Consider the following 55,798-nt stretch of genomic DNA (forward strand, 5'->3'; position numbering starts at 1 on the left):
CTTCGATGCTGGTGGCGGCATATCCGCGTTCCAGCATCAGACGGTGGGCGACCTGGATGATCCGCAGCGAGAGTTGCTCGGATTCTTCCCGCGTAGGACGGCCGCCGGTGCCGGTTGCTTTGTTCATGACCAATGGACGCGCGGAAGCTCCGGCAGGGAGGTGGGGGATGGCGCTATTTCTCTCATACTCAGCAGGGTTTGTAAATGAAACGATACCGTTTCGTTGCATTAAAGCATAGACTATGCTTGAATTCGTCCAGGCGATCCAACCAGGGGCACTCCCGTTTCTACCCGACCCATCTCTTGGCGCTACCCAGCCCCCTTGTCTGACCGAACGGCCGACGGCGGCCCCAGGCACTTTGCACGCCTGGGCTTCGCTTTGTCGCTGTCTTTGCTGTTGGCAGGCTGTACCCTCGGCCCCGACTTCGAGCGGCCGCAAGCACCCGAGGCGAAGGGCTATGTGGCGGAGGGCAAACAGGACGGCGCCGCAGTGGCCAGCGACGGAATCCGCCAGAAGCTGCTGCAAGGCAAGGATGTGCCGGGGGAATGGTGGCGGCTGTTCCGCTCGCCGGCCCTGAACCGTCTCATCGAAAAGGCGCTAAAGCGCAGCCCCGACCTGCAGGCGGCGAGCGCGGCCCTGCGCGAGGCGCGCGAGAACGCCGTCGCGGAGGAGAGCGGCCTGTTTCCCTCTATTTCCGCCAATGGCAACGGGTTACGCCAAAAGACCGCCGGCGCCCTGTTCGGCAATCCCAATTTCAGCGGGACCACGTTCACCCTCTATAACGCGTCGGTGAAGGTGTCCTACACTCTGGACGTGTTCGGCGCCATCCGCCGCACCATCGAGGCCTTCAACGCCCAGGCCGAATACCAGCAGTACCAGTTGCAGGGCGCCGTCCTCAGCCTGAGTTCCAACCTGGCGACTACGGCCATACGCGAAGCCTCTTTGCGTGGCCAGATCGCCGCGACCGAAGAGGTCATGGCAGCGCAGCAACAGCAACTGGACCTCATCGCGAGGCAGGTGGATCTGGGCGCGGCTTCGCAGCTGGATCTGCTCTCCCAACGCACGGCCCTGGAGCAGACCCGGGCCAGCCTGCCGCCGCTGCGCCAGCAGCTGGCCCAAGCCAGGCATGCCTTGCGGGTGCTGGCGGGGGATTTTCCCAGCGACGACCTGGCCGCCCAGTTCAATCTCAGCGATCTGCGTCTGCCCCAGGATCTGCCGCTGAGCCTCCCGTCGAAACTGGTGGAGCAGCGGCCTGACGTGCGCGCCCAGGAGTCCCTGCTGCATGCCGCCAGCGCCCAGATCGGCGTTGCGACGGCCCACCTGCTGCCGGACTTCACCCTCGAGGCCAGCGCCGGCACCATCGCCACAAAGATGGGCGATCTGTTCATGCCGGGCAGCGGCATCTGGAATACAGGGCTGAACATCCTGCAGCCGGTCTTCCACGGCGGCGAACTCTTCCACAAACGGGAGGCGGCGATCGCCGCCTACGAGCAGGCCGCGGCCCAGTACCGCAGCACGGTGCTCCAGGCCCTGCAGAATGTGGCGGATACCCTGCGCGCCCTGCAGAACGATGCCGCCACCCTGGCGGCCCAGCAGGCCGCGGAACAGTCGGCGTCAGAGACCTGGCAACTGGCCCAGGCCCAGTATGCCACCGGCGCAATCAGCTATCTCTCCACCCTCAAGGCGCAGAGCGATTACCAGCAGTCGCGCATCGGCCGCGTGCAGGCGGAAGCGGCGCGCCTGGCGGATACGGCGGCCCTGTTCCAGGCTCTGGGCGGCGGCTGGTGGAACCGCGCCGACCCGGCCCTTAGCCTGGCCGCGCCTGCGGTTCCGGATTGAGCTTTCGTGCAAATTCCATGCGGCGTGCTGATCGCACAACCCTGATGCTCATTCGCCCGCAGGACCCTTAAGGACTGGAAACCAACCATGATCAAACGCATGCTCATCATGCTGGTGCTCGTTGCCCTGGTGCTGGGCGCCGTTTTCGGCTTCATCAGCTTCAAAGGACGCATGATCAAGGAATTCATGAGCGCCCAGGGCAATCCGCCGCAGACGGTGTCCGCTACGCAGGCGGTCTACAGCGAGTGGACCCAGCGCCGCGAGGCGGTGGGCACCGTGCGCGCGTTGCGCGGGGCGGACTTGAGCGCCGAGGTGGCGGGCATTGTCGAGGACATCCGCTTCCAGCAGGGCGAGGAGGTCAAGGCCGGAACGCCCCTGGTGCAGCTGCGCGCCCAGGACGACATCGCCCGGCTGCAGTCGCTGCAGGCCGCCGCCGAGCTGGCCCGCATCACCTATCGCCGCGATCAGGAGCAGTTCAAGGTCAAGGCCGTGAGCCAGCAGGTGCTGGATACGGATGCCGCCAATCTGGAACAGGCCGTCGCCAACGCCAACCAGCAGCAGGCATTGCTGAACAAGAAGACCATCCGCGCGCCATTCGCCGGTCGCCTGGGTGTGCGCCTGGTGGACCCGGGCCAGTACCTGGAAGCCGGCACCGCCGTGGTGACGCTCCAGGCCCTGGACCCCATCTTCGTTGACTTCCTGCTGCCGCAGCAGGCATTGGGGGACCTGCGCCCGGGAGAGTCCGTGGATGTGCGGACCGACGCCTATCCGGGGCAGGCATTCCGGGGCGAGGTGATCGTGGTCAATCCCAAGGTAGAGGGCGACACGCGCAATGTGCAGGTCCGCGCCCAGTTGCCCAATCCCGAACAACGGCTGCTGCCCGGCATGTATGCGCAGGTATCCCTCACCGTGGGCGAGCCCAGGCGCCATTTGACCTTGCCGCGCACGGCCATCGCCTTTAATCCCTATGGTGCGACGGTGTTCAAACTGGTGGAAGAGGGCCGCGATGACAAAGGCCAGCCGAAACTCGTGGCCAAGCAGAACTTCGTCAAGACCGGCGACGCTCGCGGCGATCAGGTGGCCATACTGGAGGGCGTCAAGGAAGGGGAGCAGGTAGTCACCTCCGGCCAGATGAAGCTGCGCAACGGCACCCCGGTCAAGGTTGACAACACCAATCCGCCCGGCAATGACCCGGCCCCGCAGCCGTCTGACGAGTAGGGGTTGGCGCCATGAAGTTCACCGATATCTTCGTTCAGCGCCCGGTACTGGCCACGGTGGTGAGCCTGCTGCTGCTGGTGCTGGGCCTCAGGTCCCTGGCCAGTTTGCAGGTCTTGCAGTATCCGCATACCGAAAATGCCGTGGTGACGGTGACCACCACCTACTACGGCGCGGACTCCGAACTGGTGGCGGGCTTCATCACCACGCCCTTGGAGAATGTCATCGCCCAGGCCAATGGCATCGACTACCTCAGTTCCACCAGCCAGAGCAGCGTCAGCACCATCAAGGCCACGCTGCGGTTGAACTACGACTCCAACAAGGCGCTCAATGAGATCAACACCAAGGTCAACTCGGTGCTCAACCAGTTGCCGCCGGAGACCCAGCGGCCGGTGCTGACCCTGGAGATCGGCGAGACCATCGACGCCATGTACATCGGCTTTGCCAGCAAGGTGCTGCCGTCCAACAGCATCACCGACTACCTGCTGCGCGTCGTGCAGCCCAAGCTGCAGGTGGTGAAAGGCGTGCAGACCGCGGAACTGCTGGGCAGCAAGTTTTTTGCCCTGCGTGCCTGGCTGGATCCCGGCAGGCTCGCGGCCTACGGCCTGACGGCGGCGGACGTGAGTACCGCCCTGGCGCAGAACGACTACCTCTCCGGGATCGGCAACACCAAGGGGCAGATGGTCCAGGTGAACCTGACCGCCTCCACCAGCCTGCACTCGGTGGAGGAGTTCGAGAACCTGGTGCTGAAGCAGAAGGACGGCGCCTTCATCCGCCTGAAGGATGTGGCCAAGGTGAGCCTGGGGGCGGACGACTACGAATCCAGCGTCGCCTTCGACGGCCAGGACGCGGTGTACATCGGCATCAAGGTGGCGCCGGGCGCCAACCTGCTGGACGTGGTCAGCGGGGTGCGGGCCGCATTCCCCGATATCGAGGCGCAGCTGCCCCAGGGATTGACCGGCAAGATCGTCTATGACTCCACCAAGTTCGTCGACAGTTCCATCGACGAGGTGATCCACACCCTGGTGGAAGCCCTGCTCATCGTCAGCCTGGTGGTGTTCGCCTTCCTCGGTTCGCCGCGCTCGGTGATCATTCCCGTGGTGGCAATTCCCCTGTCCCTGGTGGGCACCTTCACCATGATGCTGATGTTCGGCTTCTCCGTGAACCTGCTCACCCTGCTGGCCTTGGTGCTGGCCATCGGCCTGGTGGTGGATGACGCGATCATCGTGGTGGAGAACGTCAACCGCCATCTGGAAGAAGGCATGCAACCAGTGCCAGCGGCCCTACAGGCCGCTCGGGAATTGGCTAGCCCCATCATCGCCATGACCATCGTGCTGGTGGCGGTGTATGTGCCCATCGGCTTCCAGGGCGGGCTGACCGGGGCGCTGTTCACCGAGTTCGCCTTCACCCTGGTGGGGGCGGTGACCGTGTCGGCAGTGGTGGCGCTGACCCTCTCGCCCATGATGTGCTCGCGCCTGCTCAAGCCCCATGTGCGCGACCGCAGCGGATGGGAGGAGCGGTTGGTGGATTTCATCGACCGCGCCTTTGAATGGCTGCACCTGCGCTATACCCGGATGCTGCACGGTACCCTGAACTTCCTGCCGGTAACGGCGGTGTTTGCCGTGATTGTGCTGGGTAGCATCTATTTCCTGTATGCCGCCGCCAGCAGCGAACTGGCCCCGGAGGAGGACCAGGGCGTGCTCATCACCATGCTCACCGCCGCGCCGGACGCGACCCTCAAGCAGCGCCTGAAGTATTCGGCCCAGGTCTACGAGAAATTCGTGTCGCACCCCGAGAACGACCATGTGTTCCAGTTGGACATGCCGGGCCAGACCATCGCAGGCATGGTGCTCAAGCCCTGGGACGAGCGGGAGAAGACCACCAAGGTGTTGCAGCCGGAACTGCAGGCGCAGGTGGACGGCGTCGCCGGGGTCAAGGTGGCGGTGTTCCAGCCGCCGCCCTTGCCCGGCACCAGCGGCCTGCCGGTGCAGTTCGCCATCGGCACCACCGAGCCCTTTTCGCGCCTGAATGAAGTTTCGCGCCAGTTCCTGCAGGATGTGCAGAACAGCGGCATGTTCATCTTCGTCGATTCTGATCTCAAGTATGACCAGCCCCAGGCGCGGGTGGAGATCGACCGCAACAAGGCGGCACTGCTGGGGCTGAACATGCAGGACGTGGGCGGCTCGCTCGCTTCCATGCTGGGTGGCGGCTACGTCAATTACTTCAGTCTGTCCGGTCGCTCCTACAAGGTGATACCGCAGGTGCAGCAGCGTTTCCGCCTGAATCCGGGCCAACTCGGCGACTACTACGTGCGCAGCGCCAGCGGGCAGTCGGTGCCGCTCTCCACCATCGCCTCGATTCGCACCGAGACCGTGCCGCAGTCCCTCAACCACTTCCAGCAGATGAACTCCGCCACCATCTCCGGCGTACCGTTTCCCGGCGTGGCCCTGGGCGATGCCCTCGGCTACCTCAAGGACCTGGCCGCCCGAACCTTGCCGGCCGGATTTTCGGTGGACTACGCGGGCCTGTCGCGGCAGATGGTGCAGGAGTCCTCGGGCTTTCTGCTGACTTTCCTGTTCGCCCTCATCATCATCTTCCTGGCCCTGGCGGCGCAGTTCGAGAGCTTCCGCGACCCGCTCATCATTCTGGTGTCGGTGCCCATGTCCATTGCCGGGGCGCTGATCTTCATCGCCCTGGGAATCGGCGAAGCGACCCTCAACATCTACACTGAAGTGGGCCTGGTTACCTTGATGGGCCTGATCTCCAAGCACGGCATCCTCATCGTGGAGTTCGCCAACAACCTGCAGCGGCAGGGCCATAGCAAGCGCGAGGCGGTGGAGATGGCCGCCGGGATTCGTTTACGGCCCATTTTGATGACCACCGCCGCCATGGTGCTGGGCGTGTTGCCCCTGATCATGGCCAGTGGCGCCGGCGCCGTGTCGCGCTTCAACATGGGGCTGGTGATCGCTACGGGCATCGCCATCGGCACCTTGTTCACCCTTTTCGTGGTGCCGGCGGTGTATCTGTTGCTGGGCCAGGACCACAGCCGCGAGGCGGCCCGCCTGGCATCGGACCCGGCGGCGGCGCACTGAGCCCGGCGTGAGCAAACCTATGGGGTGCTGGGGTCAAACCGCGTAATGGGCGTAAGCGGTATGCACCAGGTCGTCCGGTGTGAAATGGAAAACCTCCGCGGCTAGACTGCCGCCGGCGCCCCGGTAATGCAGGGTGATGCTGGAGACCCCGGCCAGCGCACAGATCAATTCGAACCGCAGATCGGGCATGCGCTCCAGCGCCTTGCGCCAGTAATCACCTACTGCTTGTTTTCCTTGCAGGCGTCCCTCGGCGACTCCCGCCAATTGCCGGATGTAGGGCGAATGCATGACGAAATCCTCGGTGTAGTGAGCGAGGACGCGGTCCAGATCGTGGTCGTTCCAAGCCTCGATCCAGTCTCTGGCAAAGTGTTCAACAAAGTCGCGGTCCATGGGGTCGGATTCTAGTGGGCTCAATGTCATGCAATGGTAAACGTCTGTGTGCGTCAGCCGCCAGCCGCCGCGGGCCTGCCAGGAGCGCCAGGGACAATAGGCGTTTTGACCTGCATGACGGAACGGATGGCCTCAATCACGGCTTCGGGCTTCTCGAGGGGAATTCCGTGGCCGCTGTCCACCCAGACCTGGGTGGCGCCGGGGTAAAGCCGGGCCAGATCCTTGCGCTTAGCGTTGGCATCCTTCGCCAGGTCCGAGGTCTCGCTCATCGGTTCCGCTGCGCTCAGGATGATCACCGGCTTGTTTGTCAGTGTCGGCAGGGCAAGCACGGCCTCGCCGGTCGCATCGATGCCCTCGAGTTCCGCGTGGCCCATGTCCGAAGTCAGCATCAAGATGCCCCAGCGCACCCAGGCGGGCCAGTGTTCGGGGGCCCCCTGGCCTTTTAGTTGCTCGGGGTGGGTCGAGTCGACCAGGATCAGCGCCTCCACTTCATCCGGGTAGCGCCGGGCGAACCACTGCAGGTACAGCCCGCCCAGGGAATGTCCGACCAGCACATAGGGCGGTTTCAGGTCCTTGCCGCGCAGCAGGCTGCGTAGTTCCTCAACCACGTGCATGCCGTCTCGCGGTGTGTCCACCCTATCGCTGTCACCATAGCCCGGGCGATTGTAGGCAAAGGCCGTGCGTTCCTTTGCGATGACCGGATAGACCTCGGCCCACCAATCCAGACGCCCGTCGAGGCCATTTTCGAATACCACCGGAGGCGTGCCGTGACGCGTGAGAACGTATTCGACTCGCCGCTTGTCGACCGATTCCGTGACCTTGCCAGGCAGTGTCGCGCACGCCGACAAGGTTTCCAGGAGCAGGAGGGCGAGCGTCGCTAGAATGTGCTTGTGCTGCATCTGTCGGTAAATGCTCAGCTGGCCGAAATCTTCCTGCGATCCTGTGTCAGGAACACGCCGATCGCTTGCAACTGCTTCCTAGCCCAGCTCACCCCAAAGCGGCTCCCATAGGTCGCTCGCCAGCTCCGGGGCGGGCACTAGGACTTAGGCGGCTTTTTGCCGCACTTGTCCGAGGCATCCACATATTTCTGACCTTTCTCCATGGACGAAAGGACGCATTGCCATTGTTCCAGGGTGCGCTCCATCTGGGTCATGTGGCAGCTGCCAATCAGGCGCTCGCGGTCCCGTTCGTAGGTTTTGGCCTCGACGATGTAACGCTTCATCACGTTCTTGCAGATGGCGATGCGCTCCTCCGTTTCGGAGTTTTCCGGCGCTTGAGGCGAGCAGGCGGCGGTGATGAAGGGTAGGGCGAAGATGGCGAACAGGGTGAGAGTGGATTTCATGGAGACTCCTGGGTTGTCCGTATCCAACCCATTGCCTATGCCAATCCAATGCCAGAAAGTTTGTTATCTAAATCATTTGATTGGATTTTTATGTCGCGCGGTTTCGGGTCTTATGACTCAGTTGTGCTGCGGGAAATCCCGAGTAGAAAGTGTACCGCTGCGACTCGCGCCCCATGCCGAAAATATCGCTCCAGGAAAGAGCGCTCGGTGGTTAGGAATCGGGTGTTTCCCCAAGCATACGTCACGGCTTCCTGGCGCACACCAGAACGGTCAGACAATCCATCTGATTGCATGGGTCCCTGAACTCGCTGTGCACGCCTGAATAACTGCTCTGGGTCGCCTTAGTGGTTTTCAGGGGTTTGACTGAAATGTCAGTCCAGCCATGACGCTCGAGGGCTTCACGGTATTGATACGGGCGCTTGCGATTGGGAATGCCGCGAAACCAAAAGAGGTCGTAAAGGAATTTGGGGTATCGGTAAATGTTGTTGGGATCTTTCTCTCGAATCCAGCGCGAGTGGGTCTGAAGATCGATGTCCAAAACGACGACTGCCCCCGGCTTACAGACCTCACTCAATTGGGCGATGGTCGTGTCGATGTCGTCGAAATGCTCGAAGGCCGCGAGGCTGAATACCAAGTCTATCGACGCTTTACCAAAGGCGGCAATCAAGTCGAAATCCGGTCGAACCACGTAGTTCAGTTTGGAAGGCTTTCCCGCTTTTTGAGTGGCTAGTTCCCGCTTGAGAAACTCCACGTCCGTGTCGGGCTCAGTGGCTTTCAACTTGTGGAATAAAGCTTCGTAGAAGGAATCCGGAGCACTTGTAGCCAGGTTGTTGACGTCACAGGCGTTATATTGGGCGCAGCCTTTGGCGAGAAGGGTGAGGCCGATACCGAGGTCCGACCCCGGGCCCAGTTCCAATATGTTCTTGCCTGCCACTGAATAGGATCCGTTTGAGTAACCGTCCAAGTTGCGCAGCCAATCATTGACCGCTCTAAAGTCGTAGTTGATGCATTTCTCTGTGTCTGAAAGATCGAACGGCTTGGGCGTTGAGTAGCCGCGCAAAAAATTCTTGGCTTTTGCCAAGGTCAAAAAGCCGATTCCGGCCGCAAAGAAAAATGAATCTCTCAAGGACATGTTGTGTTCTCGGTGGGTGGCAGTTCCGGGTTTTTGTTGCGGCGCTAGCACGATCCAAGCGCCATGAGTGTCTGCCGGAATCAGGGTACTGAATTTCCGTGCCACTGTGGAAGTCTGCAGGAGGCTGACTCGCATGAGGCTACGATGCTGCGCTAGATGTGTCAAACTCAGGCGAATCTTTACTTCGGCGTGGTGTGAGTCTCCGCCTGCGGCGCAGACTGAATTCCAGCGTGACGGCGCGACGACATTTTGCAGGTGCCGTCTGCTAGAATGCCTCATCCTGTTGCCCCAAGTAATGCGCTGATCTTCATCTAAATCTCCGACATGGGCGACGCTCCTTCCTGGTCTGTGGCAGCCGATCGGCGCTTCCGCCGCCTGCTGCTGCTGTCGGTCGTGGTGCATCTGCTACTGCTGGTGGTGTTCATTGGCCAGCGCGGTCAGCAGCAGCCCGGCACTAAGGGTTCCGGGCAGCGTTCCCCCTTAGAGATCACCTTGTCGAAGCCGAAGGCTGCGGTTTCGCCACCGCAGCCCGTGGCTCCCAAGCCGGTTCCCAAAGCGGCGCCGCAGGAGCCTGTCAAGACCAAGCCGCCGCGCAAGCAGCCGGATCGTCTGGCGGTTCGAAAGCCGAATCGTCCGCCCCAGCGGCCATCGAAGCCCAGGGAGCCTGAAGTCCCGGAGTTTCGGGACGATTTCGCCGAGCGTTCACGCACTTATTCCCGCCAAACCCCCGAATTGATCGCAAACGGTTCAAATGGGCCGGCGGGCGATGGCGGGCTGGGTATCTCGCCGGGCTCCATCGCGAACATCAACCCCAGGATCGTCTATCCCCGGCAGGCGCAGATGCGCGGGCATCAGGGCGTGGTCGTGGTGTTGATTCACATCGGCACCGACGGCAGCGCACAACGTGTCGAATTGCTGCGCAGCAGCGGCTATCCGGAACTGGATGAACAGGTGCTGGGGGCGGTGCAGCACTGGCGCTTCATTCCGCCCCGGCGCGGGCACATGCCAGTGGAGAGCGTGTTCAAGCACACAGTGGTATTCGGTGCCGAAGAGCGCATCGACGACTTCGAGCACCATTGGCGCGAGATCAGGTTGCTGCCGGCTTCCTGAATCCCGCACGGTGAGGATGAGCGCGGCTTATTGCCGGCGGCCCTTATTCTGCGGCAGGTAGCTCGCCTTGGCCGACACGGTCACGGGTGGTCCCAATTCCTGTACCGCCTGCTCGATCGTTGCGTAAAGCTCCGGGGTCCATTCCGGCAGATCCGGATCGTCCGGATTCAGCGGCAGTTCGCGCGGATCGTTGGGCGCGATGACTACCCGGATGTTCTCCCGGCCGGTATGTGCGGCGAGCACGAACAACTGCTCGATGGCCTCGTCGCCCATAGCCAGGCAGCCAATGGAGACGGCGCGGCCGTGAATGAAGATGTCGGAGCCGGGGTTGCTTCGTCCCTCAAGCTGAGCGTGGTAAAGATCGAACTCGTTGGGGTAGTTCAGCTTCATGGACAGGTGGTAATTGCTGTTGGGGTTGAAGCTGACAATCTGGTAGATGCCTTCGGGAACCTGGCGGTCACCCTGGCGCAGTTTGGGACCTTTAACGCCGCTCGCGGCCTGGATGTCGTAATCGCGCACATGGCGAAACGGTCCGTCGTTGCGCGCCCACAGTTCCAGGCGCTTTTCTCGCTTGAGCGCGAGCAGGGTGATTTCCCTGGGCGGATAGCTCAGGCCCGCCTTGGCGAACTCGGGCAACAGCTGGTTTCGCACATAGGGCCCGTAATCGAACAGCACGTCCTCGACCGTGCGCTGACCCGGCTCCAGATAGCGGGGAAAGTAGGGCATTTTGGGCACGGCTCTGGGAACCTTGGTCAAGTACTGCTTGTTCTGGTTTTTGGCCGGGCTGACCGGCTTGGTGGTCGTGCATGCGGCCAGTACGAGTGCGACGCCCACGGCCAGGGCGGATTTCAAAGGCGACATATCGCTCACCGAAGTTCAGTGTTCCATGAATGCGGAGCCAGGGTCTATTCTACTGTATGGGGAGACTGATCCAAGCAGGCTCTCTTGATATTTCCATCGCGCCGTCACGGGTCAGTTCCGCATCACCTGATGACCGTTCAACCAGCCTTCGAGGGGACCTCATGAGTTTAGCAGGGACGAGGAGATGCTTGGCCCTGCGGTACCGGGGGACGGCATGAGCCCGTCCTCCGTTCCGAACAAGCGCCGCCATGTCCGCCAGCGCGTACAGCAGGATGGCGAGGTCCGCCTCCCAGGGGGGAGGAGCCTGGCTTGCGAGATCTGCGATTTCTGCGCGGGCGGCGTATTTCTGAGACTCAAGCCGGGCTTGCGCTTTGACGCACAGCGGGATGTCCGTGTGACGGTGCAGTTTCCCCCGACTGACGACGGACACCGTTTCCAATTGGCGGGGCGTGTTGCCCATGTCACCGACCAGGGGCTCGGAATAGCCTTTCTTGAGGCGCCGCCACCGGATGCCCTGGCAGCCCTGCGAGACAAAGCGGCGGTACGCGCCCCGGGACGGGCCGCCGTGATGGAGGGCGGAGAGTCGGAAATCCAACTGGGAGCGGTCGGCAGGATTTGCCGGCAGGCCCTGGAGGTGCAACTGAGCCCCGTGCTCGCGGATTTTTTCGCTGACGTGGACTCCGTGTTGCTGGATGCGGCAGAGCACGCCGGAACCAATGCCGAGCAGGCCACCTACTTCGAGGCCATGAGCCTCCTCAAAGCGCACCGCGGGGAAATTGAGCAGCGCTTCTCACATCATGTGCTGCAGCAGGCGGAAACCTTCGAAATCCCGCCGTCAGAACCCTGCGCTGGAGGCGATGGAGGCCAACTTGGCTTGGTGGACAGTGACGCGTTCGAAGACTGGTTGAACGTCAATGAGGAAATTGCCAGGGTCGAGAACCAGCACCTGCCGGAACTGCGCCGCATGGAGCAGCGCTTTACCTGGCTGGCGCATCGGGAGATCAACCGCCGCAACAACCCCTATGGCCCCTGCGTGATCGAACATGCATTCCGTTCCGCGCTCAGCGATCTGCAACTGGACAATGCCCCCAAGCGGCTGATCTACGGGGTTTTCGGGCATGTACTCGACCCGCGGCTGGGCGATCTCTACCAACGTTTGGATGAAATCACCGGCCGACTGGTGCCCGTCGCCCGCAGAACGCTGATTGCCGGCCGACGGTCGCCTTCCGCGGGCACTGGATCTGCCGGGGAGGCTGTGACCGAAGATGCACCCTCGCAGCCGCTTGAGGCCTCGCCCGACGGCTGGCCCACCCCATATGCCGCAGCCGGGGCCCTGCTGCAGCTGTGCGCTCAGTCGCATCCGTCCCTTTCGGCGGGAGTGCAGCCTGCTTCGCGCGAGACGGCTAACGTGATCAAGGCGCTGCGGCGTCTGCAGGCGCGCAAGGCGGCCCAACGGGTGGACTACTTGCAGATCCCGAGAATCGAGGCGGAACTGACGCAGGATTTAGCGTCCGCGCCCGCACCGCTGCTCCTGGGCGAGGTCGAGCGGCAAACCATCGAGACCCTCGGCACATTGCTGGACAGCGTGGTGGCGCAGGATTGGATACCTGCCGGCATCCGGCCCTATTTCCAGGAGCTGCAGATTCCCTTGCTGGAAGCTGCCCTGGCGGACGGCAGCCTGATCCACGGGGAATCGCATCCGGCGCGGGACGTGGTAAACCTGATGGACCGCCTGGCGCTGGCGACCAACGCCAGGGGCGAACTGGAGAGCCCCCCGCTTCGGCAAGCGCTCGAGGACCTGTCCGCACGCATCGCGCGCGAGGCGGCGGATAATCCTGGCGTGTTCCAGGAGGCCAAGGCTCAGTTGGAAAAGCTCACCGCACCGCTGCTCAAGGCCCGGGCCAGGCAGTTGGCCCGCGTGCAGGAAACTTGCGAGGCCAAAGGCCGCCTGGAAGCGGCGCGCAATGCGGTGAACGAAGCCGTAGACGCGAGGATTGCCGGTCGGGTGGTCCCCGCTGTCGTCCTGCAGTTGCTTGATGCGGGATGGCGTCAGTTGCTGGTGCTTGCGGCTTTGCGCGAAGGTCCCGGGATGCAAAACTGGTTGTCGCTGCTGGAAGTACTGGATCGGCTGCTGCTCTGGCTGGCGCCCGAGAATGCGGGCAAGGCCATCCCGGCCCTGGAGGCACACCGCTTGATCGGTTCGGTGGACGAAGCCTTGTCCAGGGTCTGCCCGGAACCCCTTATCCGAAATCGCATCGGCCTGGAGCTCACGGCGGTGCTCCTGGGCAAGAGTGGCACCGGTGAACGCAAGCCCGCCGAACGGGTCACGGTGCCGGACAGCTCCAGACAGGATGGAATGGCCGCTGTCGTTGAGGAATCACCGCCATTGCCTGGATTCCGGGTGGGAGACTGGCTCGAATTCGCAGCCGCGCTGGGGGTGAAGACGCCGCTTCGCCTGGGATGGATCGGGGAGGTTCCGCCCCGCTACGTGTTCACCGATTACCAGGGACACAAGGAACTGGAACTCAGCGGCAGGCAACTGTCCCAGTACCTAAGGGATGGTCAGGCCAGTATCGGCGAGGATCGCGAACTCCCGCTCCTGGAGCGGGCCGCCAGCCGCCTGGTGCAGACCATGCAGGAAAAGCTGCGGTTTCAGGCCAGCCACGACGCCGTGACCGGCCTCATCAACCGACGTGAATTCATCCGCCAACTGCCCGCCAGGCTCAGCCAGAATGGCCCCGGAGTGGCTTTTCACTTGCTGTGCATGCTTCATTTGTCGCAGCTTCGGGTCATCAACAACCTGTGCGGCGTGGAAGCCGGGGACCGTCTGTTGAAGGAGATTTGCGTCATCCTGCGTGCCAGCTTCAAGGGCGATCATCTGCTGGCGCGGCTGGGCGACAGCAGTTTCGGCATGCTGTTCCGCTCCGATTCCGAGGAAGCCAGCCGCCACACGGGGGAAGCCTTGTTGCAAGCGATTGCCGACCATCATTTCCGCTGGGGCGAACACCATTTCACCCTGGCCGCGAGTCTCGGGATGGCCATGGTGCCCGGCGCCGGCGGAGACCCTGAGGCGCTCTTGAAGAACGCCGACGCCGCGTGCATGGCGGCCCGCGAGCAAGGCCCCAACCGGCTGCAGATCTATGCGGAAGGCGACAGATCGCTGGAGGCGCGCCGTCAGGTGATGGAATGGGCGGGCCGTTTCGACAGCGTGCTGGCCCAGGAGCGCTTGAGCGCACGGTGTCAGAAAATTGCCCCGATATTCCCGGAGCGCGATCCGCACACCCATTACGAAGTGCTCCTCGGTGTCCAGGACGCCAGTGGCCAGCCCCTCTCGCCATATGAATTCGTGGTGGCGGCGGAGCACTGGAACCGCGCGTCCGAGATCGACCGCTGGCAGGTGCGGACCACGTTTGCCTGGATCCGTGGACATGCCGAGGTTTTTGCGGGGCTGGGCGGGTTTTCCATCAACCTCTCCGGGCAGTCGCTGAACAGCGAGAGCTTTCTGGATTTCCTGCATGAAGAGCTGGCCCGGCGGGATGTGCCGGCGGACAAGATCACCTTCGAGATCACCGAGACCGCAGCCGTGTCGGAATTCGGCCGCGCCGGCAGGTTCATCCGGCAGATACGCCGGCACGGCTGCCGGTTTTCCCTGGACGATTTCGGCAGCGGGTTCTCCTCCTATTCCTACCTGAAGAACCTGGAAGTGGATTACCTGAAGATCGATGGCTCCTTCGTGCGTGACCTGGCGGAAAGCGCGACGGACTACGCCCTGGTAAAATCCATGAACGACATCGCCCATTCCCTCGGAATAAAGACCATCGCCGAATACGTCGAGAGCGAGTCTATCTTGTACAAGTTGCGCGAGATTGGGGTCGATTATGCCCAAGGCTACGCCGTGCAGAAACCGGTGCCCATGGCTGAGTTGGAAACGTGCGTTTGAGAGAGACGGACGGCGCGCGCGGGGCAGGGCCTCCCTGTCACGGGCGGCTGGCGTTTTTTCAATACCGTGTAAAAATTGGTTAAAACAGATGCTTGGAATCGTCCGCTGGCTTAACATGCCTGCCGGCCATCACGGCTGCTGTAGTAGCCTGGCGTAATACCGCGAAACGATGACCTGAGAGAGCGTTCCCTTGGCCATTCCGTCACAACAGATCGAATCCACCCTGAGTCCGCCACCCCCACCCGCGGCGCCGCCAGCAGACGGCTATACGCGATTCGCCGAATTCCTGGTGACCAAGGGAAAGGCGCGGGAGGCGGAGATCGGCCGCACACGGCGCCTGTCCGCGCAAACCGACGACCAACCCTTGCCGGGACTGCTGGTGAAGCTCGGTGTGGTGTCCGAACGCGACGTGGCCGATGCCCTGGTGGAAACCAGCGGATTACCGCCGGTCGTAGCCGGTGAGTACCCGGACACCTCGCCCTTGCCGGAGACGGTAGCCACGCGTTTTCTGAAGGAAAACCGGGTGGTGGGGCTGGCGGCCCACGATGACTGGTTCGAGGTCGCGGTGGCCGATCCCTTCGATCAGGCGGTTCTGGATGCGCTGACGCTGGCCTGCGACCGTCCGGTGAAGGCGCGCGTCGGCCTGCCTTCAGAGATCGAGCGCGCTATCGAACAGCAGATGGGCGCCGGCAAATCCCTGATGGGCCAGCTGGTGGACAACTTCGGCAGCGACGAGGAGATCGACGAGGCCGATGTGGAGCACCTCAAGGATCTGGCCAGCGAGGCGCCGGTGATCCGCATGGTGAACCTGATCATGCAGCGCGCCGTGGAGGCGAGGGCCTCGGATATCCATGTGGAGCCCTTCGAGGAGCGCTTGAAGGTGCGCTTTCGCGTGGATGGCGTCCTCAAGGAGGTCGAGGCGCCGCCGGTGCGCTCCACCGCAGCGGTCATCTCGCGCATCAAGATCATGGCCAAGCTCAACATCGCCGAGCGCCGCCTACCCCAGGATGGGCGCATCAAGCTGCAGGTGCAGGGCAAGGAACTGGACTTGCGCGTATCCACCGTTCCGACGATGTACGGCGAGAGTGTGGTCATCCGTCTGCTGCACAAGGAAAGCATCAAGTTTGATTTCAATGCCCTGGGCTTCGAGGGCGAGGCGCTCAACCGTTTCCTGAATGTGCTGGAGACACCCCACGGCATCATCCTGATCACGGGGCCCACAGGCAGCGGCAAGAGCACCACCCTGTATACCGCGCTGCACAAGATCAATACGCCGGAACGCAAGATCATCACCGTGGAAGACCCGGTGGAATACCAGTTGGAAGGCGTCAACCAGATCCAGACCAAGCCGCAGATCGGCCTCACCTTCGCCAGCGCCCTGCGATCGATCGTTCGACAGGACCCGGACGTGATCATGATCGGCGAGATGCGCGACCTGGAAACCGCGCGCATCGCTGTGCAGTCAGCCCTGACCGGCCATCTGGTGCTATCGACCCTGCACACCAACGACGCCGCCGGCGGCGTGACCCGTCTCATGGATATGGGATTGGAGGACTACCTGATCACCTCGACGGTGAATGGCATCCTGGGCCAGCGCCTGGTGCGCAAGCTCTGTCCCCATTGCCGCGAGACCTATCCGGCGCTGCCCGAGGTGGTGGAGGAGATGCGCCTTCGGCGCTTCACCCGCGAGCGCGAGGTGCTGCTGTACAAGGCGGTGGGCTGTGACCAGTGCGATCACCTGGGCTACCGGGGCCGGCTCTGTATCCACGAATTCCTGATCATGAGCGACGATATTCGCCGCCTGGTTATGAGCCATGCCCAGGCCCGGTTGATCGAGGAGCAGGCTCTCAAGGAGGGCATGTTCACCATGTACGAGGACGGCCTGCGCAAAGCCGTGCTGGGCCAGACCACCATCGAGGAAGTGATGCGCGTCACTTCGGACACGTAAACATGCCCCTTTATTTCTACAAAGCCGTCAACCGCGAGGGCGAATCCGTCGAGGAACAGCGCGAGGCGCCCGACGAGGGTGCCCTGCTCGCGGCCCTGCAGAGCGAGGGCCTTTTACCCATCCGCATCGCGCCCGCATCCTCCAAGCCGTTTGCCTGGCTGCGCATGGGACGGGGGCGCAGCGGCATCTCGCGCAAGGACATCGCCCTGTTCACCCACGAATTGCTGACCCTGCTGCAGGCAGGACTGCCCCTGGACCGTGCTTTGACGGTGCTCGTGGAACTCACCGAGTCCCAGCCGCCGCTCAACGCCATGATCGCGCGGGTGCTCGAACAAGTGAAGGGCGGCAAGCAGCTTTCCGATGCGCTGGGTGCGCAGACCGGGGTGTTCACGCGCTTTTATCTCAATCTGATCCGGGCGGGAGAAGCGGGCGGAGCACTGGAGCAGGTGCTGGAACGTCTGGCGGACTATCTGGAGCGCTCCCGCGAATTGCGCGAGACCGTGACCACGGCCATGGTGTATCCGGCGATCCTGGTCACCATGTCGGCGCTTTCCCTGTTGCTGCTGCTGACTTTCGTGGTGCCGCAGTTCAACGAGATGTTCGAAAGCGCCGGCAAGGAACTGCCGATACCCACCCAGATCGTCATCGGCGTGGCCGAGGGACTGCGCGATTTCTGGTGGGCGCTGCCTCTGGTGTTCATGGCGGTGGTCAGCTATTTTCGCTACCAGATGGCCGATCCCGACCGCCGCTATGTCTGGGACCAGCGATTTCTGGCCATTCCCCTGGTGGGCGACCTGATCCGCAAGGTCGAGGTGGCCAATTTTGCCCGCACCCTGGCAACCCTGATGGGTAATGGCGTGTCCTTGTTGACGGCGCTGACCATAGTCAAGGAAACTCTCAATAACCGCGTGGTGGTGGAAAAGATCGGCCATGCGGCGGAAAGTCTCAAGGAGGGCGGCGGGCTGTCGGCGCCCCTGGTGGATTCCGGCCTGTTCCCCACCCTGGCGGTGCAGATGGTGAAGCTGGGGGAAGAGTCTGGACACCTGACCGAGATGCTGGAAAAGGTGGCCGTGACCTACGACAAGGAGGTGAAAACCGCGGTGCAACGCCTTCTGGCCCTGCTCGAGCCGATACTCATCGTGGGCCTTGGCATCGTCATCGGCGGCATCATCATCTCCATCCTGATGGCCATACTCAGCGTCAATGACCTGGCCTTCTAGCTTACCGTCCGCCTTCCGTTTCAACCGCTTCCATCCTGAAGAAATCCGAGTCATGCAAACCGAAAAGCGCACAAACCGTCATTCCCGCGGCTTTACCCTGATCGAACTCCTGGTGGTGCTCGCCATCATCGGCCTTCTGGCAGGCCTGGTGGGGCCACAGGTGATGAAGCATCTGGGCGAATCCAAGACCAAGGCAGCCAAGCTGCAGATCGAGGAACTGGCCTCCGCTTTGGACATGTACCGTATCGACGTGGGCCGCTATCCCGGCAGCGACGAAGGCCTGGACGCCTTGATCGAAGCGCCCAGCAGCGCAAGGACCTGGAATGGGCCTTATCTGCGCAAGAAGAAAGTGCCCACGGACCCCTGGAACAACCTGTATCACTACACTGCGCCCGGCGAGCATGGCAAATTCGACCTGTTCACCCTGGGCGCCGATAATGCTGAGGGCGGGACCGGCGAAGACCAGGACGTGGCGAGCTGGGAGTAAACCGCACAACGCCTCCGCACCACCATGCCCAGTCCGAGGGCGCTGCGGCGCCCAGATGTTTCCCGCGCCGCCGGTGTCAGGCGCGCGGGGGGGTTCACACTGGTCGAGCTGATGGTGGTGCTGGTGGTGGCGGCACTGCTGGCGGGCGTGGCGGTTCCCAACATGATGCCGGCCATTGACGCCATGCGCATGCGAGCCGCCGCCGGCGACATTGCCTCGGCCCTGCGCTATGTGCGTGGCCAGGCTCTCAGCCGGGGGCGGGAAGCGACCTTCTTTCTGGACGTGGAAAAGCATTACTATCGCGTCAGCGGCCGGCAAAAGAACTTTGGTCTGCCGTCCTCGATCAAGCTGGAGTTGTTCACTGCCGAGCATGAACTGCAAGGCGAGGGTGGCGGCAGCATCCGATTCTACCCGGACGGCTCCGCCACCGGGGGGCGCGTGACCCTGGTGGCCGGCAACAAGAAGAATCTGATCGACGTGAACTGGCTGACTGGCGCCATCGTTCTGCGCGAAGACGCCGAAGCCTCCGAGTAACCGATGTACCCTCCCGTGGTTTCCCTCTGCCGCAAGTCACCCTTGCATACCCATGCCCGAACCGGCGGTGGTGAGCGAGGCTTTTCGCTGCTCGAAATACTGGTCGCCTTCGCTGTGTTGGCGCTGACCCTGGGGGTGCTGTTGCGCATTTTTGGCGGCGGGGTGCGCTCGGTCGCGCTCGCCGACGAACATGCCCAGGCGGTTTTGTTCGCCCAGTCGCTGCTGGACCAGGTCGGCCTGGAAACACCGGTCATACCGGGCGAAACCCGCGGCGAACTGGATGAAACCTATCGCTGGGTGCTGCGCATCGAGCCTTTCGTCGGCGAGCAACTGCCCCTGCCGGACTCCATGCCGGCCAAACCCTACTGGGTGGTGGCCCAGGTGGAGTGGGGCGAGGACCGGGATTATCACGAGTTCAGCCTGGGTACGCTGCGTCTCGCCAGCGACTCCCATGGTTTGGGCGGGCGCATGCGATGAGCGGGAACCGGGCCGCCCAGGCAGGCTTCACCCTCATGGAAGTGTTGATCGCCGCCACCCTGCTCGCGGTGATGATGACCTTGATCCTGGGGAGCCTGCGTATCGGCGTGGACAGCTGGAGCACGGGGGAGCGGCGTTCGGCGAGCACCAGCCGCATGCTGGTCACCTCCAACTTTCTGCGCACCCACCTCAGCGCCGTCCTGCCGCTGTTCCTGCCACCCTCGAAGGGCAAGCTCGGCAGCGATGCGACAGGGCTTCGTCCCCAGTTCCTGTTTCGCGGAGAACAAGGCTGGCTTCAATATGCGGGCACCTTGCCGCCACAGGTCCTGGGTGGCATGTACCGCTTTGACCTGCATTGGGTGCAGTCGAACGAGCGTTCCGAACTCAGGCTGACCATTTGGCCGCTGTCGCCCAGCGACGCCGGCAAGGTCCAGGATCCCATAGATGATGTCACCATCCTGGAGAATGTTGAAAGCTTTGCCATCAGCTATTTCAAGCTGAACGAACTCGAAGGCAGGAGTGAGTGGCTCAAGGAATGGAACGAGGAAAACATGCCCGCGCTGGTCCGCATCGAAATCACGGTGGCGGGCGAGGAAGCCTGGCCGCCCCTGGTGATCGCGCCGCGTCCGGAGGTGCGGCGATGATGGCCGGGCGGCGCATGCCGGTTCGGGGCGTGGCGCTGGTGGCTGTGCTGTGGGCAGTCACCCTGTTTTCCATTATGGCTGGCAGTTTCTCCCTGACCTTGCAGCGCGACAGCGGGCTGCTCACCACGGTGCAGGGGCGCGCACAGGGCATGTCACTGGCCGACGCCGCCGTGCACTACGCGATGCTGATGCAGAGTCTCCCCGATCCGAAGCTGCGCTGGCGCAGCGACGGCACGCCCTATCAGGTGCATCTTCCGGGGGGCATGGTGCGCGTGCGGCTGTTGGACGAAGGCGGCAAAATCGATATCAATGCCGCCCAGGAAGCCACCCTGGTGGCGCTGCTCACGCGCTTCACCGGTGGCCCCGACGAAGCCGCCGCGCTGTCGGATGCGATTCTGGACTGGCGCGATCCTGATGACCTCACCCGCAATCGCGGTGCCGAGTCCAAGGAGTACGAAGCCGCGGGCAAGGGCTACGGCCCCACCAACCGCAATTTTCAGGCTCTGGAGGAGTTGCAATTGGTGCGCGGGATGACCCCGGCTCTTTTCCGGCGTCTGGAGCCCTTGTTCACCCTTTATACCGGCCAGGACGGCATCAACCCTGCCAAGGCGAGCCGCGAGGCGCTCATGGCCCTGCCGGGCCTGGAGCCATCCATCGTGGATCAGTATCTGGAAATGCGGCGCACGACGCCGCCGAACACCCCGTTGCCACCGCTCCCGGTGCAGCCCAATGGCATTCGCCTGCAGGCAGTTGGCGACATGGCTTATACTGTGCTAGCAGAATCAAGGTTGCCGGAAGGAGAGGTTTTTGGAGTGCGCGCCGTGATCAAGCGGCAGCGCGGACGGGGCGGAGCGCCTTTTGCCATCATGGCATGGAAACCGCTGAATCTGGAACGGCCAGATCCCAATGCGCCGGGGATTCAGCCAATCAACTGACTCATTCATGCTCAAACTGGATACACAAGTCAACCTGGACGTGGCCAAGTTTTTCCGCTGGTGGGGCGGAGAACTGGCGTTCCTGATTCCCGAAAGGCTCCGCAAGATCCTCATTCGCCGGCGTCCGCGCCTGTTTCTGCGCATGGCGGGCGAAGGCGTCGCTTGCACCCTGATCGACGAGACGGGTGCGCGCGAGATGGGCGAATTCCTGCTGGACGACGCCGGTTCACAGCAGCGGGAAGCCTTGTTCAGCGGGAACGTCGAACTGGAGGACGCCGAGGTGATTCTGCTGCTGCTGCCGGAGCAATCCCTGCGCAAGTCGATGAAGCTGCCGTTCGCGGCGGAAGAGAACCTCATGCAGGTGCTCGCCTTCGAGATGGACAGGCTGACACCGTTCAAGGCGGACCAGGTTTACTATGCGGCACGTGTGGCCGAGCGGCTGAACGACACCCGTCAGATCAAGGTCGAGATGGTACTCACGCCCCGCGCCAAGCTGGACCCGCTGATGGAGGAACTGACCGCTGCCGGTTGGCGTCCGATCCGTGTCGACGTCGGGCCCGAGCCGCTGGGCTATGACCTGCTGCCGGAGAAATACAGACCGCCCCGCAATCCCCTGCCGCAGATCCTCAACGGCGTCGCCGCCGGCATCTTTCTGCTGCTGCTGGGGGCCGTGCTGCTGTTCCCCATCGCCATGAACAAAGGCATGGTCGAGCAACTGCAACGGGAGATGAAGGCCACCAGCAAAGTGGCAGCGGAAGTCGAATCGCTGAAGAACGATGCGGAAAAGCTGGTTCACGAAAATGGTTTCCTGCAGCGCAAGAAGCAGAACGAGCCGGCCATGGTGGACATGCTGGAGGAGATGACCAAGGTGACGCCAGACCAGACCTGGCTCAATGGGCTCCAGTACCGCGATCGCAAGGTGGTCATCCAGGGGCAGTCGCCCACCGCCTCCAGTTTGATCGAGCGCTTCGAGGCTTCACCCTATTTCAAGAACACCAGCTTTGTCTCGCCGGTCACCAAGGACGTGGCGAGCGGGCAGGAGCGGTTTCAGATCGCCACCGAGGTAGTGAATGGAAGAATTCCTGAAAAGGCGGCCGAGTAACTCGCGCCTGGCGGCGGTCGGGCTGCTGGTGGCGGTGCTGGTCGTGCTGTACCTGGTGGTGTTCATGCCGTTTTTCTCGGTGGAGTCTGAATACGGCGATACCATCGATGACCTGCAATTCCGTCTGCAGCGCTTCCGCCGTGTCGCCGCAGAGAAGGATTACTGGCTGAATCGGCTGGACGAGATCAAGAAGGCGAGTCAGCAGGAGGAGCGCTTTATCTCGAGGGACACTGCCGCGCTGGCTTCCGCCGATCTGCAGTCCATGATCAAGGACGCGGTGACGGGCGCGGGAGGCGAATTGATCAGTACCCAGGTGATCCCCGAACGCAAGGAAGAGCAGTTCACGCGCATCGCGGTGAAGGTACGCATGACCGGCAGCACCCAGGTACTGCGGGATGTGCTGTACGGCTTCGAAACGCGCAAGCCTGTCCTGTTCATCGAGAATCTGAATCTGAGGCCCATCCGCATCATCCAGCCGGTAGGGCCGGGGCGCAAGCCGGGCCGCGTGGCGGACAAGCTGAGCGTGGATTTCGACGTGGTCGGTTACATGCGGGCGGGCTGAGGCATGGGGAAACTCTATCGAGACTACGGTCCTGCCCTCGTGATGCTGGGCGCCAGCCTGGTGCTGGTGCTGGTGCTGCTGGTGGAATGGCTGTATTTCCAGGGACAACGTTCGGATCTGAAGGCCCGGCTGGCGGTGAAGGAATCCGTCAATCCCCAGGGCGCAGAGTCTCCCGCCATCGACAATAGCCTCCCCAGCCTCGAGCAATATGCCGAAATGATACAGCGGCCTTTGTTCATGGAGGGGCGGCGTCCGCCCCCGGAGGAGGAGCAGCCAGCGGCCGAGGAAGCTCCGGCGGAGCAGCTGCCGCTCAATTTGAAGCTGATGGGTGTGGTATTCACGCCCAAGGAAAAGACAGCGCTGTTCGTGGACGAGAAGGGTAAATACCGGCGCGTGCGCAAGAACAATCTGGTGGATGGCTGGAAGCTCCAGGAAGTGCGTGAGGATCGGGTGGTGATGACCCAGGGCAGCGACCAGAAGGAACTGCCCCTGCTCAAGCCGAAACCCAAGGTTGCGCCGCCTCCAGGCCAGAAGCCGCCGAGCGGCAAGGCACAGATCAGGGGTCCCGGGCAGCCGCCGCCGGAAGATGCGGACGGTTCCGATCAGACTGGCAATGACGAGGCCGATAATTCCGACGACGGTAGCGGCGAAGAGAATACTGACGACAGTAGCGAAGTGGATGAGGGTAGCGATGAGCAAGAAGAATAAGCCGGGTTGGATATCCATGCGCCGGTCCGGGCATGGCGCGATCGCGGCAGCGGTCCTGCTCGCGCTGGGGACCACGGGTTGCGAGTACATGGGGGCCTTCTCCAAGCCTTACCGGCCACCGGATTCGGTGAAGATTCAACCGGTTAAGGAAGAGCCGAAGTCGGCGGACGAGGATGTCTCCAAAGTCCAGAAGCCAAGGGAAAAGGAATACTATCCCGCTCGGGGGCGCACTTATGGTTCTCCCGGTGAAGCGGAGCGGAGTTACGGATCAGCGGAGAGCGGCGAATCGACTGTCCTGGGCGGCGGCCGTGGCCGCCCCGAGCGCGAAGGCAAGTACACGCTGAATTTCGATGACGCCGACCTGGGCGAGGTATCCAAGGTCATACTCGGCGATACCTTGAAGGTCAATTACGTGCTGAGCCCCAAGGTGGCGGGCAAGGTGAGCCTTCAGACCGCCCGTCCCCTGGCCGACGACGAACTGATCCCCACCCTGGAAATGCTGCTGCGCATGAACGGCGCGGTGCTCATCAAGGAAGGTTCGCTGTACAAGATTGAACCCGAGGTGGTCGGCACCATCAACGCGCCGGGGGCGCGGCTGGGGCTTTCCGGTGATTTGCCGCCCGGCTATCAGTTGCGGGTGGTGCCTCTGCGCTATGTCAGCGTGCAGGAAATGCAGAAGGTGATCGAGCCGCTGATGCCGCCCAAGTCCGTGATCCGGGCCGATGAGGTGCGCAACCTGCTGCTGCTCGCGGGCAGTTCCGACGAGTTGGCCAGCGTCATGGACACCATCCGCATCTTCGACGTGGACTTCATGCGCGGCATGTCGGTCGCCATTTTTCCATTGAAGAACGTGGATGCGGCGACGATATCCGGCGAACTGGAGAGTCTGCTGGGCAGCGGCAGTAAGGGGCCCATGGCGGGCATGCTGCGCCTTTTGCCCATCGAGAGGCTGAACGCAGTGATGGCGGTGAGCCCGCAGCCCCGTTATCTGGATGAAGTGGAAACCTGGGTGGAGCGCCTGGATCGTTACACTACGGACAAGAGCGGCAATATGCATGTCTACCGGGTGCAGAACGTGGATGCCCTGGAATTGGCCAATACCCTGGGCCAAATCTTCGGCGCTGGAGGCCGCTCTGGCGGTCCGCGCGCATCGGTGGCCCCGGGCATGAGCGGCGCATCCATTGGCAGCGGATCCTTTGGTTCCGGAAGCGGCTCCTTCGGTTCAGGTAGCGGAGGGATCGGGAGTGGCAGTGGTTCGTCTTTCGGCGGCAGCAGCAGTTCATTCGGCGGGGGAAGCGGTTCTTTCGGTGGCAGCGGTGGCGGCTTTTCGGATAGCGGTGACAGCTTCGGCTCCGATGGCGGATCCAGTTCCTCCTTTGGTGGTTCGTCTTCCTCTACCTCGGGTAGCGGTTTTGGTTCCAGCAGCACCGGTTCCAGCCGGGGCGGCTTCGGCAGCAGCAGTTCCTCCTCCGGCGGGGGATTTGGCGGCGGCGGATTCGGTAGCGGAGGCGGTAGCGGCAGCGCGGGCCGCCGCGCCGGTGGACGCGGGGGGGCCGCGGCCATGGACCTGGGCAACAACATCCGCGTGGTGGCCGACCCGGCCAATAATGCCCTCATCATTTTCGCCAAACCGGCGGATTACAAGGAGATCGAGTCCGTCATCAAAGAACTGGATGTCATGCCCATGCAGGTGCTCATTGACGCGACCGTGGTGGAAGTGGCGCTGACCGGTGATCTGCAGTACGGCTTGAAATGGTATTTCGAACAGGGCGAATCTGGCTGGGCTCAGGGAAGCGAAATTGGGGCCATTGCCACAGCGGCTGCCGGTGGCTTTACCTACTCGCTGGTGAATGCTTCGAAGAATATTAGAGTCCAGCTAAATCTGCTGGCGAAAGACAACAAGATCAATATTCTGTCATCGCCTTCTCTGATGGTGCTCAACAACCAGGAGGCTCAGATCAACGTGGGCGATAAGGTGCCAACGCCTACGGCCACGGCAAGTAACGTACTGCCAGGGGCCACGACCACGACATTGACCAGTACTCTTCAATATCAGGAAAGCGGCACATCGTTGCGCATCAAGCCGAGGGTCAATGCCGGCGGACTGGTGATCATGGACGTGATGCAGGAAATTAGCACGCCGTCCAAGGTGCAGGTCAACGGCGTCGATACGTTTCAGTTTGCGCAACGCAAGATTCACAGTTCCGTGGCGGTGCCGAACGGCGAGGCGCTCGCATTGGGGGGCCTCATTCAGGACAAGGAGTCCGACGATGTCAGTGGCATTCCGATTTTGTCCAAGATTCCCTATATCGGTTGGTTGTTCAGTACGACAGTTAAGCGCAAGGAGCGCACGGAACTGGTGGTTCTGATCACCCCGCGTACCCTGGAGAGGCGCTCCGACGGCACTCGGGTTACCAACGAATTCAGACGGCGCCTGACCGGCTTCGGCGACTTGGAAGGTAGCAGTCAGCCAGCGCCGGGATACTCGCGCTGATACCATAGCCCGATATAAGGCATTCGCCACGGGTCCCCGTGGCGGCCTTGCCGCTGACGGCACTGGAGTCCGATGGAGCACCGCGAAGGCAAAAAAGCCGGCTTTCTGCCCCTCTGCGTCGGCGCGGTGGGGGTCGTGTACGGCGACGTCGGCACCAGTCCGCTGTACACGCTCAAGGAGGTCTTCTACGGCCCCCACGCCCTGGCGGTGTCTCCCGCGAATGTTTACGGCGTCCTGTCCCTGATCTTCTGGGCGCTGATGAGCGTCATCTCCCTCAAGTACATCTCTTTTGTCATGCGTGCCGACAATCGGGGAGAAGGGGGCATCATGGCCCTCATCGCCCTGGCCCTGCGCCACCGGCACCGCCGCGCGCAGCGTAACTTGATCGGCTTGATCGGCCTGTTCGGGACCGCCCTGTTCTATGGAGACGGCCTGATCACGCCGGCCATTTCCGTGCTCAGCGCCGTGGAAGGCCTGAATGTGGCTGCTCCCGCGCTGAGTCACTTCGTGGTGCCCCTGGCTGTGCTGATCCTGTTCGGGCTCTTTTACATCCAGAGCAAGGGGACTGCCAAAGTCGGCGCCTTCTTCGGACCGGTGATGATCGTTTGGTTCCTGTGTTTGTACCTGCTGGGATGGAACAGCCTGCAGCAGGACGAGCATATCTGGTGGGCGCTGGACCCGCGTTACGGCCTGCATTTTTTCATGGAGAACCAGTGGCACGGCTTTCTGGCGCTGGGAACGGTGGTGCTGGCGATCACCGGTGCCGAGGCGCTGTATGCCGACATGGGGCACTTCGGGCGCAATCCGATCCGCTTTTCCTGGTTCGTGCTGGTGTTTCCGGCACTGGTGGTCAATTACATGGGGCAGGGCGCCTTGATTCTGCGCGACCCGGGGGCCATTCAAAATCCCTTTTACCTGCTGGTGCCGTCCTGGGGGCTTTATCCCATGATCGGGCTGTCGACGCTGGCCACCGTGATTGCCTCCCAGGCAGTGATTTCCGGTGCCTTTTCCATCACGCGGCAGGCCATACAACTGGATTATTTGCCGCGCCAGCGCCTGGTGCATACCTCCACTTCGGAGATCGGGCAGATCTTCGTGCCCTCGGTGAACGGCTTTCTGATGGTGGGCGTGATCGGGCTGGTGATCGGCTTCGGCAGTTCCTCCAACCTGGCTTCGGCTTATGGCATCGCCGTGACCGGGGCGATGACTATCGACACCCTGCTCGCCTCGGTCATCGCCCTGGATGTCTGGCACTGGAAGCCCCTTGCCGTGGCCTCGTTGATGGGTTCCTTCGCCCTGGTGGACTTGGCCTTTCTGGCGGCCAATGTGCCCAAGATTCCCCACGGCGGCTGGTTTCCCTTGTTAACGGGAGCCGTGCTCTTTCTTGCCATGCATGCCTGGCGGCGCGGCAGGGAACTCCTGATGCAGCACCTGCAGCGCGCCGCGATTTCACTGACGGTGTTTCTCGACACGATACGCAGCATGCCGCCCATCCGTGTGCCGGGAACCGCCGTGTTCATGACTTCGCGTCATCTGAGCCTGCCCTTTCCGCTGCTGCAGAATTTCTCCAACAACAAGGTGCTGCATGAAACCGTCATCCTGATGACGGTGAATGTGGAGGACGTGCCGTACCTTTCCTTCGAGTCACGGCTGGACGTGGAGGACCTCGGCCAGGGCTTCTATCGCATAACCGTCAACTACGGTTTCATGCAGCATCCGGACATACCCAGGGCGCTCAATCTGGCGGTGCGGCGCGGCCTGCCGGTGGAATTGAGCGAGGCCATCTATTTCATCGGGCGCGAATCCCTGATTCTAACCCGCGAGCCGGACATGCATCCCTGGCTGGCGCGGCTGTTCATTTCCATGTTCCGCAATGCCGTCAGCCCAAGGTCTTTCTTCAAGATCCCGACGGCGAGCGTGATGGAACTGGGGGTGTGGGTCGAGATATGACGGGCGCGTCTGCCTCATCAGGCCTGACGCTTCATGTCGGGACAATGTCCACGAGAAAAGGCGGCCTGATGGCCGCCTTTTTGCTGGGTTCCCTTCGCGGGGAAGGCGTCAGAACAGGTTATGTATCACCCGGCCGCCTGAAATCACCAGGTCCGGATACTCCATGGGCTTGAACTGGGTAAAGGCGTTGCCACGCACTGCGATCACATCGGCTGGCGCGCCAGGCGTGAGGGTGCCGAGCTTGTCCAGTCCCCCTTCCGGGCCCAGTTCCAGTACCTTGCCGGCCTCGGAGGTGGCGGACTGGAACAGCTTTAGCACCAGTTCACCCACATCGGCACTCGGGTTCACGGTCATGTAGACGTGCAACAGGCTGTGCAGTTCCTGGGCATCGATGCCCCAGGGTATCTCGGTGTGGGCGATTTCGGCGGCATAGTGCAGCTTGGCGCCCAGGTGGACCAGTCGATGCAGGTTTTCGTGGGTACCCTGGCAGTGGGAGAAGGTGTCGACCGTGGAGAGGAAGCGGATGTCCTTGTCCACGGCTTCCTGCAACAGGTCGCGGGGTGTCGTCGGAATGAAGTCGCAAGGCACGTGCGCCAGTTCGTCAACCCCGGCGTCGATGGCCAGTGCCAGGCCCTGGGCCTCGCCGGCGTGGGCGGTCACCTTCTTGCCCAGGCGATGCGCCTCGTCCACCACCGCTTGCACGACCTCCTGGGAGGGCATCGGCCAGGGGGGCTCGGTGCTGGGCGTATGTCCCGTGGTCCAGGGCGCGCCCACTTCACCGCCCGGTTCCAGTCCGAGCTTGATGATGTTGGCGCCGCCGGCAACCAGGCTTTGCACCAGGGTCTTGGCCTCGTCGGCGGTGGCGATCTCGGCGGATACGTCACCGGTAAAGACCGGGCTGGGATAGCCGCCCTTGCCGGTGATGATGGGGCCCGCGGTCAGCAGGCGCAGGCGGCCGTCCCCGCCCGTGGGCGCCAACAAAGGGCCTCCTACGTCGCGCGCCGTGGTGACACCGTGGCGCAGGATCACATCCCGGGGGACGTTCTGGTAGGCCACATGCCCGTGAAGTTCGATGAACCCCGGCATGAGGGTAGCGTCGCCCAGGTCGATGCGCTTCTTGCAACTCTTCTTCAGTTCTTTGAAGGTACCGACTTTGACGACCTTGTCCTTTTTCAGCAAGACGGTCATTTCGGTTTGCAGGCTGACCCCATCGAACAGACGATCGGCGGCCAGGACCTGGCAAGGGGCCGGCTTCTCCGTCTTTTGGTTGTCGCTGGCGTGGTCTTCCCCTTCATGAGCGAGCAGGTTGCCGCAGCCGCCTGAAAGCAGCAGGCAGCCGAGCAGGGCTCTGGCCAGGCGGGGCGGGTTCGTGTTTCTGGTCATAATCTCTCCGGACAGGTGCTTTGGATCTTATTGAATACCGATGCGGGACGCCGCGACCCCCGGCTTACGGTAAGGCCACGTCATGGCCGGAACCGCGCGCCCCAGGCTGCCAAGTTTCGGCTGCAATCCGTTGGCTCGCCATAGGTGCTTGTATGGAATAGGTATTCCTTTCTATGCTAAACGGAGTTTTTGCCTGCAGGTGGCGAGAGAGGTTGCCGTTCGTGAGTCGTCGTTGGTGCATCAGCTCCGAGGATCTGCCGCTGGACCGCGTGGGCCAGACGCTGCGCCAGTCCCTCATGGAGGGCGTAGGGGAGGGTTCGACAAGCCTGACCCAGCTCGACGCGGGCCTGAGCTTCTTCGAGACGCGCTATGTCCCGGCACGTGATTTCGCCATCGCCAGCCGTATCGACGAGGGCGAACCGCGCCTGGTCCTGACCCTCGGGCTCGCCGGGCGATCTCGCTTTGCCGGTGCCGCTGGCGAGAACGTGGATTTCCGTGAAGCCTATGCCACCATCACCGCCTTCAATTCCAGTGTCGGCGAGCGGCAGTACGAGGCGAATCGCGCAGTGACGCAACTGCGGTTTTCCATGACTCGGCCAGGTTGAGCCGGTATTTTGGCGATGCCGCGCTGGGGCCGTTGTTCTCCGGCGGCAGAGTCAGCGTGCTGGGGTTCAGGCCCTCCTCGGCCTCAACCGGCTTGGTTGCGCGCCAGATCCTAGCCAGGGATCGGGCCGCTCCCCTCGATCACTTGTTCCTGCACGGGCAGGCGCTCAGCTTGCTGGCAGCGGAACTGGAGCCTTTGTTGGCGGGGAGGGCCAGTGTCGCGCGCTTCACCGTACGGGACAGGGACATGGCGCGCCAGGCTCGCGCCATTCTTGAGCAGGAGTTGCAGGCTCCGCCTTCAGTAGGCGATCTGGCGCGGCGCGTGGGCACCAACACCTTCAAATTGAAGCAGTTGTTCCATTATTTCTTCGGTCAGACGCCCTACGGTCTGCTGCTGCAGTTCCGCATGGAGAGCGCGTATCAAACCCTGGTATCCAGCCGTTGTCCCATACACATCGTCGCGGCGCAGGTGGGCTATGCCCATGCCAGCAATTTCAGTACTGCGTTCACCCGCTATTTCGGCGTTACGCCCGCGAGAGTCGCCCGCAACCATGGGTCCGGTCCGCCACCTGAAGGGGGCTGATACCCGCGCAGTAGGCCAGGCTTGCACGGCTCTTGACATCTACGCGGCGACAGGCTGATATGTCGCCGGTTTCATCATAAAAATAACGGTCTTTCCGGAGAGGTCCTATGTCAAATGAACATGCTGACGAGGCAGGGGAGAACACGCCCCCTGTCGGTACGTGGGTCTTGTTGTGTCTGGCCGCCTTGGGTATGACGGCGGGCTGGCTGTTCCTCTATTTTGGTGTCTTCCTGCCACGGGGTTCCGTGAGCTGAGGCGGGTTTGCCCGGTTCCGCAACGGTATCTACGAGCCCATGAATCGGCGGCGCACGGTGGCGCGCCAAGGCTTCGTGGCGCCCATACCCCGAAATCAATGACAGAGAAGACGCCATGCATATAGATATTCTTGAAAGGAAATGGTTGTACGTGGCGCTGGGCATGGTGGCCTTGTTCGTCGCCGCGATTTTCTTCACCGCCGTGGTTCGCGGCATCCATCCTCCGAGCCATGTGGAGACCATCGATTCCGCATCCCTGCACCTGAGCGAGGAGTTCGCCGAGGACAAGCTGGGCGTGCAGCCGGAATTGCTGGCGGACGGCAGCGTGCAGGTGCGCCTGGTGGCCGGCCGCTACGGTTTCTACCCGCGTGAATTCGAGATTCCCGCGCAAAAGACGATCCGCTTCCGCCTCGCCAGCATGGACGTGCTGCACGGCGTGCACATCCCCATGACGAACATGAGCACCATGGTGGTTCCGGGTTTCGTCTCCGAGATCACTACCGTGTTCCCCAAGCCCGGCGAGTACCCCTTGCTGTGCAACGAATATTGCGGCCTGGGTCATGATCACATGTGGAGCAAGATGACCGTCGTTGCCCAGGAGAACTGGCACGCGCCCACCACCGGAGGTAAGCAGCCATGATCGACGCGGCGACCAAGAAACTGAGTTTGTTCAATGCCTGGGTGGCCTTCGGGGCCTTCGCCCTGGCTTGTGTGTTTGGCATGTACCAGGTGCTGGAGCGCAGCGGCCTGGTCTCGTTCATCCAGTCTCCCGCGGTGTACTTCGCGTCGGTCAGCACCCACGGCGTCCTCATGGGCTTCGTGCTGACCACGTTCTTCATCATGGGCTTCGGCTATTACACGGCTTCTGCCAGTCTCAAGGAGCCCATCTGGAACATGCCCCTGGCCTGGGCCGGTTTCGGCATCTCCCTGGGCGGCACCGTGCTCGCGGCTATTCCGCTGCTGCTGGGCAAGGCTTCGGTGCTGTACACCTTTTATCCGCCGGTACAGGCCAACGCCCTGTTTTACATCGGCGCCACCCTGCTGGTGGTGGGGTCCTGGTTCTGGTGTGCCATCATGATCGTCATGACCGTGCGCTGGAAGAAGGCGCACCCCGGTGAGTCGGTGCCCTTGCCCATGTTCGCCACCGCCACCAATGCCATCCTGTGGCTGTGGACCAGCGCCGGTGTCGCCCTGGAAGCGGTGTTCCTGCTCCTGCCCTGGTCGCTGGGGCTGGTGGAGACCATCGACGTGGGCCTGGCGCGCACGCTGTTTGCCTGGACGCTGCATCCCATCGTGTACTTCTGGCTGATTCCGGCCTACACCGCCTTGTACTGCTATGTGCCGCAGGCGGCCGGGAGCAAGCTGTTCAGCGACGAACTGGCGCGGCTGGCCTTCCTCTTGATTCTGGTGTTCGGCCTGCCCATCGGGTTTCACCACCTCTACATGGATCCGGAGCAGGCGGCCGGCTGGAAATTCCTGCACATGGTGGGAACCTTCGCCGTGGCCGTGCCGACGCTGCTCACGGGTTTCACCGTGATTGCCTCGCTGGAGATGGCGGGGCGTAAGGCGGGGGGCAAGGGCCTGTTCGGCTGGATCGGCGCGCTGCCCTGGAAAAACCCCATGGTGCTGGCGGCCATCCTCTCTTTGCTGATGCTGTTGCTCGGCGGTTTCGGCGGCATCGTCAACGCCAGCTACGCCATGAACGCCATGGTGCACAATACGGCGTGGGTGCCGGGTCACTTTCACCTGATCTTTGCCGGTACCACGATCATCATGTACCTGGCCCTGGGCTATGCCATCTGGCCCAAGCTCTGCGGCAAGGCGCTGTTCTCCAAGGAACTGGCTCTGGTGCAGTTGTGGAGCTGGTTCATCGGCATGGTGATCATGACCACGCCCTGGCATGTGCTGGGCTTGCTCGGCCAGCCGCGTCGCATTTCCAGCGTGCATTACAACAGTGTGCTGACCCTCGCCTGGGATCCCTATGAGTTGGCCATGATCCTGGGTGGACTGGTGCTGCTGGCCTCGGCCTGCCTGTATGTGTATATCCTCTACAAGACTCAGGTGGAGGGCGTCGCCGCAGAGGCGACCGATGACAGGGCGGTGGACGCGCCGGATACCGCAGCGGTTCCGCCCTGGCTGAACAGCTTTACCGTGTGGAACTATTTGATCCTGGCGTTGATGGTGCTGAGCTACGGCATTCCCATCGCCCAGTTCTTCTTCATGAAAACCTACGACCCGACCGCCTGGGGGTACTAGCATGAAACGCGTTTTTCTCTTGGGATTGGGGTTGGGAATTTCAGCGGGCCTGCTGGCGGCGCCATCCAGCCGGGTCGCCTGGACACCGGAGCAGATCCGCTTCGTCAAGCAAGGCAATGCCGGTCATGGCAAGGAACTGGCCGCCACCTGCGCGGGCTGTCACAACGCGGAAAGCGAGTTTCCCAGCCTGGAGGGGCAACTGGCCACCTATCTGTACCGTCAGTTGCATGACTACCGCGAGGGCAGCCGCCAGGATGCGGTGATGGGACCCATGGCCCAAGGGCTCAGCGATCAGGACCTGGCCGACCTGGCGGCCTGGTATGCCGGGCAGTCGCCGCGCAGCGGCAGCGGAGCCGTGGACGATCCGACCGGTATCGTGGCCGAGGGCGACGGGCGGCGCATGGAGCCGCCCTGCATCAGCTGCCATGGTTCCAGCGGACAGGGCGAACCGGTGGACGTGCCGCGCCTGGCGGGCCAGAAGACCGCCTATCTGGAAAGAACCCTGCTCGCCTACAAGAGCGGTGCGCGGGCCAATGACATCTACTCCAGGATGCGCTTGATCGCCGGCAAACTGAGTGACACCGAGATCAAGCAGTTGGCGGCGTATTACGGAGCGGCGAAGTGAGGTGCCTGAGGCCGGTACCGGGTGTATTGCTGGCCGGGCTAGTCTCGGCCTGCGCCGCGCCTGGCTCCGGCGGCGGGGAAGCGCCACCTATGGCCTTTCACGATACCCGTCTGCAGGCGGCTTTGCTGGCCGACGACCGGGAAACTCTACGCAGGGACTTCGCCATGGCCGCTCCCCCTGGCCTGGCGGAGCGCTCCGTGGCAGCCTTCGTGCTGCCGTTCACGGCTGCCACCGAGGCGGCATTCTATCCGTTGTGGACATCCATGCAGGCGAGCACCGAGCTGGGCGCGCCGGTTCCGGGAAAGCCCTTGGACTAGGCCGGTCCGAGGGCGCTTTCGATATCGGGCTCCATGCTCTCTGGCGTGGTCACGGATCCATAGCGGCCGATCACCTCGCCTTGGCGGTCCACCAGAAATTTGGTGAAGTTCCACTTGATGGCCTCGGTTCCCAGCACGCCCGCCTTGGTCCGGGTGAGATATTGGAACAGGGGGTGGGCGTTGCTGCCGTTCACCTCCACTTTCTCCGAGAGGGTGAAACTCACGCCGTAATGGCTGTCGCAGAACTCGGCAATCTGGGCGCTGCTGCCGGGCTCCTGGCCGCCGAACTGGTTGCAGGGAAAGCCCAGGACCACGAGGCCCCGATACTTGTACTTGCGGTGCATGGCCTCGAGGCCGGCGTATTGGGGGGTAAAGCCGCATTGGCTGGCGGTATTCACGATCAGCAGCACCTTGCCCTTGAATTGCGCCAGGTCCAGGTCCTTGCCGTCCAATGTCCGGGTCTTGAAGTCATAGATGGGGGAGGTCATGTCGGTTTCTCGGTTTGATTTCGGCGCACGAGCCAAGGGGGCGTGACTTTCTGCTGCCGCGACTGGGACTTGTCGTAATCCGCCCATAGCTCGCCGCAGGTTCGGCCCAGCACCGGGTGCACCAGATTTGGTGCGATTTCCGCCAACGGTTCCAGCATGAACGCATACTCCGACAGCTCAGGGCGGGGGAGGTTCAGCTTACCTTCCCGCAGGACCAGATCGCCGTAGAGGATTAGGTCGATATCCAGGGTTCGCGGCGCGAATTTCTTCGCATCGCGGGTGCGGCCGTGACGGTCCTCGATCTCTGACAGCCTGGCCGCAACCTGTTGTACCGGCAACTCGGTGCGAAACCCCACCACCAGGTTGTAGAACGGGTCTCCCTCAAATCCGACCGCCTCGCTTTCGTAGACGCCGGAAACGCTCAGCGCGCCGAAGATGTCTTCCAGGTCCGCGAGCGCGCCGGGGATATGGATGTCCCTATCCACGTTGCTGCCGATGCTGAGGTAAACCTCAACCATGGCAGGTTCTCTCGCCCCGCTCGATGATGATGCCCACGTCGCTTGCGCCGCTGATGGCACCCTTCTTGTTCAGGGTCAGCCGCACCCAGGGCACCTTGAAATCCGAGATCAAAATATCGCAGATGCGTTCCGCCAGCGTTTCCACCAGAAAAAAAGAACTGCCTTCCACGAAGCTGATTATGCTCTTGGAGACGGCCTTGTAGTCCAGGGTGTCCTCGATCGCGTCGGAAGCGGCGGCCTTGCGGATGTCGCAGGCCATCTCCAGGTCGAGCACGACGGTCTGCCTGATCTTGCGTTCCCAGTCATAGATGCCGATGACTGTCTCGATCTGTAGGCCCCGCAGAAATATAATGTCCATCATCTATCCGGTCGGTTTGGTCTGTTTGAAATTGGTATCACAGAACTCCGGCGCACTTCAACTTTACGTAAGAGATTTGACGCATGCTGCAGTGGTTTCTGGTCCCGTTCGCCTACCTGCTGGGATCGCTCTCCAGCGCCGTCATCGTGAGCCGCTTGCTGCAGCTTCCGGACCCCCGCGAGGAGGGTTCGAAAAATCCCGGCGCCACCAACGTGCTGCGACTGGGCGGCAAGAAGGCCGCCGTCATCACCCTCTTGGGAGACATGTTCAAGGGGTTGATACCCTTGCTCGTGGCCAAGGGCCTGGACGCGCCGGTGGAAATTCTGGCGGCGGCGGGCGTCGCGGCCTTCCTCGGGCATTTGTATCCCGTGTTCTTCGGTTTCCGTGGCGGCAAGGGCGTAGCCACCGCCTTGGGCGTGCTGCTGGGATACTCCTGGGTCACCGGCACTGCCGTGCTCGTCACCTGGCTGGTGGTGGCCTACTTCTCCCGGATGTCGTCGCTGTCGGCCCTGATCGCGGCGGCTCTGGCGCCGGTGTATGTGGGCTGGTGGCTGGGGGGCTTGCCGCTGGTTTCGGCGACGGTCCTGATGAGCGCCTTGCTGATCTGGCGCCACCGTGAAAACATTGCGCGCATCCGGCGCGGCGAGGAGTCCCGCATCGGCCGCTGAATCGGTCAAGGCGGACTGAGTTCGTCCAACGGCCAACGCGGCCGCACGAAGACATCGGCTTGCGCCGATTGTTCGCCGAGCAGCCGCTGACAGCCGGCGAAGGCGATCATGGCTCCGTTGTCGGTGCAAAACTCCATGCGCGGGAAGTGGACGGTGAATCCGTCCTGCGCGCCCGCCCGTTCCAGTTTCTCGCGCATCAGCCGGTTCGCGCTGACTCCGCCGGCCGCCACCAGTCGCTTCAGCCCCGTCTGCTTCAGCGCGCGTCGGCATTTGATCAGCAGTGTGTCCACCACGGCTTCCTGGAAGGCATGGGCTACATCGGCCTTGTCATGCGCTGTGCCCGGAGACTGCGCCAGGGTGGTGAGGGTGTGGGTCTTGAGGCCGCTGAAGCTGAAGTCCAGCCCCGGCCGGTCGGTCATTGGGCGAGGAAAAACAAAGCGCCCCGGAGTGCCCCCCTCGGCCAGCCTGGCCAGGGCGGGGCCCCCGGGATAGCCCAGGCCCAGCATTTTCGCGGTCTTGTCGAAGGCTTCCCCGGCGGCGTCGTCCACCGATTCGCCCAGTGTCTGATAGGCACCGATTCCATCCACCCGTACCAGCAGCGTGTGGCCGCCCGATACCAGCAGGGCGATGAAGGGAAACGGCGGCGGATCGGGCTCGAGGAGGGGAGCGAGCAAATGCCCTTCCATGTGGTGCACCGGCATGGCGCGAATACCCCAGGCCCAGGCGAGGCTGCGCGCCACGGAAGCGCCTACCATCAGCGCGCCGATGAGACCGGGACCCGCCGTGTATGCGATGGCGTCGATCTCCTCGCGTCGGGTCTGTGAATCGGACAACAAGGATCGCAGGAGCGGGACCAACTTGCGGATATGGTCGCGCGAGGCCAGTTCCGGCACCACCCCTCCGTACTCGGCATGGATCGCCACCTGGCTGTAGAGGGTATGTGCCAGGAGGCCTTGTTCGGAGTCGTAGAGGGCGACCCCGGTTTCGTCGCAGGATGTCTCGATGCCCAGCACTTTCATGGTGGTTTCTGCTTTTGCTTTATGAATGGAGGCGAGTATAATCGCGGGTTTGATTATCAGGGTAGCCCCAAATTGGGGTGCGTAGAAATTTTTTCAGTTATTTATCGGGAAGTTACATGCCGTCCATCAGAATCCGTGAGAACGAGCCTTTCGAAATCGCTATTCGCCGCTTCAAACGTGCCTGCGAGAAAGCCGGGGTTTTGTCCGAGGTTCGCCGCAGAGAGTTTTACGAGAAGCCCACCGAAGAGCGTAAGCGCAAGGCCGCCGCGGCAGTCAAGCGTCACCTGAAGAAACTTTCCCGAGAGCGCTTTGCCCTGCAGAACTTGCGCAAGGGCCGTCCTACGCCCTGATTCCCCTGCGTCGAGCGGATGTGAGTCATGAGTGACATGTCGCTTAAACAACGCATACAGGACGATATGAAGTCCGCCATGAAGGCCGGAGAGAAGGACCGGTTGGGCGTGATCCGCCTGATCATGGCCGCCATCAAGCAACGCGAGGTGGATGAGCGCATCCAACTGGACGACGCTCAGGTGCTGGCGGTGCTGGACAAGATGGTGAAGCAGCGCCGCGAGTCCATCGCGCAGTACACCAAGGCAGGCCGAAACGACCTGGCCGATGTGGAAGCCGCCGAAGTGGCCGTGATCCAGGATTATCTGCCTCAAGCACTCAGCGACGCGGAAATCGATGCCCTGATCCGATCCGCCGTGGCGGAGACGTGCGCGTCCGCCATCGGCGATATGGGCAAGGTCATGGCGCTGTTGAAACCGCAGATGCAAGGGCGCGCAGATATGGCAGCGGTCAGTGCGCGTATCAAAGCCATGCTGGGGTGATTCTGTCCTTTTCGGTGACGGCAACGTGCCGTTCTTCTGAGTGCTGCCTGCCTAGGCGCGATGGCCGGTAAGATCCCGCGCGCCTTTATCGAAGATCTCGTTGCGCGTATCGACTTGGTCGACCTCATCGATGCGCGCATCCCCCTAAAAAGATCTGGCGCCAATTACAGCGCCCGTTGCCCATTCCATTCGGAAAAGACACCAAGCTTCAGTGTCAGCCGCGAAAAGCAGTTCTACCACTGCTTTGGTTGCGGCGCCCATGGCAACGCAATCAATTTCCTGATGGAGTACGACCGGCTTTCCTTCGTCGAGGCGGTGGAGTGGCTGGCGGATTCCGCAGGCCTGTCGGTTCCGGTAGAGAGCGAGGGGAGGGGAGTCAGGCAAGAAGAGCAAGGGCCGGCGCTGCAGGGGCTTTATGAGGTTCAGGAAAAGGCCGCCCGGTTTTACGCCGCGCAGTTGCGCGCTCACCCCGGAGGTGAGCGGGCCGTGGCCTATCTGAAAGAGCGTGGACTCGAAGGTGAAACTGCCCGCCGATTTCTGGTTGGTTACGCGCCACCTGGCTGGCGTAGCCTGCCTGAAAACCTGGGCTCCCCGGAGCAGCTTCTCGCGGCGGGGCTTGCGATACGTAATGAGCAGGGCGGCATCTATGACCGCTTCCGCGATCGCATCATGTTTCCCATCCGTGACCGGCGCGGCCGCGTCATTGCCTTCGGCGGGCGCGTTCTGGGCGAGGGTACGCCGAAATATCTCAACTCGCCGGAGACCGCTGTGTTCGTCAAGCACCGTGAGCTCTACGGTCTGCACGAGCTGCTGGCCGCGCTGCGCAAGCCCGAACGCATCCTCGTGGCGGAGGGTTACATGGACGTGATTTCCCTGGCCCAGGCCGGCGTCATCAACGCGGTCGCGACATTGGGCACCGCCACCTCGGCAGAGCACGTCAAGACTCTGTTTCGTTTCTGCCGTGAGGTCATCTTTTGCTTTGATGGCGACCGGGCCGGCCACAGCGCCGCCTGGAAGGCGCTGGATGCATCGCTGCCGGCCATGCGTGAGGGCCGCTCGGTACGTTTTCTGATGCTGCCGGATGGTCAGGATCCCGATAGTCTGGTTCAGGCGGAGGGCAAGGCGGAGTTTGAGAGACGCATGGATGCCGCGGCACCGCTCTCGGACTATTTTTTTGCGCAACTGGCGGAGCGCCATGAGCTGGGTGCCATGGAAGGGCGGGCCGCCCTGATCGGGGAGGCCAAGCCCCTGTTGGAGAAGCTGCCGGAGAGTGTTTATCGCGACATGATGTACGAGCGCCTGGGTGACCTCGCTGGCCGCAGTCAAGTCCCGATCGGTTCAAAATCGACTAAGCTTGAGCGGAAGCCCGGACTGGGTCGGACTGAGCGGACCCGGCCCTCCGCCCTCCGCGTCTTGGTGGCTCTGCTGTTGCAGCGCCCATCCCTAGTCAGCCAAATCGATGACCCTGCCCGAACCAGTTTGGTGCGGCTTGAGAAAGGCGGCACCTTGATTTCCAAATTGCTCGCCCTCATAAATGAAAAGCCGGATATCACCGCCGGCGGCATAGTCGAGCGGTTCCGTGGCGACGCGGAGGAAAATCAGGTCAAGGCGCTGCTGGTCTGGGACGCCATGATCCCGCCGGAAGGTGTCGAAGCAGAGTTCGGTGACGCGCTTCGGAAAGTCTTGAAGCAGGAGCAAAAAGACAGGCTGGATGCGCTATTGAGCAAGGTCGAGCAAACAAAATTGAGCGCCGAGGAACTTGAGGAAATGAAAGCGCTCCTAGCCGACCGATGATATCAGGGATTGCTGATCGGGATTTATAAGGTATCATATAAGGTTCCGTTTTACGGTAAATCAGTACAGGCGCGAGTCAGTTGATGAATCAAGAACAGCAGCAGTCCCAGCTCAAAGAACTCATTGCCAAAGGCAAGATGCAAGGTTTTCTCACTTATTCGGAAGTGAACGACCATTTGCCCAGCGACATTGTGGACCCCGAGCAGATGGAAGATATCATCGGGATGATCAACGACATGGGCATCGAAGTGCATGAGGACGCGCCCGATACCGACCTGATTCAAGACGCCGCCGTCGTGACCGACGATGACGAGGACGAAGCCGCCGAGGTGGCGGCCGCCCTGGCATCCGTCGACGCCGAATTGGGGCGCACCACCGACCCCGTGCGCATGTACATGCGCGAAATGGGCACCGTGGAACTGCTGACGCGCGAAGGCGAGCTGAGCATCGCCAAACGCATCGAGGAGGGTTTGAACCAGGCTGCGCGGGAGTTGGTGCGCTTTTCCGCCTCCATGGAGCATTTCATCAAGGCCTTCGACCGCATCGAGACGGGCGAAATCCGCTTGTCCGACCTGATCTCCGATTTCTTCGATCCCAATGCCTCTGACGGCGTGGTGCTGGATGAAGAATCCGATACCGAGCTTCTGGAGGAGGCCGAGAGCGGTCCGGATCCCGAGATGGTGCGGGAGAAGCTTGAGGTCTTCAAGAAGCAATACAAGACCGCCATCAATGCGCAGCACAAGTACGGCTGCCATCACGAGCGCGCGCAGAAAGCCTACGATGCGCTGGCCGAGAGTTTCCTGGAGTTCAAGAAGACCCCCCAGTTCTTCAAGGAACTGACGGACATCCTCCACTCGGCGGTGGAGCGTGTGCGCGAGCAGGAGCGCATCATCATGGAACTGGCGGTGCACAGGTCGAGAATGCCCCGCGCCGAGTTTCTCAAGACCTTTATAGGCTCGGAGGCGCAGGGTGACTGGCTGGATACCCAGTTGGCGACTACGTCCGAGTATACGCAGACCTTGGCAGTTCATGCTGACGACATCCGCCGCGCGCAGCAGCGTCTTGCGCAGATCGAAAAGGAGAACAGCCTCAGCATCGGCGAGATCAAGGAAATCTACCGGCGCATGTCCGTGGGTGAGACCCAGGCACGCCTTGCCAAGAAGGAAATGATCGAGGCAAACTTGCGTTTGGTGATCTCCATCGCGAAGAAGTACACGAACCGCGGTCTGCAGTTCCTTGACCTGATTCAGGAAGGTAACATCGGCCTCATGAAGGCGGTGGACAAATTCGAGTATCGCCGCGGTTACAAGTTTTCTACCTATGCGACCTGGTGGATTCGCCAGGCGATCACGCGTTCGATTGCCGATCAGGCGCGCACCATCCGCATTCCCGTGCACATGATCGAGACGATCAACAAGCTGAACCGTATTTCCCGGCAGATGTTGCAGGAAATGGGGCGCGAGCCTACCCCCGAGGAGCTGGCGGAACGCATGGAAATGCCGGAAGATAAGGTACGCAAAGTTCTCAAAATCGCCAAGGAACCGATCTCTATGGAAACGCCGATCGGTGACGACGAGGACTCCCACTTGGGGGACTTCATCGAGGATTCGCGGGTCATGTCGCCGGTCGAGTCGGCTACGGTGGCCGGTCTGCGGGAGACCACCCAACAGGTGCTCGCGGGTTTGACCGCGCGCGAAGCGAAGGTGCTGCGCATGCGATTCGGCATCGACATGAACACCGACCACACTCTGGAAGAGGTAGGCAAGCAGTTCGACGTGACCCGCGAGCGCATCCGCCAGATCGAGGCCAAGGCACTGCGCAAGCTGCGCCATCCTTCCCGCTCGGAGCAACTCAAGAGCTTCCTTGATCTGGAGTAATGTTTCGGGCCCTTAGCTCAGTTGGTTAGAGCAGGGGACTCATAATCCCTTGGTCCAAGGTTCAAGTCCTTGAGGGCCCACCATTTTATCAATTTATAACAAGGGGTTACGCGGCGCGTAACTCCTTTTTCTTTCTCGCTTTCTGGGTTGCGTGACCAGATTGTGACAACCCATCCAGCACGGCTACCGCCGCACGGATGTTTTCGGGAGCAAGGTGAGCATAACGCTCCGTCATTTTTACGGTGCTGTGCCCAAGAAGGTCGCGCACTTCTGTCAGAGGTACGCCGGCGGACACTAACCATGCTGCGCACGTATGGCGAAGATCATGGATCCGAAAATCGCTTATCCCTGTTAGCTCACACGCTCGCCAGAATCCCTTTTTCAGGCTCCCAAGTCTCTCGCCAAAGCGATTGCAGAATACCCACTGACTATCTGGGCAATGTTGAGCACGAAATCTTGCGCGCTCTAAAATAACCCGGAACGCTTCATCGTTTAGCGGTACTGAACGTCGACGGTTAGATTTCGTATGTTCAGCTTCCAAGACTATAAGACGTGCCCCAAGGTCCACGCGCCGCCATTCAAGCCCGAGTATCTCTTGGCTGCGACACCCGGTATTCAGAGCAAGGCGAATAAACGCGCTTAGGTGAGGAGCCTTTCGGAGTTCACTGGCAGCTTGAATGAGGCGTCCAGCATCCTCTGGTGTTAACCACCTAACGCGCCCTTCTGGTTCCTTGAGTTTTCGACCCGATACCGGATTGGGAATATCCCACTCACACTCTTTCCTAGCCCAGTTAATGGCGCTGGACAACAGAGCCAATTCCCTATTGACTGTAGAATTAGACACCAGTGCTTTTCGAGATGCGATATAGCCTCGAACGTCTGTCGGTCCCAGATCGTCCATGGTACGTCCACCAAAAAATCCCCTTAGTCTGGTGGTGCGCTGTAGGTCCTTTAGGTGACTCTTTTTGGTGTCCGTCGCCATCAGATAGGCGAGCATTAGCTCATCAAATGTCCTTGCCGGTTGCTCATTCCACTGCTTAAGTCTGTAGGTCTCCAACTTCCATTTTGCTTCTAAGGCGTCGGCTTCCTTTCGGTCCGACGTTCCAGTAGAGCGTCTAACTCTCTTGCCGCTCGGGTCGGCGTAGGATGCCCACCAAATCGGACTATCTTTACGTTTGTATGGCATGTGCTTTTCTCCTGCCGCACATCCCCCGCGCACTGATTATTATGCCGGGACTGCAGTTGGCTTTCTATCCAAGACCGCACAGAGTGCGCGGGAACACGGACGGTGCGACCCACCTTAACTGCGGGAATGTCGCCTCGATCAATCATTCTCCGTACCGTTCGGGTCGAAAGTCCTCCCAATTGACGTGCTGTTTCAACGATGCTCCAAAGCAATGGTTCGGTCGTGGTTTCCATTCTGAATTCCTGTGCCGTTGTTGACGGAACTGGAGGGTCGAACGCATTAAAATACCTTAATGGTGTTTATGTCAACGAGAATAGGCTTTTAATTTCGTTCTATTGGATACCTTTATCCGGTGTGAGCCAAAAAGTGCCCTCCTAGGCGGGCTAGGCGACTTAGCTTGCGCTGAGGTGATCGTTTGACGCGTAAGACTTTATTGCAATTGGGGTAGTCTGCAGTGGCGTCAACTCGCAGGAGCTTTAAAGTACGTGAGGAGTCGGATTCAAACGGGCTCCCCTTTGAAAATCACTACGCCAAGTATGCGTGTGTTCTCATCGAGATCGACAAAGGGGGTGGGCCACGTCGGATTGCTGGCTTTCAGATAAAGGCGTCCTGCTTCAACAATCAGTTGTCGCAGCATGACTTGGCTGTGTTTGCTGGATTTGGCAACCACAAACCTTCCGTGCTCGGGCTTTCTGTCGGGATCGACAAATATGTATTCCTGTTCGTTGAACAAGGGTTCCATTGTGACGCCGCGCACTCGCATAGCAAAGGTCTTGGTGCTACACGGCACCGGGCATAGAAGTTTTTCCTGAGCCAACATGCCTATACCTCCGTTGTTCAGTGTCCATGCCTCCGCCATATCCCAGGGAATAATCGGCACTGGCCGAAGTTGACAATCGAACGGCTGGACGTTGGAAGAGCCTGCAGCAGGTTTTGGGCCGCGGGCCGCTTGTTTTGGACGTTGATCGGTTGTCGAGTAGTCGACAAAGTCATGAATCAGGTCCATCCATCCATCGGGCCTTCCTGTTAGCTCCTCGATGCGCTTCGCCAAGTTTCGGCCCACATTTCGGTGGTTCTTAGGGTTTGAGTTAAAAACCCGAGAAATCTGCGAAGGCTGAAGATCTAGTGCTTTTGAAAGGTTGACGCTGAGCCCACCAAATTCATGATTAATAATCCAAAATAAGTTCTGACGCCTAATCTCTTCGATGCGAATGCCGGCAAGAGGAAGCTTAAGCTCCATTCCGGATGTGCCTCTTCCTGGTTTTTTTGTTGACAATATAAAACCCTCGATGGTATTTTTCAACTGTGCCCGCATTTCATTTTGCGGCGTCGCTGATGATCACCTCAGTTGTGTCGCCACGTGACAACATTGCTCCGAAGTTAGAGAGTATCGCGCCTAGCCGGGATGATTTAAAGGTTTTGGCACGTCAGATCGAAAGGGGCACGGCCTAGGAAAGATCCGTGCCTTGGTGGTATTCACTCAAGGGCCACGAATTCGTCTTGATTCATAGTCCGCAGCGCAGGGGGAAACGTGATGATCGCTGTCACGATCGCGAGTACCAAAGGAGGGGTAGGGAAGACCACATTGACGGCCAATTTTGCCGCATTTCTCGCGGATCTCGGACAAAAGGTGTTGATGATCGACGCCGATCCGCAGCCGACCCTGTCTAGTTATTTCCCGCTACGCCTTACCGCCGAGGGCGGTCTCGTTCAATTGATGCTCGACGCGACCGCAAACGGTGTGATCAGCCAGACTGAAATCGAAGGTCTCGATCTGATTTACTCAAATGACCCGGAAGGGAAGCTTTGGGACTGGATTCGGGATGCCGTGGATGGCCGCGTGCGACTGAAGCATCTTCTGCAGCGCCCCGCGTTTGCCAACTACGATTTCATCTTTATCGATACCCAGGGCGCCGTCGGGCCCTTGCAGGATGCCGCCGTCGCAGCGGCGGATTTGCTGCTTTCACCGATTCCCCCCGAACTACTCTCTGCGCGCGAGTTCGTGCGCGGAACTGTCGCCATGCTGGACAGGCTCCGGCCCATGGCGTATCTGGGGGCGCCAATTGGTCCTCTGCGTGGCGTGATCTACCGCAAGGACCGCACCACTGACGCCCGGCGTATCGTCGAGGAATTACGCAGCGAATCGTACCTTCCCAGCAAAGGTTCCATCACCATCCTGGATACGGTAATTCCAGCATCTGTTGTTTACCGCGAAGCGGCAACATTTAAGACTCCGGTGCACCGGCTGCAGGTCAAGCGACGCGGCAACGCCCCAAGCGCTCTCGAGATACTGCAGGCGCTAACAGCAGAATTGTTTCCTCACCTGCGGAAACCTATGGCGGAACGGGCCGCCCTGCGAACGGAGGGCATTTGATCATGGCAAAGAAAACTGCCGATATCAAAGGGCTGCTTTTGGAAGGACATTTCGGTCCGAGCCGGAGCCTGCCAATCTCCGAACCCATCGCGCTGACGTCGATGGTCGTCGATATCGACAAGATTAAACCTTACGATCGCAATCCACGGCGTGAACCTAATCATGTCTATGCGCAGATCAAGGCATCCATCCGCTCCCGCGGCATGGACGCACCCTTGCGGATAACGCGGCGTCCAGGTGAGGAACTTTATATCATCGCAGCGGGCGGTAACACTCGACTGGCCATCCTAAAGGAATTATGGGGCGAAACCGGAAATCCCCAGTTCCGGCAAGTTCACTGCTTGTTCGCGCCATGGAATTCGGAAAGCGAGGTGCTCAGCGGGCACCTGGTGGAGAATGAACTGCGCGGTGATCTGCTGCTCATCGACAAGGCCATGGCCTTGCTGGATCTGCGCGAACAGATAGAGACCGAAGAGGGGCATCGCCTTACACGCAGCGAGTTTCTCAGGCGTCTGGATGCAATCGGTTACCACGTCTCACGCCGGCAGATGGCGCGCTACGAATATGCCTGCGAGGTGCTGGAGCCGGTCATTCCCATCGCCCTGCGCGGGGAGGAAGGTTCCGGCGGTATGAGCGGCCGCGATATTGATCGCATTCATGACCTGGAAAATGCCTACCGGGCATTTTTCTCTTCGGTGCCCGAACACAGACGCCCGGCTCTTGAGCCCCTGTGGGCCGACGCGCTGGCCCAGCGAGACGACCTGCATCTGTCCCTGAACCTGGAGGGAGTGAGGCGCGTACTGGACCAACGTATCGCCACGTTGATCGATGAAGCAGCCCATGTGATCGCGATGGGTGTAGATGCCTTGCTCTACAACGGATCTGAATGGGGTGAAGCCGAGGAGGCAGCCGCACCGTCTGTGACTGACTCACGAGATCAGACAGATGCCCCCACTGTCGCCGCCGCTGGCGTGCCTTCGACTGCGTCTCCGGAAGAATTGTACGAGGTTGAACCAGAATCGGGCGGATCAAATGGCTTTCGATCCAACGAGGATCAGGAAGCGGATCACGTACAAGACGACCAGGTAGGAGCTGATGGTAAGCAAAGCGGTAATTTCGCTCAGCCCGACGATACCGTACCGATGGCTGAGACATCGGAATTGGCGGCAGCAGCGGAAAGCATAGCTTCCTCATCAGTGTCGGGACCCGATGACGACGACTTCCTCAACTCGCTTTTCGCAGAGGCCCATGCCCACCTCCCCAAAGAAAACGATCTCAAATCCTTGCGCAGCCGCTGTTTCATCATCGCCCTGCGGATCGGAAACGCCTTTGGCCTTGATGGTCTGATCCAAGCGGCGCCCGCCGGCCTGGGCTTTTTCGTGGACCTCCCCACAGAAATGCAGGCCAAGGCCATAGAGTGCGATGAAGCCGCCTGGTGTGCTTGGTGGTGGCTGTTTGGATTGTCAGAACAGACCTTAAGTGTCGAACGTACCAAGCTGGCGCCAGCCGATTTTAGCCTCTGCCGCTTGTTGGAAGACGGCGAGGATGATGAGAATCGGCTGTTCGAACTTGTCGGCTTGCCTGCGAGCGCCACCTTGCTGCCACACTACCTGCTGTCGTCGCCCAAGCCATCCGATTCCACTTTCCGCGATTTGTTGTTGCTCGCAGAGAGCTGTCGGACCTTAAAAAAGGTCTTCTCGGAATCCTTGCTTTGGCACTGCCCCACCCTCGAGCAACTGCGCGATTGGACGAAATGAGTTATTGGAGACGACGATGGAGAGAGTTCAAGCCGATCTTGCCCTTCAAGTTTTGATCTATGCTGCCCGTCTCACAGATGGGCTGTCGGATCATGCCGCCCGCTTCGGAATCAAACGCGACCAGTTGGATCGGCTGCGTGCCATTCCCTTCGGCGAATTGCCTGAATTCGTTCAATGCCTGCGTAACAACACCATCATGATCCAGTTTGACCCGGCGTCGCTGGATTCCGCATTTATGAGTCATCAGCGGCGCAGCGCGGAACGGGAGCTTCGCGATGAGCTGATACGAGCTGGCGCCTCCTACCCGACCATGTCCGAGTTGTTTGGCCTGGACAATCCCACGTTCACCAGTTTGCGCAAGCAATTTGATCTGCCAGAGAGCATTGGCCGGCCCAAACGGCCGGAGGAGGAGCGCCAGATGGAAATCTGGAAGGCCTGGCAAGCGAGCGGCACGGACAATCCGGCACTGCGCCTTCTGGAGATGCACCGGATAACGGGCGTTGAAGTCAGAGTCATCGCGTCCCTCATCAAGAGCTGGGAGGATGGCGCGGATGCGCCAGACCTTGGGAAGGCCACTGATCGGGAGCAGGGAAAGAACGTAAAAAACCCATGAATTCGTTGTGGGTTATGCGCACTGTGCGCACTTTGGGGTCGGATTAAAGCTGGAGGCCTGACATGAGCACTGCGGAAGTAAAGGGCGTGTCCCAACATCCGGGAGGCCTGCGCAGTCAGGCCAGCATGGTCATTCAGACGCGGCAGGCGCAACGACTGGTGGAAGGTCGTGAAAAGAATGGTCCAGCCATCATTGGGATGACGGCATTTGGGCGTCGCACGCGCAACTTATGGCTGTCCGCTCAGAATGACGACCCCTACGCGGATTGGTTTCTAATCCGCATCGAAGACGCAATCGAGACCGCACGCGGTTTTATCCAGGAAAAGACAAAGGCCATGCAGCAATTGCTGAAAGTCATGGACGGCGTAAAGATCGAAGTCGCGGTTTCTATGAACCCTGTCGCCATCCCGCTGCAGTTCACAAACCCGTACGGTTACATGGGGGCCTATCTAATCGCGGATTTTGACGAACTGGTACGCTGGGTGCTGACGGCGCGCCACTTCGGCCTGATCGACCGCGACAAGTCCATGGAGATTCTGAATGGCGCCAGCCGCCCGATCCGGCGTGCGTTTCACTGTGTCGCCGAGTGGTATTTCACCAGCATCAACCGCGACGATGTGATCAGGCAGACTGCCGCAGCCAAACACGCGGAGGAGATTATGGGAGCGGTACCGCAGAATGTCCTCGACGGCACGCACCGCGCCCGGTACGCGCCGGACATTCGTAAGCGTAAGGTCTTGGATCCGTTCACTGATTCCCTGGAAAAGCTGGCGATTGCCAAGAGCAGGGCGCCGCGCTCGGTGTTTGCGGTGATGGCCGAGCAAAGGGGGGTCGCGTCTGCGGCGGTAGCTAACGAGCCTGTACCTGACGAGTAGATACGCTCGTGATAACCCCTTTTAAAAGGTAGCCCTTTAAGGGTAAGGGATGCACGCATTGCGTACTGTATCGAAGGGCCCACCCGCACCGCGGATTGCGTTTCTGTAAACGACCCATTCTGGGCGATGCCAAATTCATCCAGAGCGCGTACAGAGCTACCTATTCGGAGGGCTCACACCGGTAAGTCGGCGGCATGGCGAAGGATTAACGCCCTTCAGTTCGAGCTGCAGTTGAACGTCGATGCTATGCATGGCATCGCCTTGGAGTTTAAGCGCGTATTTCTGCCCCCCTGGCCGGCGCATTTGACGGTCCAATGTCAGTCTACCGGTGCCGTGTACCTGCGCTGGCGCCGAGCGGGGCGCCGTGGTGATCAACCTTATGTTTTGTTGGAAGGCCCCATCGGTATCGAGCTTTTACGCGGGATTGATCCGTTGGCGTGCCGGGTATACCTGTGTTTCGCGCGCCGTGCCGTCGATCTTAACCTAGAACACTCTCTGAGATTGAACGAACTGCGCCGACTGGAGCGCTACGTGTCGCAACTGGAGGCCCTGGGGGCACTCAAGCAGGCGCTTGGCTCACCATAAAAATCACTTTTTTCCAATGATTGATTTCCGGTCGACGACGCTTAGTCATTTGTGCTTTTTTAATTCACGGGCGCCAACCGGCGCATTCTGCGGGAGGACGTCAGGTGAGCAATCAGTTTTCGGGTACGGGAAATATTGGGCAGGCACCTGTCCTACGGCAGGTTATGGTTGGCGCGGAATCTCGCTCGGTGGCGGATCTGCGCGTCTATTTTGATCGCCAGGTGCCTCAAGGGGATGGCAAGTTCGGCGACGAAGGTGGCTTCTGGCTGGGGGTGAGTGTCTGGGGGCCGAGGGCGGAAACCGCCATGCGCGTGCTGCGCAAAGGTGCTCGAATCCAAGTAGACGGCCAACTGCGCGAAGAGTGTTGGGACGATGAAGGCGGCAATCCGCGCAGCGTCATTCGTCTCACTGCGCATCGGTTGGCTGTTGATCCGCTGTGCATCGAGTCGGTGACTTATCGCCAGAAAGCCGAGCGGCCGTCGGAAGACAGCGCGGAGGACGACGAGTTAAGCATGGACCCCTAACCGAAGTGCGGTGGCAGGGGTGAAAATCGGTGACACCATCTACAACCTGGATGGCTTGCCATTCTGCCGCGTGGAGTTGGCCCGGCGCATGTGCGAGCTACTGTGCCATGAATCGGGACGCCGCTATGCGATCGAGGACTACCCGGAAGGCGGCTATGTGATCCGCCCATTGCTTGCTTTGGCGGGGGCACAGGGGCTGGGTAACATACCAGATCAGGGACAGTCGAAGGCGCTTCCGGCGCATGCCACACACTCCTATCGACCAGCAGTGGTTCGAGCAAACCTCGGAATGCTTCCGGTCCTGCTGGTCTGCCTGATGCTGCTCGGCCTGTCTGGGCCCCTGAGTTTATGGGGCGTGGCATTTCTGGCAATTCATCCAGAGCGTCCCGGCCAAACGCTGGAATGGATTGTGGCCAGCCTGCGCTTGGCCGGAGGTTTTGGCGTGCTGTCTATCGCGGCACTCTGGAGTATCGAATGGCTGTCGGCTCGCTATACGGTGGCGGGCGCCGGAGTTGAGGCGCGCCGTGGTCTCTTCGCCCGCGAGACGGTAAGCCTGCGCTTTGAGGATATCCGGTCGGTCACCCTCCGTCAGACCGTAGCCCAGAGGCTTCTGGGCATCGGCACATTGGAACTCACTAGCGCCGGTACCGACGGTGTACCTGTGCAGTTCTACGATATTGCTAGCCCGGGTCAGGTTAAGGCGCTTATTGAAGCTCGCATGTCGGGAAAGACTAGCGATGACTGAGGGCCCTAAGTGCCATTATCGGAACTGGTTTCTGAAGATAACTCGTCGGCATGGATTGAGCCTGCGAACCGTGCCGCGACGGGGTTATCGAGCGAGGACAAACATGATCGATGCGAACAAGCGCAGTGAGACGACGAGAGAAGCTCTGCCCCTGCTGGATGTTTTGTCTGAAGTCCTGGAACAGATGCATAGCGGAGCCCTGCCGGCGTACGACGATCCTCGGCCGAGTTATCTGATTGACAAGCTGCGTACCCGCTATGCCAGCGATGAGGAAGTGCAGCGCCTGTGCGCGTGGACCGAAAATCAAATGGGCGCCCTGGGTGAGATGGTGAGTGAGGTCATTGGTTTTCTGCGCGAGGAAGTCAGCACCGGCGCGGGCTGAGTGCCCTCACATGCGCGTGATCTTGGGCGCCAACGCCTACATCAAGCGGACGCGCAACCGCCAGGAGCCTATCTGGTGGGACAGCCGCACGGCCATCAACGCCCACGTCCTCATCATGGGTGGTTCCGGGGCCGGAAAGACCTACACGATTCGTCACTGGATTGAGAGCCTTGCGCGGCACAATCGGGAGCTGCGGATCCATGTGTTCGACGTGCACGGCGACATCGACGGCTTGCCAGCTTGCTCCAGTGTCAAGTTCAGCGAGCAGACGCCCTACGGTTTCAACCCGCTGGCGCTGTCCGCCTGTCGCGATTCAGGTGGCATCCGGCGGCGTATTCAGACGTTCACTGCCGCACTGAACCGCACGTCACGACGCCTTGGTACGCGGCAGGAGGCGGTTCTAAGAGCCGTTCTGACCGATCTGTACCACGCAAACGGATTCTATGCGGACAAGCCGGAAAGCTGGCGACTGGATGATGGCATCGTGCGCAGGTTTCCCAAAAAGTACCCGACACTGCTGGACGCCTCGCGCTTCACCCAGGCCAAACTGAAGGCTTTGCATCTGGGGGCAGACAGCAAGGCTGTGGCTGCGCTGGAACAGGTCAATCGTAAAGCCGCGGCGCTCAACGCCAGGCTCAAGGCTATGGGGCAAATCGATCGTTGCCTTGAGCGCGGCGGCGCTGATGCGCCGGCAAACTCCGATCTTGAGAGGCTCAAGGCACAGGCCATCGAGGCCTACACCGCCTTTGTAAATGCCATTGGCAGTGGCCGCGAGTTGGATGATGGGCTGCGTTACGATTCCCGTGATGTGCTACGTAGCGTTGGTGAGCGCCTCGATAATCTTAATGCCTTGGGGCTATTCAGGCCCAATCCTCCGCCCTTCGACTGTGATGCCGCCGTGTGGCGCTACGATATCAAGGCGATGCGCGAGGATGAGCAGAAGCTGTTCGTGACGTTCCGCTTGGAGGATCTGTTTCAGCAAGCCGTGCAGCGTGGAGTTCAGTCTGACGTGCGGGACTTGGTCGTTCTGGACGAGGCCAAGCGCTTCTTTACGGAGGACACTGACAACCCGCTCAATACGTGGGTCACTGAAGGGCGCAAGTTTGGACTCTCGCTGATCTGTGCCAGCCAGAGCCCCACCCATTTTTCCGAGGACTTTCTGAGCAATGTCGCCACCAAACTCATTCTGGGGATCGATGAAATGTATTGGGACGGTTCGGTACGCAAGTTGAAGATCGACTTGCGCACTCTGCAATACATCGTGCCGCGACGGACGCTGGCTGCGCAGATCAAGACCAGCGGTGAGGTGCGCGCCCGCTTTGTCGGCGTGGATTTGAGCGGCGATACACTATCGGCCAATGTGGCGGTTGGTGGGGACCCATGACGCCCACCGGCTTGCTGTGGAAACTGCGACGCGCCCGTCAGGTGTTGGATCAACTGGAAGCGGGTCTACGTGGCCGGCCAGCCTCGGTAGAGGAGGGGACCGGGCGAGTCACTATCGCCTTCGCCGAAAAGCTGGGGCTGAAGCTGGTGTCCTCCCGCGAGGCAGCCGACTTGGGATATCGGCCCAAGACCCGAGTCTCGCCCATCCTTTACCAGGAGCGTAGCGTCCCGCACGGACGTATGCGCCGGGTCGCACTATTCGAGCTGCGCAGCCAATGTCGGCGGATCGCGGCAGGGGATGTGGGTATGCTATCGGCTGAAACCGATGCGGCTCTGAGTGATGAGGAAGAATGAAGCTCGCACGCCCTTGGCTTCCTTGGGTGCTGCTGAGCGGAGGACTGTTCGCCTCCTCGACACCGGCGGTTCCGCCCCCTATCCCGCTGGACTTTCAGGGGCAATGGACCGATTCAAGAAATGGCTGCGAGAGCCCTCTGCGCTTGGAAGTGGGCGAGCGATCGGTGACCTTGCGGGGCGGTGGCGATAGCCAAGCTCTCACTCGACTGGACCTTTGCTATAGCTGCGAGGGTGGTGCAGGTTATGCGGGACGCTCGGTGTGGCTGATGGCTCTGGACACTGACGGCCGCTCCCAACTGGTGGCGCGCTTCAACACCGGGGAGCGTGAGGGCGTCACTGTTGTGGATCTGCAAGATCCTGCGCTGGCGCAACGCTACCCCCTTAACGGCCTGAACTTGCGCCAATGCCCGGACAGTGTGGTGTTGCCGCACGCGGCGGGCCAGCGGCCGTGAGGCGCCGGACTCTGCCTTGGCTGCTGTTGTGGCTGACTGGCCTTGCGTTAGCCGCCGGCACGTATGGGGACTTTCTGGCAGCACTGGCGCTGCAAGAATCGTCCAGCAACGCGCAATCCCAGAATGCAAGCGGTTACTTGGGACTTTACCAGATGGGCGAAGCGGCCCTTATTGATGCCGGCTATTACCGGCCTGACGGCAGCGCGCTCAACGACTGGCAGGGAAACTGGACTGGCAAGGACGGCGTCAGCAGCCGGTCGGGTTTTCTCGCCAACCCGGACGCCCAGACCAATGCGGTTACCGCCTTTAACAGCGTGCAATGGCGCTACATTCAGGGATTGGGCCTGGACCGCTATGTAGGCCAGACAGTAGGCGGCCTGATGGTGACGGCCTCCGGCCTCCTAGCCGGAGCGCACTTGGTTGGCGTGGGGGGACTTCAGCGCTACCTGATTTCCGGCGGACGTGTGCTGCCGCGCGACGGCAATGGCACGAGCATCGCTAGCTACTTGGCAACGTTTGGCGGCTACGACGTGTCTAGAGTCACGGGTTCCAACGTGTTGGGCGGAACCCGTGATTGGGTCGCAGGCGGCGCCGCTGCGGGTGATGGCCGCAGTGCGGTCGAGGGGGCCGTTGTGGGCCTTCCTGGCACTGATCCTCAAGCGGCGTTCGCCATGGGGGCGGGCGTGAGTCTGGTGGACTTTCGAACTGCCGCGCTGGGAATTTTATCCAACGCGCTGCTGCTTTGGACCGCCTGGGTGGCTGGCGCGCAATACCACGGTTGGCGTCAGGGGCGCCTGAGCCTATTGGATCTGCAAATGCGAGCATTGCGTGCCGCGGTGATAACTGCTGCCGTGCTGTTTATAACCTTGAGCTGACGCAAATTTTCCGAGCGACACCCACGCTCGCCGAGGCGTCCCGTCTCGATAATCCGGGGAATCCCATAGCTGCCGCGAGCCTGCGTTTCCGGCGGGCGTCCAAGGCCAACAGGCCTCGGGCGCAGCAGGCCTTCATTACACATTACCTCTGATGTTTCCCCTGGCAGTGGGTCCCGACTGAACTCGGCGCCCCGCTGCCGTTCATCCCTGAATGTCCCTAGCCGCGCCTGTGTGGAGGAGGTCGTTATGTGTGCTCAGCGTATTGCCATGCTGGATCGAAAATTCAATCAGCCTGACTAGCTCAGGCGTTTAGCGATCGCTTGTATCAAGTTCGGCTTCCGTTATGCATGACGGCAACCGTTGCGGCCATCGTCCGGAGCACCCGCGCTGGTTTGCTCCTCCGGCGCTACACGCCCGGCGGCCTGGCATTCTGGTTAAGCTTGGGGAAAAGCTCAAGGCCTATTATCCCCACCCTGATGTTCTGCCCAGCCTCAATGCCGCAAATGGTTCGTCCCGCCAGCAGCGCAGCGAGCGTCGCGAGGCTTGCGTGCAGCTATTGGGGGCGGTCGTGCATTATCTCGACCTGGTGACTTTGCGGGTTGGAATTCCCGGCGCTGACGGGCTTTTTCAGGGACTCACCCTGGATTTTCTCGCGTCTGTGTCAGGGCTTGGCCTGCGGAGAGCCGAACGTGCGGCGTCCGACCTGGCCCGTGCGGGCATGCTCACGACCCATCCCATTGCGGAGCGCCACGAAGGCGGCTACCGAGGCTTTGCGGCTATCCGTACTCTCCATCCGCGACTGTTTACCGCCCTCGGCCTGGGAGCATGGCTCCGTCACGAGCGCGAAAAGGCCAGCACCCGCCTGCGGAAGAAGCTCCGCAAGCAAGCGGCCAAGGCTCAGGCAAATTTTGGGCTGATGTTCTGTGGGGCATCATGCAAGCCGAAGGCTTCTGAGCCCAAACAGCCTAACAAGACCCAGATGCTGCGCGACCTGATGCTGGCCAACCCTGGCCGCCCCATCGAGGAACTGTTCGAGCTCCTTCGCGGCCCACCGCCCTGACTACCGCGTCTCGGTATTTCCCTATCCCTTGCATAGGCCAGTCGATACCGGCCATTGGCTGGTTTTGCCTTTACCCAGCCTAATCCCCGTCATGGTGCACGACGCCAACTAGAAACGACCCCAGGAGCGCTCGAATCGACATTCAATGACGCCATTCCTAAAGGTCGGCATCCGGATGTGGCGGGGTATCGGCGGTTAAGTGTCGGGGCCCGTTCGTCCGCTGTGGACAACCCACGGAGCAGCGAAGCTTAAGTGCCGGCATTCTGGGCGATAAGTGGCGGCGCTTAATCAAATGCTCTTACAGTACATGCAAAAGCAAATAGGAAACGTCCTGTTGGACTGTGCGGCATCCCTGCCGCACGTTTGGCGCGCTCAAACGCCGCGTGCCTCAGAGGCGGTTTACCCGTAGGCGTTGACAGCGGCGCGGTGTGGTGGTAGGGTCACCCCCGTTGTAACCGTGGCGACTGCGTATTCAGTCGCACCCGTTGCCGCCCGCGCCTGCGCATCGGCGGCCGTCCCTTCGGGGGCGCAGCAGGCTCGTACCGGCCCCTGCCGGTTGCTTCACACCAAGCGCTACGCGCTTTGCTCTACTTACCCATCGGGGACGTCTGTTCCTCATGGGGAGTAACGTCGATTCTCCGTTGGTTTTTTCGTCTTCAGGAGAACGTCCATGACCCACCTTTCCAAATACTTCGATTTGCACATCACCGGCATCGGCTATCTAAGTCGTATTCGCTCGGTGCCAGTACGTCGCGGCCAGCCATTTCTGGCGGTGGATATTTCGGCCCTGCACGGGGCAGCCGACCAAGTGGAATACACTCGATTCGACTGCAAGGTAAGCGGCGAGGACGCCAAGGGCATCGTCGCTAGCCTAGAACAGGCGGTCAGGGAGAACAGCACGGTTCTGATCGGCTTCAAGCTCGGCGATTTGTACGCAGAGACCTTCACCTACGACAAGGGCGAGAAGGCCGGTCAGACAGGTGTCAGTCTCAAGGCTCGTCTGTTGTACGTTGCCTGGGTCAAGATCGATGGCAAGGATTTCTACCGGGCGCCTCTGAAGCAGGAGGAAATTCCGGC

At 61.2% G+C, this 55,798-nt stretch carries 57 protein-coding genes and 1 tRNA gene (2 of these 58 running past the window's edge); 44 read left to right on the forward strand and 14 right to left on the reverse strand.

Features of this window, described 5'->3' with window-relative positions; genetic code table 11:
* On the reverse strand, positions 1–127 hold the 5' portion of the coding sequence (locus EK23_RS09260) for a TetR/AcrR family transcriptional regulator (RefSeq protein WP_045225064.1). 521 nt of this gene lie to the left of the window's left edge; the window shows 127 of its 648 coding nt (coding positions 1–127); it begins with the start codon at positions 125–127; the stop codon falls past the left edge of the window.
* Between the two features lie 195 nt (positions 128–322).
* Between EK23_RS09260 and EK23_RS09265 the strand changes: the two genes are divergently transcribed.
* The 3 genes from EK23_RS09265 to EK23_RS09275 all read left to right on the forward strand — a co-directional run bounded on the left by EK23_RS09265 (position 323) and on the right by EK23_RS09275 (position 6,147).
* The gene (locus tag EK23_RS09265) at positions 323–1,840 is read left to right on the forward strand and encodes an efflux transporter outer membrane subunit (RefSeq protein WP_082054063.1); all 1,518 of its coding nucleotides are present in this window, start codon (positions 323–325) and stop codon (positions 1,838–1,840) included.
* An 87-nt stretch (positions 1,841–1,927) separates the two neighbouring features.
* Positions 1,928–3,058 carry an efflux RND transporter periplasmic adaptor subunit gene (locus EK23_RS09270; RefSeq protein WP_045225065.1) on the forward strand — a complete coding sequence of 377 codons (1,131 nt, stop codon included), beginning with the start codon at positions 1,928–1,930 and terminating at the stop codon, positions 3,056–3,058.
* Between the two features lie 11 nt (positions 3,059–3,069).
* Positions 3,070–6,147 carry an efflux RND transporter permease subunit gene (locus tag EK23_RS09275; protein ID WP_045225066.1) on the forward strand — a complete coding sequence of 1,026 codons (3,078 nt, stop codon included), beginning with the start codon at positions 3,070–3,072 and terminating at the stop codon, positions 6,145–6,147.
* A gap of 33 nt (positions 6,148–6,180) precedes the next feature.
* On the opposite strand, the gene EK23_RS09280 is transcribed toward EK23_RS09275, so the two are convergent.
* The 4 genes from EK23_RS09280 to EK23_RS09295 all read right to left on the reverse strand — a co-directional run bounded on the left by EK23_RS09280 (position 6,181) and on the right by EK23_RS09295 (position 9,011).
* Complete coding sequence (locus EK23_RS09280) at positions 6,181–6,537, reverse strand: nuclear transport factor 2 family protein (protein ID WP_045225067.1); 357 nt, start codon at positions 6,535–6,537, stop codon at positions 6,181–6,183.
* A 53-nt stretch (positions 6,538–6,590) separates the two neighbouring features.
* Positions 6,591–7,436: an alpha/beta fold hydrolase gene (locus tag EK23_RS09285; protein WP_045225068.1), complete on the reverse strand. Its 846-nt coding sequence runs from the start codon at positions 7,434–7,436 to the stop codon at positions 6,591–6,593.
* Positions 7,437–7,573: 137 nt separating this feature from the next.
* A complete protein-coding gene (locus EK23_RS09290; RefSeq protein ID WP_045225069.1) occupies positions 7,574–7,879 on the reverse strand; it encodes a hypothetical protein in 306 nt (101 codons plus the stop codon).
* A gap of 241 nt (positions 7,880–8,120) precedes the next feature.
* On the reverse strand, positions 8,121–9,011 hold the full coding sequence (locus EK23_RS09295; protein ID WP_045225070.1) for a class I SAM-dependent methyltransferase: 891 nt from the start codon (positions 9,009–9,011) through the stop codon (positions 8,121–8,123).
* A gap of 324 nt (positions 9,012–9,335) precedes the next feature.
* Here EK23_RS09295 and EK23_RS09300 point away from each other — a divergent pair, with 324 nt between their 5' ends.
* Complete coding sequence (locus EK23_RS09300) at positions 9,336–10,121, forward strand: energy transducer TonB (protein WP_045225071.1); 786 nt, start codon at positions 9,336–9,338, stop codon at positions 10,119–10,121.
* Positions 10,122–10,148: 27 nt separating this feature from the next.
* Here EK23_RS09300 and EK23_RS09305 read toward each other — a convergent pair whose 3' ends face one another.
* On the reverse strand, positions 10,149–10,982 hold the full coding sequence (locus tag EK23_RS09305; protein ID WP_045225072.1) for a L,D-transpeptidase family protein: 834 nt from the start codon (positions 10,980–10,982) through the stop codon (positions 10,149–10,151).
* A gap of 214 nt (positions 10,983–11,196) precedes the next feature.
* Between EK23_RS09305 and EK23_RS09315 the strand changes: the two genes are divergently transcribed.
* The 13 genes from EK23_RS09315 (at position 11,197) to EK23_RS09375 (ending at position 27,983) form a co-directional block, all read left to right on the forward strand.
* Positions 11,197–14,922: a DUF1631 family protein gene (locus tag EK23_RS09315; RefSeq protein ID WP_158002480.1), complete on the forward strand. Its 3,726-nt coding sequence runs from the start codon at positions 11,197–11,199 to the stop codon at positions 14,920–14,922.
* Positions 14,923–15,145: 223 nt separating this feature from the next.
* Entirely contained in the window at positions 15,146–16,870 is a 1,725-nt protein-coding gene (gspE, locus tag EK23_RS09320) for a type II secretion system ATPase GspE (protein ID WP_200892134.1), read from the forward strand.
* A gap of 2 nt (positions 16,871–16,872) precedes the next feature.
* Positions 16,873–18,090 (forward strand): type II secretion system F family protein, encoded by a 1,218-nt coding sequence (locus EK23_RS09325; RefSeq protein WP_045225075.1) that lies wholly within the window; start codon positions 16,873–16,875, stop codon positions 18,088–18,090.
* Between the two features lie 52 nt (positions 18,091–18,142).
* Positions 18,143–18,577, forward strand: coding sequence for a type II secretion system major pseudopilin GspG (gene gspG, locus EK23_RS09330; protein WP_045225076.1), 435 nt, complete (start codon positions 18,143–18,145; stop codon positions 18,575–18,577).
* A gap of 24 nt (positions 18,578–18,601) precedes the next feature.
* Complete coding sequence (locus tag EK23_RS09335; protein ID WP_045225077.1) at positions 18,602–19,111, forward strand: GspH/FimT family protein; 510 nt, start codon at positions 18,602–18,604, stop codon at positions 19,109–19,111.
* Between the two features lie 3 nt (positions 19,112–19,114).
* Positions 19,115–19,588 (forward strand): type IV pilus modification PilV family protein, encoded by a 474-nt coding sequence (locus EK23_RS09340; RefSeq protein ID WP_145998612.1) that lies wholly within the window; start codon positions 19,115–19,117, stop codon positions 19,586–19,588.
* Positions 19,585–20,232, forward strand: coding sequence for a prepilin-type N-terminal cleavage/methylation domain-containing protein (locus EK23_RS09345; RefSeq protein ID WP_045225078.1), 648 nt, complete (start codon positions 19,585–19,587; stop codon positions 20,230–20,232). Before EK23_RS09340 ends, EK23_RS09345 begins: the two co-directional genes overlap by 4 nt.
* Positions 20,229–21,167: a type II secretion system minor pseudopilin gene (locus EK23_RS09350; protein WP_052808070.1), complete on the forward strand. Its 939-nt coding sequence runs from the start codon at positions 20,229–20,231 to the stop codon at positions 21,165–21,167. The genes EK23_RS09345 and EK23_RS09350 overlap by 4 nt, the downstream gene beginning before the upstream one ends.
* A 7-nt stretch (positions 21,168–21,174) precedes the next feature.
* Positions 21,175–22,269, forward strand: coding sequence for a PilN domain-containing protein (locus EK23_RS09355; protein ID WP_045225079.1), 1,095 nt, complete (start codon positions 21,175–21,177; stop codon positions 22,267–22,269).
* Positions 22,238–22,831, forward strand: a complete 594-nt coding sequence (gene gspM, locus EK23_RS09360; protein ID WP_045225080.1) for a type II secretion system protein GspM — start codon at positions 22,238–22,240, stop codon at positions 22,829–22,831. Before EK23_RS09355 ends, gspM begins: the two co-directional genes overlap by 32 nt.
* A 3-nt stretch (positions 22,832–22,834) precedes the next feature.
* A complete protein-coding gene (locus EK23_RS09365; protein ID WP_082054069.1) occupies positions 22,835–23,539 on the forward strand; it encodes a type II secretion system protein N in 705 nt (234 codons plus the stop codon).
* Complete coding sequence (gspD, locus tag EK23_RS09370; protein WP_235281973.1) at positions 23,523–26,033, forward strand: type II secretion system secretin GspD; 2,511 nt, start codon at positions 23,523–23,525, stop codon at positions 26,031–26,033. The genes EK23_RS09365 and gspD overlap by 17 nt, the downstream gene beginning before the upstream one ends.
* A 72-nt stretch (positions 26,034–26,105) precedes the next feature.
* A complete protein-coding gene (locus EK23_RS09375) occupies positions 26,106–27,983 on the forward strand; it encodes a potassium transporter Kup (protein WP_045225082.1) in 1,878 nt (625 codons plus the stop codon).
* Positions 27,984–28,091: 108 nt separating this feature from the next.
* Here EK23_RS09375 and EK23_RS09380 read toward each other — a convergent pair whose 3' ends face one another.
* Positions 28,092–29,366, reverse strand: a complete 1,275-nt coding sequence (locus EK23_RS09380; RefSeq protein ID WP_052808071.1) for an amidohydrolase family protein — start codon at positions 29,364–29,366, stop codon at positions 28,092–28,094.
* A gap of 221 nt (positions 29,367–29,587) precedes the next feature.
* Between EK23_RS09380 and EK23_RS21660 the strand changes: the two genes are divergently transcribed.
* The 7 genes from EK23_RS21660 (at position 29,588) to EK23_RS09405 (ending at position 34,004) form a co-directional block, all read left to right on the forward strand.
* Positions 29,588–29,971 carry a hypothetical protein gene (locus EK23_RS21660; RefSeq protein WP_145998613.1) on the forward strand — a complete coding sequence of 128 codons (384 nt, stop codon included), beginning with the start codon at positions 29,588–29,590 and terminating at the stop codon, positions 29,969–29,971.
* The gene (locus EK23_RS21665; RefSeq protein WP_052808073.1) at positions 29,968–30,552 is read left to right on the forward strand and encodes a helix-turn-helix domain-containing protein; all 585 of its coding nucleotides are present in this window, start codon (positions 29,968–29,970) and stop codon (positions 30,550–30,552) included. The genes EK23_RS21660 and EK23_RS21665 overlap by 4 nt, the downstream gene beginning before the upstream one ends.
* A 107-nt stretch (positions 30,553–30,659) precedes the next feature.
* Positions 30,660–30,806, forward strand: coding sequence for a hypothetical protein (locus tag EK23_RS23915; RefSeq protein WP_200892131.1), 147 nt, complete (start codon positions 30,660–30,662; stop codon positions 30,804–30,806).
* 115 nt (positions 30,807–30,921) lie between these two features.
* Complete coding sequence (locus EK23_RS09390) at positions 30,922–31,446, forward strand: cupredoxin domain-containing protein (RefSeq protein WP_045225083.1); 525 nt, start codon at positions 30,922–30,924, stop codon at positions 31,444–31,446.
* On the forward strand, positions 31,443–33,062 hold the full coding sequence (locus EK23_RS09395) for a b(o/a)3-type cytochrome-c oxidase subunit 1 (RefSeq protein WP_045225084.1): 1,620 nt from the start codon (positions 31,443–31,445) through the stop codon (positions 33,060–33,062). The genes EK23_RS09390 and EK23_RS09395 overlap by 4 nt, the downstream gene beginning before the upstream one ends.
* A gap of 1 nt (position 33,063) precedes the next feature.
* Complete coding sequence (locus EK23_RS09400) at positions 33,064–33,687, forward strand: c-type cytochrome (RefSeq protein WP_045225085.1); 624 nt, start codon at positions 33,064–33,066, stop codon at positions 33,685–33,687.
* Complete coding sequence (locus tag EK23_RS09405; protein ID WP_145998614.1) at positions 33,684–34,004, forward strand: hypothetical protein; 321 nt, start codon at positions 33,684–33,686, stop codon at positions 34,002–34,004. The genes EK23_RS09400 and EK23_RS09405 overlap by 4 nt, the downstream gene beginning before the upstream one ends.
* Here EK23_RS09405 and EK23_RS09410 read toward each other — a convergent pair.
* From EK23_RS09410 to folB, 3 genes are read right to left on the reverse strand one after another with little or no spacing between them, the layout of a single operon-like run.
* Positions 34,001–34,492, reverse strand: coding sequence for a glutathione peroxidase (locus EK23_RS09410; protein ID WP_045225087.1), 492 nt, complete (start codon positions 34,490–34,492; stop codon positions 34,001–34,003). The two genes, EK23_RS09405 and EK23_RS09410, sit on opposite strands and share 4 nt — an antisense overlap.
* Entirely contained in the window at positions 34,489–35,010 is a 522-nt protein-coding gene (gene folK, locus EK23_RS09415) for a 2-amino-4-hydroxy-6-hydroxymethyldihydropteridine diphosphokinase (RefSeq protein WP_045225088.1), read from the reverse strand. Before folK ends, EK23_RS09410 begins: the two co-directional genes overlap by 4 nt.
* Positions 35,003–35,368: a dihydroneopterin aldolase gene (folB, locus tag EK23_RS09420; protein WP_045225155.1), complete on the reverse strand. Its 366-nt coding sequence runs from the start codon at positions 35,366–35,368 to the stop codon at positions 35,003–35,005. The genes folK and folB overlap by 8 nt, the downstream gene beginning before the upstream one ends.
* Before the next feature lie 83 nt (positions 35,369–35,451).
* On the opposite strand from folB, the gene plsY reads away from it, so the two are divergent.
* Positions 35,452–36,036, forward strand: a complete 585-nt coding sequence (gene plsY, locus EK23_RS09425; RefSeq protein WP_045225089.1) for a glycerol-3-phosphate 1-O-acyltransferase PlsY — start codon at positions 35,452–35,454, stop codon at positions 36,034–36,036.
* Positions 36,037–36,041: 5 nt separating this feature from the next.
* Here plsY and tsaD read toward each other — a convergent pair whose 3' ends face one another.
* Positions 36,042–37,055 (reverse strand): tRNA (adenosine(37)-N6)-threonylcarbamoyltransferase complex transferase subunit TsaD, encoded by a 1,014-nt coding sequence (gene tsaD / locus EK23_RS09430; RefSeq protein ID WP_045225090.1) that lies wholly within the window; start codon positions 37,053–37,055, stop codon positions 36,042–36,044.
* A 116-nt stretch (positions 37,056–37,171) separates the two neighbouring features.
* Between tsaD and rpsU the strand changes: the two genes are divergently transcribed.
* The 5 genes from rpsU to EK23_RS09455 all read left to right on the forward strand — a co-directional run bounded on the left by rpsU (position 37,172) and on the right by EK23_RS09455 (position 41,639).
* Positions 37,172–37,405 (forward strand): 30S ribosomal protein S21, encoded by a 234-nt coding sequence (gene rpsU, locus EK23_RS09435; protein WP_045225091.1) that lies wholly within the window; start codon positions 37,172–37,174, stop codon positions 37,403–37,405.
* 27 nt (positions 37,406–37,432) lie between these two features.
* Positions 37,433–37,885 (forward strand): GatB/YqeY domain-containing protein, encoded by a 453-nt coding sequence (locus EK23_RS09440; RefSeq protein ID WP_097990929.1) that lies wholly within the window; start codon positions 37,433–37,435, stop codon positions 37,883–37,885.
* A 60-nt stretch (positions 37,886–37,945) separates the two neighbouring features.
* Positions 37,946–39,679, forward strand: a complete 1,734-nt coding sequence (gene dnaG / locus EK23_RS09445; protein ID WP_045225093.1) for a DNA primase — start codon at positions 37,946–37,948, stop codon at positions 39,677–39,679.
* Between the two features lie 83 nt (positions 39,680–39,762).
* Complete coding sequence (gene rpoD, locus EK23_RS09450; protein WP_045225094.1) at positions 39,763–41,556, forward strand: RNA polymerase sigma factor RpoD; 1,794 nt, start codon at positions 39,763–39,765, stop codon at positions 41,554–41,556.
* Between the two features lie 6 nt (positions 41,557–41,562).
* Positions 41,563–41,639 (forward strand) — tRNA-Ile (locus tag EK23_RS09455).
* A 23-nt stretch (positions 41,640–41,662) separates the two neighbouring features.
* Here EK23_RS09455 and EK23_RS22460 read toward each other — a convergent pair.
* The 3 genes from EK23_RS22460 to EK23_RS09460 form a co-directional block, all read right to left on the reverse strand.
* Positions 41,663–42,742: a tyrosine-type recombinase/integrase gene (locus tag EK23_RS22460; RefSeq protein ID WP_082054070.1), complete on the reverse strand. Its 1,080-nt coding sequence runs from the start codon at positions 42,740–42,742 to the stop codon at positions 41,663–41,665.
* Positions 42,628–42,975, reverse strand: coding sequence for a helix-turn-helix domain-containing protein (locus EK23_RS24675; protein ID WP_082054071.1), 348 nt, complete (start codon positions 42,973–42,975; stop codon positions 42,628–42,630). Before EK23_RS24675 ends, EK23_RS22460 begins: the two co-directional genes overlap by 115 nt.
* Before the next feature lie 266 nt (positions 42,976–43,241).
* Entirely contained in the window at positions 43,242–44,045 is an 804-nt protein-coding gene (locus EK23_RS09460) for a S24 family peptidase (protein WP_158002481.1), read from the reverse strand.
* Between the two features lie 231 nt (positions 44,046–44,276).
* On the opposite strand from EK23_RS09460, the gene EK23_RS09465 reads away from it, so the two are divergent.
* The 14 genes from EK23_RS09465 to EK23_RS09530 form a co-directional block, all read left to right on the forward strand.
* Complete coding sequence (locus tag EK23_RS09465; RefSeq protein ID WP_200892132.1) at positions 44,277–45,116, forward strand: ParA family protein; 840 nt, start codon at positions 44,277–44,279, stop codon at positions 45,114–45,116.
* Positions 45,117–45,118: 2 nt separating this feature from the next.
* Positions 45,119–46,873 carry a ParB family protein gene (locus EK23_RS09470; RefSeq protein WP_045225097.1) on the forward strand — a complete coding sequence of 585 codons (1,755 nt, stop codon included), beginning with the start codon at positions 45,119–45,121 and terminating at the stop codon, positions 46,871–46,873.
* A gap of 16 nt (positions 46,874–46,889) precedes the next feature.
* Complete coding sequence (locus EK23_RS09475; RefSeq protein WP_045225098.1) at positions 46,890–47,486, forward strand: STY4526/YPO1902 family pathogenicity island replication protein; 597 nt, start codon at positions 46,890–46,892, stop codon at positions 47,484–47,486.
* Between the two features lie 62 nt (positions 47,487–47,548).
* Positions 47,549–48,361 (forward strand): PFL_4669 family integrating conjugative element protein, encoded by an 813-nt coding sequence (locus EK23_RS09480; RefSeq protein WP_045225099.1) that lies wholly within the window; start codon positions 47,549–47,551, stop codon positions 48,359–48,361.
* Between the two features lie 231 nt (positions 48,362–48,592).
* A complete protein-coding gene (locus tag EK23_RS09485; protein WP_145998616.1) occupies positions 48,593–48,946 on the forward strand; it encodes a hypothetical protein in 354 nt (117 codons plus the stop codon).
* 104 nt (positions 48,947–49,050) lie between these two features.
* Complete coding sequence (gene ssb / locus EK23_RS09490) at positions 49,051–49,470, forward strand: single-stranded DNA-binding protein (RefSeq protein ID WP_045225101.1); 420 nt, start codon at positions 49,051–49,053, stop codon at positions 49,468–49,470.
* 19 nt (positions 49,471–49,489) lie between these two features.
* Positions 49,490–50,215, forward strand: a complete 726-nt coding sequence (locus tag EK23_RS09495) for a PH domain-containing protein (RefSeq protein ID WP_145998617.1) — start codon at positions 49,490–49,492, stop codon at positions 50,213–50,215.
* A 103-nt stretch (positions 50,216–50,318) separates the two neighbouring features.
* Positions 50,319–50,597: a hypothetical protein gene (locus EK23_RS09500; RefSeq protein WP_045225103.1), complete on the forward strand. Its 279-nt coding sequence runs from the start codon at positions 50,319–50,321 to the stop codon at positions 50,595–50,597.
* Between the two features lie 10 nt (positions 50,598–50,607).
* Positions 50,608–51,981, forward strand: coding sequence for an ATP-binding protein (locus EK23_RS09505; RefSeq protein ID WP_052808074.1), 1,374 nt, complete (start codon positions 50,608–50,610; stop codon positions 51,979–51,981).
* Positions 51,978–52,334 carry a hypothetical protein gene (locus EK23_RS09510; RefSeq protein WP_045225104.1) on the forward strand — a complete coding sequence of 119 codons (357 nt, stop codon included), beginning with the start codon at positions 51,978–51,980 and terminating at the stop codon, positions 52,332–52,334. The genes EK23_RS09505 and EK23_RS09510 overlap by 4 nt, the downstream gene beginning before the upstream one ends.
* Positions 52,331–52,786: a hypothetical protein gene (locus tag EK23_RS09515; protein WP_045225105.1), complete on the forward strand. Its 456-nt coding sequence runs from the start codon at positions 52,331–52,333 to the stop codon at positions 52,784–52,786. Before EK23_RS09510 ends, EK23_RS09515 begins: the two co-directional genes overlap by 4 nt.
* The gene (locus tag EK23_RS21670; RefSeq protein ID WP_158002482.1) at positions 52,783–53,661 is read left to right on the forward strand and encodes a DUF3262 family protein; all 879 of its coding nucleotides are present in this window, start codon (positions 52,783–52,785) and stop codon (positions 53,659–53,661) included. The genes EK23_RS09515 and EK23_RS21670 overlap by 4 nt, the downstream gene beginning before the upstream one ends.
* A gap of 343 nt (positions 53,662–54,004) precedes the next feature.
* A complete protein-coding gene (locus EK23_RS09525; protein ID WP_045225106.1) occupies positions 54,005–54,721 on the forward strand; it encodes a hypothetical protein in 717 nt (238 codons plus the stop codon).
* Between the two features lie 670 nt (positions 54,722–55,391).
* Positions 55,392–55,798, forward strand: the 5' portion of a protein-coding gene (locus EK23_RS09530) for an STY4534 family ICE replication protein (protein WP_045225107.1). 58 nt of this gene lie beyond the right edge of the window; the window shows 407 of its 465 coding nt (coding positions 1–407); the start codon lies at positions 55,392–55,394; the stop codon falls past the right edge of the window.

It is taken from the genome of Methyloterricola oryzae (genome assembly GCF_000934725.1).
Classification (GTDB): domain Bacteria; phylum Pseudomonadota; class Gammaproteobacteria; order Methylococcales; family Methylococcaceae; genus Methyloterricola; species Methyloterricola oryzae.

Excerpts from the sequence above, each read along its gene's own strand:
- EK23_RS09355 (WP_045225079.1), top strand. The coding sequence starts at position 21,175 with ATGCTCAAACTGGATACACAAGTCAACCTGGACGTGGCCAAGTTTTTC.
- EK23_RS09395 (WP_045225084.1), top strand. The coding sequence starts at position 31,443 with ATGATCGACGCGGCGACCAAGAAACTGAGTTTGTTCAATGCCTGGGTG.
- EK23_RS23915 (WP_200892131.1), top strand. The coding sequence starts at position 30,660 with ATGTCAAATGAACATGCTGACGAGGCAGGGGAGAACACGCCCCCTGTC.
- EK23_RS09270 (WP_045225065.1), top strand. The coding sequence starts at position 1,928 with ATGATCAAACGCATGCTCATCATGCTGGTGCTCGTTGCCCTGGTGCTG.
- EK23_RS09340 (WP_145998612.1), top strand. The coding sequence starts at position 19,115 with ATGTACCCTCCCGTGGTTTCCCTCTGCCGCAAGTCACCCTTGCATACC.
- EK23_RS09515 (WP_045225105.1), top strand. The coding sequence starts at position 52,331 with ATGAAGCTCGCACGCCCTTGGCTTCCTTGGGTGCTGCTGAGCGGAGGA.
- EK23_RS09285 (WP_045225068.1), bottom strand. The coding sequence starts at position 7,436 with ATGCAGCACAAGCACATTCTAGCGACGCTCGCCCTCCTGCTCCTGGAA.
- EK23_RS09380 (WP_052808071.1), bottom strand. The coding sequence starts at position 29,366 with ATGACCAGAAACACGAACCCGCCCCGCCTGGCCAGAGCCCTGCTCGGC.
- EK23_RS09440 (WP_097990929.1), top strand. The coding sequence starts at position 37,433 with ATGAGTGACATGTCGCTTAAACAACGCATACAGGACGATATGAAGTCC.
- EK23_RS09280 (WP_045225067.1), bottom strand. The coding sequence starts at position 6,537 with ATGGACCGCGACTTTGTTGAACACTTTGCCAGAGACTGGATCGAGGCT.
- EK23_RS09500 (WP_045225103.1), top strand. The coding sequence starts at position 50,319 with ATGATCGATGCGAACAAGCGCAGTGAGACGACGAGAGAAGCTCTGCCC.
- folB (WP_045225155.1), bottom strand. The coding sequence starts at position 35,368 with ATGGACATTATATTTCTGCGGGGCCTACAGATCGAGACAGTCATCGGC.
- gspM (WP_045225080.1), top strand. The coding sequence starts at position 22,238 with ATGGAAGAATTCCTGAAAAGGCGGCCGAGTAACTCGCGCCTGGCGGCG.
- EK23_RS09525 (WP_045225106.1), top strand. The coding sequence starts at position 54,005 with ATGCATGACGGCAACCGTTGCGGCCATCGTCCGGAGCACCCGCGCTGG.
- EK23_RS09305 (WP_045225072.1), bottom strand. The coding sequence starts at position 10,982 with ATGTCGCCTTTGAAATCCGCCCTGGCCGTGGGCGTCGCACTCGTACTG.
- rpsU (WP_045225091.1), top strand. The coding sequence starts at position 37,172 with ATGCCGTCCATCAGAATCCGTGAGAACGAGCCTTTCGAAATCGCTATT.
- EK23_RS09300 (WP_045225071.1), top strand. The coding sequence starts at position 9,336 with ATGGGCGACGCTCCTTCCTGGTCTGTGGCAGCCGATCGGCGCTTCCGC.
- EK23_RS09295 (WP_045225070.1), bottom strand. The coding sequence starts at position 9,011 with ATGTCCTTGAGAGATTCATTTTTCTTTGCGGCCGGAATCGGCTTTTTG.
- EK23_RS09400 (WP_045225085.1), top strand. The coding sequence starts at position 33,064 with ATGAAACGCGTTTTTCTCTTGGGATTGGGGTTGGGAATTTCAGCGGGC.
- EK23_RS09375 (WP_045225082.1), top strand. The coding sequence starts at position 26,106 with ATGGAGCACCGCGAAGGCAAAAAAGCCGGCTTTCTGCCCCTCTGCGTC.
- EK23_RS09315 (WP_158002480.1), top strand. The coding sequence starts at position 11,197 with ATGAGCCCGTCCTCCGTTCCGAACAAGCGCCGCCATGTCCGCCAGCGC.
- plsY (WP_045225089.1), top strand. The coding sequence starts at position 35,452 with ATGCTGCAGTGGTTTCTGGTCCCGTTCGCCTACCTGCTGGGATCGCTC.
- EK23_RS09350 (WP_052808070.1), top strand. The coding sequence starts at position 20,229 with ATGATGGCCGGGCGGCGCATGCCGGTTCGGGGCGTGGCGCTGGTGGCT.
- EK23_RS22460 (WP_082054070.1), bottom strand. The coding sequence starts at position 42,742 with ATGCCATACAAACGTAAAGATAGTCCGATTTGGTGGGCATCCTACGCC.
- EK23_RS09475 (WP_045225098.1), top strand. The coding sequence starts at position 46,890 with ATGGAGAGAGTTCAAGCCGATCTTGCCCTTCAAGTTTTGATCTATGCT.
- EK23_RS09345 (WP_045225078.1), top strand. The coding sequence starts at position 19,585 with ATGAGCGGGAACCGGGCCGCCCAGGCAGGCTTCACCCTCATGGAAGTG.
- EK23_RS09465 (WP_200892132.1), top strand. The coding sequence starts at position 44,277 with ATGATCGCTGTCACGATCGCGAGTACCAAAGGAGGGGTAGGGAAGACC.
- EK23_RS09325 (WP_045225075.1), top strand. The coding sequence starts at position 16,873 with ATGCCCCTTTATTTCTACAAAGCCGTCAACCGCGAGGGCGAATCCGTC.
- gspD (WP_235281973.1), top strand. The coding sequence starts at position 23,523 with ATGAGCAAGAAGAATAAGCCGGGTTGGATATCCATGCGCCGGTCCGGG.
- EK23_RS09505 (WP_052808074.1), top strand. The coding sequence starts at position 50,608 with ATGCGCGTGATCTTGGGCGCCAACGCCTACATCAAGCGGACGCGCAAC.
- EK23_RS09365 (WP_082054069.1), top strand. The coding sequence starts at position 22,835 with ATGGGGAAACTCTATCGAGACTACGGTCCTGCCCTCGTGATGCTGGGC.
- folK (WP_045225088.1), bottom strand. The coding sequence starts at position 35,010 with ATGGTTGAGGTTTACCTCAGCATCGGCAGCAACGTGGATAGGGACATC.
- EK23_RS09390 (WP_045225083.1), top strand. The coding sequence starts at position 30,922 with ATGCATATAGATATTCTTGAAAGGAAATGGTTGTACGTGGCGCTGGGC.
- EK23_RS09480 (WP_045225099.1), top strand. The coding sequence starts at position 47,549 with ATGAGCACTGCGGAAGTAAAGGGCGTGTCCCAACATCCGGGAGGCCTG.
- tsaD (WP_045225090.1), bottom strand. The coding sequence starts at position 37,055 with ATGAAAGTGCTGGGCATCGAGACATCCTGCGACGAAACCGGGGTCGCC.
- EK23_RS24675 (WP_082054071.1), bottom strand. The coding sequence starts at position 42,975 with ATGGAAACCACGACCGAACCATTGCTTTGGAGCATCGTTGAAACAGCA.
- EK23_RS09510 (WP_045225104.1), top strand. The coding sequence starts at position 51,978 with ATGACGCCCACCGGCTTGCTGTGGAAACTGCGACGCGCCCGTCAGGTG.
- EK23_RS09470 (WP_045225097.1), top strand. The coding sequence starts at position 45,119 with ATGGCAAAGAAAACTGCCGATATCAAAGGGCTGCTTTTGGAAGGACAT.
- dnaG (WP_045225093.1), top strand. The coding sequence starts at position 37,946 with ATGGCCGGTAAGATCCCGCGCGCCTTTATCGAAGATCTCGTTGCGCGT.
- rpoD (WP_045225094.1), top strand. The coding sequence starts at position 39,763 with ATGAATCAAGAACAGCAGCAGTCCCAGCTCAAAGAACTCATTGCCAAA.
- EK23_RS09410 (WP_045225087.1), bottom strand. The coding sequence starts at position 34,492 with ATGACCTCCCCCATCTATGACTTCAAGACCCGGACATTGGACGGCAAG.
- gspG (WP_045225076.1), top strand. The coding sequence starts at position 18,143 with ATGCAAACCGAAAAGCGCACAAACCGTCATTCCCGCGGCTTTACCCTG.
- EK23_RS09275 (WP_045225066.1), top strand. The coding sequence starts at position 3,070 with ATGAAGTTCACCGATATCTTCGTTCAGCGCCCGGTACTGGCCACGGTG.
- EK23_RS09290 (WP_045225069.1), bottom strand. The coding sequence starts at position 7,879 with ATGAAATCCACTCTCACCCTGTTCGCCATCTTCGCCCTACCCTTCATC.
- EK23_RS09335 (WP_045225077.1), top strand. The coding sequence starts at position 18,602 with ATGCCCAGTCCGAGGGCGCTGCGGCGCCCAGATGTTTCCCGCGCCGCC.